General features: G+C 69.6%; 41 protein-coding genes and 4 pseudogenes (1 of these 45 only partly in view). 19 read left to right on the top strand and 26 right to left on the bottom strand.

The annotated features are described in order from the left end of the window. The 4 genes and pseudogenes from BJF86_RS17730 to BJF86_RS19930 form a co-directional block, all read right to left on the bottom strand. Positions 1-146: pseudogene (locus BJF86_RS17730) on the bottom strand (IS256 family transposase); the annotation flags it as partial. Between the two features lie 559 nt (positions 147-705). Continuing rightward, positions 706-1,713: a hypothetical protein gene (locus tag BJF86_RS17725; RefSeq protein WP_158068444.1), complete on the bottom strand. Its 1,008-nt coding sequence runs from the start codon at positions 1,711-1,713 to the stop codon at positions 706-708. Positions 1,714-1,968: 255 nt separating this feature from the next. After that, the gene (locus tag BJF86_RS19215; RefSeq protein ID WP_237768270.1) at positions 1,969-2,094 is read right to left on the bottom strand and encodes a transposase; all 126 of its coding nucleotides are present in this window, start codon (positions 2,092-2,094) and stop codon (positions 1,969-1,971) included. Positions 2,095-2,214: 120 nt separating this feature from the next. Beyond that, the gene (locus tag BJF86_RS19930; RefSeq protein ID WP_075820439.1) at positions 2,215-2,412 is read right to left on the bottom strand and encodes a transposase; all 198 of its coding nucleotides are present in this window, start codon (positions 2,410-2,412) and stop codon (positions 2,215-2,217) included. 375 nt (positions 2,413-2,787) lie between these two features. Here BJF86_RS19930 and BJF86_RS16130 point away from each other — a divergent pair, with 375 nt between their 5' ends. From BJF86_RS16130 to BJF86_RS16100, 7 genes are read left to right on the top strand one after another with little or no spacing between them, the layout of a single operon-like run. Beyond that, positions 2,788-5,508, top strand: a complete 2,721-nt coding sequence (locus BJF86_RS16130) for a Z1 domain-containing protein (RefSeq protein WP_075820437.1) — start codon at positions 2,788-2,790, stop codon at positions 5,506-5,508. After that, positions 5,498-6,466 carry a PD-(D/E)XK motif protein gene (locus tag BJF86_RS16125; RefSeq protein WP_075820435.1) on the top strand — a complete coding sequence of 323 codons (969 nt, stop codon included), beginning with the start codon at positions 5,498-5,500 and terminating at the stop codon, positions 6,464-6,466. The genes BJF86_RS16130 and BJF86_RS16125 overlap by 11 nt, the downstream gene beginning before the upstream one ends. Continuing rightward, complete coding sequence (locus BJF86_RS19210) at positions 6,463-7,698, top strand: hypothetical protein (RefSeq protein ID WP_237768269.1); 1,236 nt, start codon at positions 6,463-6,465, stop codon at positions 7,696-7,698. Before BJF86_RS16125 ends, BJF86_RS19210 begins: the two co-directional genes overlap by 4 nt. Further along, a complete protein-coding gene (locus BJF86_RS16115) occupies positions 7,695-8,645 on the top strand; it encodes a hypothetical protein (RefSeq protein WP_143553894.1) in 951 nt (316 codons plus the stop codon). Before BJF86_RS19210 ends, BJF86_RS16115 begins: the two co-directional genes overlap by 4 nt. Continuing rightward, positions 8,645-9,544: a hypothetical protein gene (locus tag BJF86_RS16110; protein WP_075820429.1), complete on the top strand. Its 900-nt coding sequence runs from the start codon at positions 8,645-8,647 to the stop codon at positions 9,542-9,544. The genes BJF86_RS16115 and BJF86_RS16110 overlap by 1 nt, the downstream gene beginning before the upstream one ends. Then, positions 9,541-10,734 carry a hypothetical protein gene (locus BJF86_RS16105; protein WP_075820427.1) on the top strand — a complete coding sequence of 398 codons (1,194 nt, stop codon included), beginning with the start codon at positions 9,541-9,543 and terminating at the stop codon, positions 10,732-10,734. The genes BJF86_RS16110 and BJF86_RS16105 overlap by 4 nt, the downstream gene beginning before the upstream one ends. A 43-nt stretch (positions 10,735-10,777) precedes the next feature. Next, on the top strand, positions 10,778-12,037 hold the full coding sequence (locus BJF86_RS16100) for an ATP-binding protein (protein WP_075820425.1): 1,260 nt from the start codon (positions 10,778-10,780) through the stop codon (positions 12,035-12,037). On the opposite strand, the gene BJF86_RS18435 is transcribed toward BJF86_RS16100, so the two are convergent. The 4 genes and pseudogenes from BJF86_RS18435 to nrdR all read right to left on the bottom strand — a co-directional run bounded on the left by BJF86_RS18435 (position 12,034) and on the right by nrdR (position 17,555). Further along, positions 12,034-12,603 carry a hypothetical protein gene (locus BJF86_RS18435; RefSeq protein WP_202817369.1) on the bottom strand — a complete coding sequence of 190 codons (570 nt, stop codon included), beginning with the start codon at positions 12,601-12,603 and terminating at the stop codon, positions 12,034-12,036. The genes BJF86_RS16100 and BJF86_RS18435 overlap by 4 nt on opposite strands. Continuing rightward, entirely contained in the window at positions 12,561-13,865 is a 1,305-nt protein-coding gene (locus tag BJF86_RS16095) for a DNA cytosine methyltransferase (protein WP_202817368.1), read from the bottom strand. The genes BJF86_RS18435 and BJF86_RS16095 overlap by 43 nt, the downstream gene beginning before the upstream one ends. Positions 13,866-14,101: 236 nt before the next feature. Further along, a pseudogene (locus tag BJF86_RS16090) lies at positions 14,102-16,989 on the bottom strand (vitamin B12-dependent ribonucleotide reductase). An 83-nt stretch (positions 16,990-17,072) separates the two neighbouring features. Then, a complete protein-coding gene (gene nrdR, locus BJF86_RS16085) occupies positions 17,073-17,555 on the bottom strand; it encodes a transcriptional regulator NrdR (protein WP_075811351.1) in 483 nt (160 codons plus the stop codon). Positions 17,556-17,975: 420 nt separating this feature from the next. Between nrdR and BJF86_RS16080 the strand changes: the two genes are divergently transcribed. Together BJF86_RS16080 and BJF86_RS16075 are read left to right on the top strand one after the other, a co-directional pair. Next, positions 17,976-18,542 (top strand): DUF6318 family protein, encoded by a 567-nt coding sequence (locus tag BJF86_RS16080; protein WP_075820423.1) that lies wholly within the window; start codon positions 17,976-17,978, stop codon positions 18,540-18,542. A gap of 263 nt (positions 18,543-18,805) precedes the next feature. Then, on the top strand, positions 18,806-19,474 hold the full coding sequence (locus BJF86_RS16075) for a hypothetical protein (RefSeq protein ID WP_143553893.1): 669 nt from the start codon (positions 18,806-18,808) through the stop codon (positions 19,472-19,474). Positions 19,475-19,485: 11 nt separating this feature from the next. On the opposite strand, the gene BJF86_RS16070 is transcribed toward BJF86_RS16075, so the two are convergent. Together BJF86_RS16070 and BJF86_RS16065 are read right to left on the bottom strand one after the other, a co-directional pair. Next, entirely contained in the window at positions 19,486-20,091 is a 606-nt protein-coding gene (locus tag BJF86_RS16070; protein ID WP_075820420.1) for a response regulator transcription factor, read from the bottom strand. After that, the gene (locus BJF86_RS16065) at positions 20,088-21,185 is read right to left on the bottom strand and encodes a sensor histidine kinase (RefSeq protein WP_075820418.1); all 1,098 of its coding nucleotides are present in this window, start codon (positions 21,183-21,185) and stop codon (positions 20,088-20,090) included. The genes BJF86_RS16070 and BJF86_RS16065 overlap by 4 nt, the downstream gene beginning before the upstream one ends. 212 nt (positions 21,186-21,397) lie before the next feature. Between BJF86_RS16065 and BJF86_RS16060 the strand changes: the two genes are divergently transcribed. The 5 genes from BJF86_RS16060 to BJF86_RS16040 all read left to right on the top strand — a co-directional run bounded on the left by BJF86_RS16060 (position 21,398) and on the right by BJF86_RS16040 (position 26,336). Continuing rightward, positions 21,398-22,081 carry a hypothetical protein gene (locus tag BJF86_RS16060; RefSeq protein WP_143553892.1) on the top strand — a complete coding sequence of 228 codons (684 nt, stop codon included), beginning with the start codon at positions 21,398-21,400 and terminating at the stop codon, positions 22,079-22,081. Further along, positions 21,973-22,782 carry an HNH endonuclease signature motif containing protein gene (locus BJF86_RS16055; RefSeq protein ID WP_083653252.1) on the top strand — a complete coding sequence of 270 codons (810 nt, stop codon included), beginning with the start codon at positions 21,973-21,975 and terminating at the stop codon, positions 22,780-22,782. Before BJF86_RS16060 ends, BJF86_RS16055 begins: the two co-directional genes overlap by 109 nt. A gap of 235 nt (positions 22,783-23,017) precedes the next feature. Beyond that, a complete protein-coding gene (locus BJF86_RS16050; protein ID WP_075820412.1) occupies positions 23,018-24,058 on the top strand; it encodes an LLM class flavin-dependent oxidoreductase in 1,041 nt (346 codons plus the stop codon). 67 nt (positions 24,059-24,125) lie between these two features. Continuing rightward, positions 24,126-25,490 (top strand): VOC family protein, encoded by a 1,365-nt coding sequence (locus BJF86_RS16045; protein ID WP_075820411.1) that lies wholly within the window; start codon positions 24,126-24,128, stop codon positions 25,488-25,490. 21 nt (positions 25,491-25,511) lie between these two features. Further along, positions 25,512-26,336: a CPBP family intramembrane glutamic endopeptidase gene (locus tag BJF86_RS16040; RefSeq protein WP_237768268.1), complete on the top strand. Its 825-nt coding sequence runs from the start codon at positions 25,512-25,514 to the stop codon at positions 26,334-26,336. Here the strand turns inward: BJF86_RS16040 and BJF86_RS16035 are convergent. Further along, positions 26,333-28,453 (bottom strand): RecQ family ATP-dependent DNA helicase, encoded by a 2,121-nt coding sequence (locus BJF86_RS16035; protein WP_075820409.1) that lies wholly within the window; start codon positions 28,451-28,453, stop codon positions 26,333-26,335. The two genes, BJF86_RS16040 and BJF86_RS16035, sit on opposite strands and share 4 nt — an antisense overlap. 52 nt (positions 28,454-28,505) lie before the next feature. Here BJF86_RS16035 and BJF86_RS16030 point away from each other — a divergent pair, with 52 nt between their 5' ends. After that, entirely contained in the window at positions 28,506-29,219 is a 714-nt protein-coding gene (locus BJF86_RS16030; RefSeq protein ID WP_075820407.1) for an HAD family hydrolase, read from the top strand. A gap of 34 nt (positions 29,220-29,253) precedes the next feature. Then, positions 29,254-31,845, top strand: a complete 2,592-nt coding sequence (locus BJF86_RS16025; protein ID WP_075820405.1) for a glycoside hydrolase family 65 protein — start codon at positions 29,254-29,256, stop codon at positions 31,843-31,845. Here the strand turns inward: BJF86_RS16025 and BJF86_RS16020 are convergent. Further along, complete coding sequence (locus tag BJF86_RS16020; RefSeq protein WP_075820403.1) at positions 31,810-32,745, bottom strand: L-lactate dehydrogenase; 936 nt, start codon at positions 32,743-32,745, stop codon at positions 31,810-31,812. The genes BJF86_RS16025 and BJF86_RS16020 overlap by 36 nt on opposite strands. A gap of 80 nt (positions 32,746-32,825) precedes the next feature. On the opposite strand from BJF86_RS16020, the gene BJF86_RS16015 reads away from it, so the two are divergent. Beyond that, positions 32,826-33,437, top strand: coding sequence for a hypothetical protein (locus BJF86_RS16015; protein ID WP_075820401.1), 612 nt, complete (start codon positions 32,826-32,828; stop codon positions 33,435-33,437). Positions 33,438-33,477: 40 nt separating this feature from the next. Here BJF86_RS16015 and BJF86_RS16010 read toward each other — a convergent pair whose 3' ends face one another. Then, entirely contained in the window at positions 33,478-33,918 is a 441-nt protein-coding gene (locus BJF86_RS16010) for a LysM peptidoglycan-binding domain-containing protein (protein ID WP_075820399.1), read from the bottom strand. Between the two features lie 272 nt (positions 33,919-34,190). On the opposite strand from BJF86_RS16010, the gene lexA reads away from it, so the two are divergent. Beyond that, positions 34,191-34,910, top strand: coding sequence for a transcriptional repressor LexA (lexA, locus tag BJF86_RS16005; protein WP_075820460.1), 720 nt, complete (start codon positions 34,191-34,193; stop codon positions 34,908-34,910). Positions 34,911-35,018: 108 nt separating this feature from the next. Here the strand turns inward: lexA and BJF86_RS16000 are convergent, their stop codons facing one another. The 5 genes and pseudogenes from BJF86_RS16000 to BJF86_RS15980 all read right to left on the bottom strand — a co-directional run bounded on the left by BJF86_RS16000 (position 35,019) and on the right by BJF86_RS15980 (position 39,948). Beyond that, a complete protein-coding gene (locus tag BJF86_RS16000; protein WP_075820397.1) occupies positions 35,019-35,351 on the bottom strand; it encodes a PRC-barrel domain-containing protein in 333 nt (110 codons plus the stop codon). Positions 35,352-35,396: 45 nt separating this feature from the next. Then, complete coding sequence (locus BJF86_RS15995; protein ID WP_075820396.1) at positions 35,397-36,287, bottom strand: NAD-dependent protein deacetylase; 891 nt, start codon at positions 36,285-36,287, stop codon at positions 35,397-35,399. Continuing rightward, entirely contained in the window at positions 36,284-37,774 is a 1,491-nt protein-coding gene (locus BJF86_RS15990) for a sensor histidine kinase (protein ID WP_237768267.1), read from the bottom strand. Before BJF86_RS15990 ends, BJF86_RS15995 begins: the two co-directional genes overlap by 4 nt. A gap of 2 nt (positions 37,775-37,776) precedes the next feature. Beyond that, positions 37,777-38,510: pseudogene (locus BJF86_RS15985) on the bottom strand (response regulator transcription factor). A 76-nt stretch (positions 38,511-38,586) separates the two neighbouring features. Next, entirely contained in the window at positions 38,587-39,948 is a 1,362-nt protein-coding gene (locus tag BJF86_RS15980) for a patatin-like phospholipase family protein (protein WP_075820394.1), read from the bottom strand. 97 nt (positions 39,949-40,045) lie between these two features. On the opposite strand from BJF86_RS15980, the gene BJF86_RS15975 reads away from it, so the two are divergent. After that, positions 40,046-40,990: a LysR family transcriptional regulator gene (locus BJF86_RS15975; protein ID WP_022926206.1), complete on the top strand. Its 945-nt coding sequence runs from the start codon at positions 40,046-40,048 to the stop codon at positions 40,988-40,990. Between the two features lie 28 nt (positions 40,991-41,018). Here BJF86_RS15975 and BJF86_RS15970 read toward each other — a convergent pair. From BJF86_RS15970 to BJF86_RS15930, 8 genes and pseudogenes are all read right to left on the bottom strand, one after another. Beyond that, a pseudogene (locus tag BJF86_RS15970) lies at positions 41,019-42,637 on the bottom strand (ComEC/Rec2 family competence protein). A gap of 815 nt (positions 42,638-43,452) precedes the next feature. After that, complete coding sequence (locus BJF86_RS19205; protein ID WP_158068442.1) at positions 43,453-43,773, bottom strand: ComEA family DNA-binding protein; 321 nt, start codon at positions 43,771-43,773, stop codon at positions 43,453-43,455. Positions 43,774-44,583: 810 nt separating this feature from the next. Continuing rightward, positions 44,584-45,444 (bottom strand): DegV family protein, encoded by an 861-nt coding sequence (locus BJF86_RS15955; RefSeq protein ID WP_075820389.1) that lies wholly within the window; start codon positions 45,442-45,444, stop codon positions 44,584-44,586. 22 nt (positions 45,445-45,466) lie between these two features. Continuing rightward, positions 45,467-48,397 carry a leucine--tRNA ligase gene (gene leuS, locus BJF86_RS15950; RefSeq protein WP_075820387.1) on the bottom strand — a complete coding sequence of 977 codons (2,931 nt, stop codon included), beginning with the start codon at positions 48,395-48,397 and terminating at the stop codon, positions 45,467-45,469. 224 nt (positions 48,398-48,621) lie between these two features. Further along, positions 48,622-48,888 (bottom strand): 30S ribosomal protein S20, encoded by a 267-nt coding sequence (gene rpsT / locus BJF86_RS15945; RefSeq protein WP_022926210.1) that lies wholly within the window; start codon positions 48,886-48,888, stop codon positions 48,622-48,624. Positions 48,889-49,100: 212 nt separating this feature from the next. After that, positions 49,101-49,841, bottom strand: a complete 741-nt coding sequence (holA, locus tag BJF86_RS15940) for a DNA polymerase III subunit delta (RefSeq protein ID WP_321166214.1) — start codon at positions 49,839-49,841, stop codon at positions 49,101-49,103. Further along, complete coding sequence (locus tag BJF86_RS19655; protein WP_321166213.1) at positions 49,796-50,083, bottom strand: hypothetical protein; 288 nt, start codon at positions 50,081-50,083, stop codon at positions 49,796-49,798. Before BJF86_RS19655 ends, holA begins: the two co-directional genes overlap by 46 nt. A gap of 219 nt (positions 50,084-50,302) precedes the next feature. Beyond that, positions 50,303-51,675, bottom strand: partial view of an ATP-dependent DNA helicase gene (locus tag BJF86_RS15930; RefSeq protein WP_075820456.1) — the 3' portion only. The gene runs 850 nt beyond the window's last position; only the last 1,373 of its 2,223 coding nucleotides appear in the window; the start codon falls outside the window, past its right edge; it ends in the stop codon at positions 50,303-50,305.

The following is a 51,675-nucleotide window of genomic DNA, read 5'->3' as shown; positions in this document are numbered from 1 at the left end:
TACTCGGCGCCGACGACAGCGTCGGCGTCCGCGGACAGCAGACTGTTGATGATCGACTGCAACAGCGTGCGCATCAGATCAGGCGATGCTTCCGCCAGGGCTTCACCGAGCAGGCCGGCAGGGTCGACAATGTGAGGAGCGGTCATCGTGTGACTCCGTTCGAGGGTGCTGTGAGAGGTTCACTCGATGGATCACGCGGTGGCCGCGTCCTCGCCTGACGCACACGCCGGAGACGACGACCTCGGCTACCGCGCTACACCACTATGGGGGACTCAACTCCCGTGGGTGATCTCAGCCGTTGCTGAGCTGGGACCCACAAATGTCGTCGGGGTGGCCAGATGGATTTGGGAGCACCACGAAGAAGACCTTCGAGCTTCCGGTGACCTCTTCTACACGTGGCAGTACGACATTCGCTGGGCCGCGCAGAAACTTCTAGACAACGGCGCACTAGCGCAAACCGGTCGCGGCAAGAGTTCCGCATGGCGCATGGCCAGTTCCACTGCAAGTACACCGTGAGGACTCGACCGCCACGTGTTGGAAAGTCGGCAGCGTCATGCGCATCACGCATGTACCACTGCATCCCGTTCCAGCATCCCCAAGGCCTCCACGTAGTCCTGGGTCCCCGACCTCACACGAAGAGATTCTCTATAGCTCGTCTCAATACGGAACTCAGAGCAGGTGCCAAGCTCGGCCGAGCCGCAACGGTCACGCCTCTTTGCTCGACGAGTGAAATTCTGTAGCTTCCCTTGGCCACGGGAGATATACCTGATCGTAGTCATCTCCGCCTTCATCGTCGTCCTCATAGAACGCCTTTTCCCAGTACCTAGCAACGGATGTTGCATCGAAGAAAAGGGCGGCCGGGAGATCAGCCTCATCGATTCCGAGATATACCCCATAAGTCACATCCTTGTTAGAGTCAAAAAACCACAAGGATTGCCCGTAGAAAGGGTGGTCCACCACGGACGGGATGCCACCGCCGTAAAGGGTCGCCTCCACTTGGCGATCATCCCTCAGTTCGTTGGCGCCGGGGGCACCTAGGGCCAAGCGGGAGTGACTCCCGCCTATCCGGCCAATCTCAACCGCAGCCACGACGTCTCCCACACCGGCCCAAGTCACTTTCATGCAGGTTCCGAAGGATGTGTCTGGGCCCCCCGCTACCACCTCGTAAGCGACGGGGCCAGAAATGTCGAACCAGAGGTCGTGCTCCTTGTATCCGAGCAGCCGAGCTCCGCTCGGTAACACCACGTCTCCTCGAGAGAATATTGAAGGCCGAAACTCCTGCCCTTGCACATCGTGCACCACTCTGTCCGTGAACAATCGTGGAATAGTTGTGTGTCGGCGAGCTCGAGCCAAGTCCGGCTCGCTTGGCGAGTCAGTGCTCTCGGCCCAACGGGCCTGATCGGCTTTCGACGCCTCGAGCTCTCTATGGACTCGGTCAAGCTCCACGCGAGGGTCGTACCCGCCTCCTTCTATCGCTGATTGAGCATCGTTCCTAGCCGCCAGTATGCCTTGAACAGCAAATACCGTAAAGCCCTCACGATATTGGTTGAGTGGTGGCCTCGGTGAGCCCTCAAGGACGCCCCCTTCAAGAGCCCGTTCAGCGATTATCCGCCATTGGTCCCAGTAGCCATACTGATACACCTGCCTAGCCGCCGGAAATCCCTCAGAGGGGTGCGCGGGGTACAGCGTCGGGTCGTATGGATCGTCAGTCATAGTGAACCTATTCGGTGCGGCGAGTGCTCCCAGTCGATGCAGTATCATCGCACCCCGACAGTGTGGGGTGGCGACGGACCCCACGGGGATCACGTCTTTAGCGTTGCTGTGTCAAGCGTGACAGGTTGTGCGCGCCTCACCATGCTCCATCGCTCACGTCGAGAAGTGACAGCCCCGCTCATGTTCTGCCGGCGTGAGTCTCGTGGCCCACCGTCCGCTACTTTGGAGAGCGACGGTGCCTGTATCGCTGGTGGGTTAGAACTTGAACACGGAGGCTTCCGAGAGGTCGCGGCCCTTGTCGAGCTGCCACTCGTCGTGGGTCTCGGCGCAGAAGACGCCGCTGAGCCGGATGACAACAGCCTCGTTGAGGAAGATGCCCACTATGCGGGAGTGGCGTTTGATCTTTTAGTTAAGCCGCTCTAGGGGGTAGGGACCAGAGCTCGTGCCAAAGGTCGCACCGGAGGGCCGCGCACTCGTGGACTCCAGCCTTGGCGCCGTCCATCAGCGCACGGTATCTCGATACCGGCCGGCGAGGTTGTCGCAGACCTCGTCCCACTGCCGGCCCTGGGAGGCCAGGCTGGGCAGGTCGAAGATGGCCCGAACTACCGCGACGACTCTTTCGGTCTCGGCTCTCGCATGTGCCAGAACGTTGCGGACGAAGTTGATCCGGCACCGTCTGGGGGACGAGCCTTGGAACACGTGCCTCTGTCGACGGCGGCTGAAAGCACCCAGGTTCCGCAGGTGTTGCGACGTTGGGTGGAACCCGCCGCGGCGTTGCTCTCGAGTTTTCCCAGGCCCCGCCGACACGGGACCCGTAGGCGGGGGCCCGCAAGCATGTCATCTTTGCAGCCCTCGCCCGCAAGGGCGTCGCAGCCTTTCCGCCGGCGAAGGAGCGTCGGAGGCTAGCGCTACCGTGAAGACCGAACATCTGGCCCTCCAAGTGAACACCCAAGTTGCAGGCCCATTACTGGGAGCTAGGCTGCGGGACGTGTCCCCCTCCGAGGTGTCTAACTACAGAACGAGAACGGGACGATTGCAACCGAACCTTCGACACGAGATGAACGAGGATTCCCGGTGACTGACGAGCAAGCCGCCTTCGTACGGACGATGTTGATCAACTCACTACGCGGAGGCGGCAACACCTTGGAGCAAGCCCGCGCAGAGGCCGTCCGCGGCTTGCGGGCCATGGTCGGACACCAAGTTGCGGAGCGGCTCGTGAGTGAGGCTGTCGGATGGATCAACGAGGAAGCGGCGAAGATCAAGAGGGCGGGGAAGACTCCGATCGTGAACACGGAGGACCAGCGTCGGGCAATGTCTCAAGACTACCGAGAGCGAGCTTGGTACCTCGGCCCCGGCCCCAACGACAAGTACTGGCCGGCGTTAAAGAGACGCCTTCAGTCGGGAAGTCTTGGGGACGCGGTCCAGGTTATCGACGATGCATCAACCAAAGTCGTCTCTCACTGCGCCGAACCGATACTTCGAGGGGCCAAGAAGAAGGGATTAGTTCTCGGTTACGTGCAATCGGGGAAGACCGCCAATTACACTGCCGTGATGGCCAAGGCTGCAGATGCTGGCTATCGGACATTCATCGTCCTGTCGGGCATGCACAACAATCTGCGACGACAAACGCAGAGCCGCATCGATAGAGATCTCAACACTGAAAAGCGCTGGTTCCGGTTGACAGACACGGAGAATGACTTCGGCTCCGGCATCACCGGTGAGGCGCTCATGGCTGGGCGCGGGCTCTCGGTCGCCGTGGTGAAGAAGAACCCCGCACGTCTGCGTCGACTTCACAAATGGCTCGCTTCCATCGACGACGACGTCTTAGCACTCTCGCCCATTCTCATCCTCGATGACGAGGCTGACCAAGCAACTCCGAACACGGCGCGTGCCAAGCAGGAACGGTCCGCCATCAACAAGCTGATCAGAGACATTTGGTCAGAGGTCGAGAACGGGACGTACATCGGTTACACGGCGACTCCGTTCGCGAACATCTTTATGGACCCTGACGACGACGACGAGCTCTACCCCTCCGACTTCATCGTTGATCTACCGCGATCGGGGGAGTACTTCGGTGCAGAGCGAGTTTTCGGGCGTACATCCCTAGGGGATGCAGATGAGCCGGATGACGGACTCGACATGACGCGTTCGATCCCCCCTGAGGAAGCAGACGCTCTCACACCCCCCTCTTCGCCCTCTCAACGTGCCACTTTCGATCCGGAGATCCCCCCATCGCTCCAGGCTGCGATCCGCTGGTTTGTCATGGCGACGGCAGTACGACAAGCCCGAGGACAGACCGAACAACACAGCAGCATGCTGGTGCACACTTCAGCCTACATCGCATCCCATTTCGCCCTCAGGGGTCAGATTGAAGAGTATCTACATGACCTAGCAGCCGACTTTCCAAAGGAGGCATCTCTCTGGCTGGAGCAGTACTGTACAGAAGCCGAGCGGGTTCCGGAGGTTTCGCAGTTCGCACCCCCGCGGTGGGATGAAATTGTCCATCATATTCCTATGGTCCTTCAGCGCGTTCGCGTCGTTGCTGATAACGGCTCATCCACGGATAGACTGGACTATAACAGGCGCGATGAGGCCGGACGGGAACTTTCCGAATGGGTCATCGCAATTGGCGGCAACACGCTGTCCCGAGGCCTGACGCTCGAGGGTTTGGTCGTCTCCTACTTCGTTCGTACGGCGCGCACGTATGACACGCTGCTGCAGATGGGTCGATGGTTCGGCCACCGGCCCGGATACGAGGACCTACCGCGGGTCTGGATGCCCGATGCCCTCCTCGACGACTTCAGGTTCCTAGCACTGGTCGAGGAGGAGATCCGGCGTGACATGCGTCGCCTTGTTTCACTGCGACTCACACCCAAGCAGTTCGGCGTACAGGTACGCGCCCATCCTGGCCATCTGGAAATCACCAGCAGGAACAAGATGGCGCACGCCGAGCTGGTCCGTCTGTCCTACAGCGGTCAACGGCACCAGACCATCGTGCTCGCCGAGGGCAGTCCGGAAGTCCTCGCCGGCAACATCCGGGCCACCCGTGACCTCGTCCAAGAGTGCCTCACTCTAGCTCGGTCCGGCATTATGGAGCCCACCCGGACGCAATTCCACGACCTTCCAACAGAAAGCCTTCTCAAGTTCTTGGCGCGCTACCACTTCCACAGCGACCAGCCAGGCCTCCGCCGTGATCACATCATGGGTTGGATCCGCAAGAGTGCACCTCAAGTGCCTTGGAACGTCGTCGTTTTGGGCTCCTCACGACGCCTCACACCCGCGGACGGAGAACCGCTCGAGCTCGGCAGCATCGACCTAGGCCTCGAATCCGAGGTGCCCATGGTAAATCGCTCTCCACTACGTAACCCGGGACCGGGTACGGCCAACATCAAGTCGCTTCTCTCCCAGCCGGACTGGGTGGCAGACTTGGACCCAGAGGTGCTGGGTGATCTGGAACGGCCCAGTAAGCAAGAGGGATGGCAGGAGATCCGCCGAACGCATGGGGATGGTAATGGTCTGCTAATCGTTTATGCTGTCAGCCCGCACTCACGCCCCATTCGCGAGAGGCAGCAGCGCTCCCGTCGACCAATGCAGGCCGAGGTGCCGCTCGTGGGGCTTGGCCTCATCTTCCCCACCGTGGACCACGGCGAGCTTGCCATGGAGGGGAACTACTACTCGGTTCGTCCCGATTGGGAGGCGTCGACGGACGAGGTGGAGGACGAGACTCCCATCGACACCGAGGGATCGCGCGAGATCACTGCTGAGGACATCGAGGGATTGACACATGTCCTCTGAGATTGAGGAGGCTTACGTTCTCCTGACGTTGGCCGCCGATGAGAAGTACCGTCGCGTGCTTACCCGAGACTTTGGTGTCCCAGGCCTGACCGCAGTCCTCGACGGTGCCGGAATGAAGCGACTCCGGGCAACACGGCGGCCGCATGAAACCGCCGATGCCGATCTACGGAGCAGAGGCGTACATCTGCGCCCTCAGAATCAGGAGCACGGCGACATCGACCACATTGACCTCGTGTGTGTCGATCCTTCCCTCGACTTGGTCTTCGATCACATGGTGGCCGATGTCTCTCGGCGCGTCACGGACAAGGGCATGAGCCCAGTGGAGGCGTGCCGCTCAGCCTTGGACGACTGGCGTTCCTTGCTACGTCAGAGCAGCAGTCTGTCGGAAGCACAAATCGTCGGGCTCCACGGAGAGCTCGAGGTGCTGCGCGTGATGGGTACTTGGGGAGACCCCCGAGCCGCCTTGGATCGATGGAAGGGGCCCTTAAAGTCCATCCACGATTTCGTGAACGGCTCCTCGCTGCTCGAGGTCAAAGGGACTGCGACACGTGAGGGCGCGACGGTCGCCATCCACGGGCTCGACCAATTGGACAGTGCAGAACATGAGGTCCTCCATCTCGTGGTGGCACATTGCCGTCCCGGCGACCGAGGTCTCAGCCTGGACGACAGAATCCGGGAATTGCTCGCCAGCGGCTTCCCTCGGACCGAACTTATCGAGAGGGTCGGGGCAGCCGGCTACCTCTTCGAAAAAGGCCTGCCGAGCGAGGCGCGCTACGATCTCCTCGGTCTACGAGTCTTCAAGATCGAGTCTGGGTTCCCAGGACTGCGCAGGAGGGACATTCCTAAACATCACCTAGCAGGAATATCCAGCGTGCAGTTCTTGGTCCATCTCGAGGCGGCGCGCGAGTTTGAGCTCACCGATGACACCATCGAGAGCCTTTGGAGGGCCTGGACATGACGTGGAGCGAGGAAGAACTCGACCGCGCAGTCTCGCCTGTCCGAGGGTATTTCACCGCGACACACCTTGCTCCTAATACCGTTCTAGCTGCATGGATGAGGTCTGTCGGAACGGTCCCGACGGGAGAGGACTGGCACTACGCCCGTGCGCTGCTCGACGAAGGTTATGACTTCGAAGAGGCTGCCCGCGAAGTAGCCTCGCAGAGTGCCGCTAGACCGGAGCCGCCTAAAAACAACGTTGACAAGGAGGGAACCCCTCCTGTGGTGGCGAGATCTTCCCCTCCTCGGGGGGGCGCGACCCCATCCGCACCCGCGGCCACAAATCTGACTCGCCGCTCGAAACCTGTGGCAGAACTTCCGGGCTCGGGTGGCCTAGCGTGGTACCCGAAGGTCTTTGGCCCGGGAGACATTGACGGCACGGGTGCTCGTCGCCTGCTCGGAACACCGCATGTCCCGCTCTCCACAGTCCTCGTGCGCGAGACGGCTCAAAACAGCTGGGATGCGCGGACCGGCTCCCAGTCAGTCACATTCGCGCTCCATCTCCGCACCTTGTCCGAGCGCGAACGCCAAGTCCTCGCCGACCGAATCTTCACCGGTCAGGCTACGGGACTGGGGCTGCGCGAGGCTCTCGCCTCCTCTTCGGTCCGCGTCCTCGAGATTTCTGATAGGGGAACGAAGGGCCTTGGCGGTCCGATTCGCAACGATCTCGAGATCCCCGAAGGTATGCCGAGCAATTTCATCGACCTGATCATGAACATCGGTGCACCTCGCGAAGTTCATCTGAGCGGTGGCACGTACGGCTTCGGGAAGACCATCACCTACCGCTGCAGCCGCGTCGGCACGGTTCTCTTCTGGTCCCGAAGCATGGAGGGCGACGAAGTCGAGGACCGTCTGATCGGGTCCGCCTTCGGAGACAACTTCAACGCGAACGGCAAGCGGCATACCGGAAGGCACTGGTGGGGAACGGTCTGTGAGGACGGCGCCCGTGTCGAGCCGTGGACTGGTAACGACGCACGTGCAATGGCCGAAGGGGTGTTCGACGCCTCGTTCACCGACCACGAGACAGGCACCAGCCTCATGATCATCAACCCAGATCTTGGCGGGGAGACCTCCGGTGAGGCGTCGAGCGTTTGCGTCAGGGCGTTCTGTGGAATCTATGGCCCAAGCTACTCCCCACGCCCAGCGGTGCACAGCCCATGTCCATCCAAGTGCTGCACGAGGGTGTCGAGGTGACGCTGCCCGATGTCGCTGAGCACCCAATCCTCGGCGGCTTCTCAGACGCACTGCAACTGGTCCGCGCCACCCAGACCGGTACCACGTACACGCCCAGATTCGACACCCAGGTTTTTCCCATTGAGATCAAGCGCCCCGTGGAGCTGCTAGGACATTTGGCCATCACCCGATTTCCACGACTGCTGGAGGGGGACGACTACCCGGTCGACACCGTGCCCGTCTCGGGGCCGTCAGCCCATGTCGCGTGGATGCGCCATGACGCGGAACTGGTCGTGAGGTACGACGCCAGGACCCCTATCGACAACCGGCTTATTCACTGGGCGGCCGTCTTCAAGCCAGAGGCCGAGCAGGACGACAATTTCGCCCTCGCCGAGCCGCCCGCGCACGATGACTGGGTGCCTCAGTCCATCGACAACCGCACAACGCGGTCTCGCGTCAACGTAGCCATCACCCGGATGCGTGACCAGGTCACCAAGCATCTGACGCTTGCGCCGGAGAGGGGAGCGGAGACCAAGGACGCTCGCTCAGTCGCTGTCTTGGCGGACGCCCTGTCGAAACTGATCGGCTCCGTGCCCGGATCCAAGCCGACGCCCAAGTCATCGCCTCGGCGGAAGAGCCAGGAAACGCGGGCGAAGAAGCCTCAGGTAGAGGTCACTGACATACGCTTTGGACGGGTCGACGAATACGGCTATCGGACCGACGTGTTCACGGTAGAAATCCGCGACGCGACCGTCCCCATCGAGGTGACTGCCTACGCCGCCGCGCTTACGGAGGCGGGTCGGCTCAATGACGATGACCTCGTGTCTGTCGTCGGTTGGGGAACCGACCCGAGGCCCATGGACGGCGCACGGCACGTCATTGCGGCGGGACGCACGGCCACAGTCCGCGTAAAGACCTACCGGGACACCACGCTCGACCTCAGGTTCGACGCGGAGGCGGCCAACTGATGGCCTCGATTCAGATTCTCCCTCACCGAACTGCCGCGCCGTCATCCGTCGACTGGGGGAGGTGGTGGGTCCAGGTTGGCGAGCTGAGCCGGAAGCCTGCTGATGAGTTGGTGACGAATTGGGACTACTCAACGCCGATCACTTTCCAGCTGCAGCCAGCTATCGATGAGGCCCACTTCCTCACGTCGACTGGACTCCCCGCTCTCCGAGTGTGCGACGTCGTCGTTACGGCCGAGTGCCTCTCTACGGGACGGCGCTTCTTGGCGCAACAAAATCTCGCCACGCTTGCTGGGACCAGCGAGAAGCTAGTGCAGGTCTCGCCCCCACCGTCCGAGCTGGCCGGGGATCTGAAACTGCGGGCTCATATCGTTCTAGTCGAGAACATGCTTTCCTCGGGTGACCGCGTCGCCACGCGTTTTGGCGCGAGGCTCGCGACTCTTTCTCCCACCACTGTCTCACTCGAAGGGTCCGGTGCGCGATTCCCAACCGAGGCGGTCAGCTTTGCATCACTGGGCCTCGAGGCTGCGCTCTGGACCTTGCGAGTCGACGCGTCAGAGCCTGACGAACCCTTCACGTCGGTGGTCCGTCTCTTCATCAACACCGACCACCCAGCGAGCAGCGCACTAATAGATCGACATGAGATCTCCGGCCCTCTCCTCGTGTCGGCGCTGGAGACTGATGTGATCCGCCAGATCTTTGAGGAAGCACACTCCATGAAGGACATCTTCGTAGACCGGTTAACGTGGTCAGAAGGCTCCTTCGGCGAGACTCTAGAGAACCTCGGCTACACATTCTTCGACCGTCCGTTCACGGAGATATCAGGGCTAATGGAGACCGACCGACCTGCTTTCGAACGCATCCTGCAGGACCGCAGCCGCTTGTTTCGGGAGATCCGGTGAGCGAACTCTACGCCTATCCGAGATTGTGCGATGGTCCGGCGCTGGTAATCCACCAGCAGATGCTCCGTCTCGCCGAGCAGCCCAGCGTGGACTTCACCCCTTTGGTGGGCTACAGCCATCACGATGCGACACCAGTTCCGACTGGTGCACCGATTGCGAACGAGGACAGGATCAAGAGCGTCCGCTCTGCCGTTGTGGCAGCGATAGAGCCTTGGCTCTCACGACAGAACACCAGCCTGCGTCCCACCGACAACGCGGCTTTTGATCTCGCCTTGGGGAAGACGCTCTGCGACTCATTGCAGATCATGCCGGCCGACGCTGGGCACAAGGAGACCTGGAGCTTTCTGTCGACGGTCGTCTTCCCCGACGTCGTCTACGCAAGATTCCCCGGTCTGCACGTAGATCGAGTCCTGGGTAGGCAGCATCGGAACGCACTCAGACGGGCGTGGTTCCGCTTCACGATCGTCGGCGACCTGCAGTTGGCCAGCAGCCGCCCTCTGGGGGAAGACGAGATGACCGCCCTTTTTGAGCGCCCGACGCTCGCGATGAACCCCCGACTACTGCGGCTGTTGGCGGAGCATGTGCTGTCCAGCAGCGCCTCGGATCGCGCCAATTACACCCGTCAGCTCGCCAAGCGGGCCATCGCGCTCACGGGCGCCTACCTCTTGGACGTCATCCCTGACTTCGAAATCAGAGAGTTACTCGGGATGAAAGACCTGCTCACACGGAAGCCGGACAACCCACCTTCATCCAAGGCGTTGCTGACTAGTTCGTGGCCGAGGAGTTCCGCTACGCACGCCACGCCGCCCCTCTGGAGCCACGGATCTCATCGAGTCGAGCACAAAGACCCGCCGGCTGCTGAGAGCACCGTGATGGTCCAGAAGGTCGCGGCACAAGAGTCATCAGACCTCGTAAGCGTGTTCCACCGAGAGATGGTGCAGCTGTGCAGGCAAATCGAGCAGGCGCTGGGCACCCGACCACGGGAACTGGCAAGGCGCGTCGCCACCATGGGAGGTTTTGAGGCAGCTCGGCAAGCCCTGGCGAGCACATCCATGGACCTGTTCGTGGCCCTCTGGGAAGCCGGACACTCAGAGCTGTCGGTTGAGGCACTCGTGCTCGACGCCCGTTTCCGCGGGTTGTTCACAGCGGCCCTGCTCGAGCGGGCCGAGCAACGGTTGGGGGTATCCTGATGCGCCCCCGCAATTTCATCGGCAACAGAACGGGCACGTCCGCATGACCTCGTACGCAGTGCCCCCATCGGCTGCGAGACTCACCTCCTCGCTTCGCGACGTCGGGTACGACTTTCACTCGGCCATCGCGGACCTGGTCGACAACAGTATCGCCGCAGGCGCGTCGCAAGTCGATGTCGAGATCGTGTTCGACGGAGAGGAGAGCTACGTCACCATCGCCGACAATGGTGGTGGCATGTCCGCCAACGGTGTACAGGAGGCTCTTCGGTTCGGCAGCAGACGAGACTACGCGCAGGGCGACCTAGGTCGCTACGGGCTAGGGCTCAAGACTGCTTCCCTATCTCATGCACGCGCTGTGACAGTCGTTACGCGAAGCGCTGCCGGTGTTGTCACCGCACGCACTCTGGACCTCGACCTCATCGCAGAGTGGGACGAATGGCTCATCGTTGATCCTGGGGCCACAACCCCTGTGTCGCGCGCGAAGCGAAAACTTGAGAAGGGCCGGAGCACGTGTGTCATTTGGGAACGCCTTGACCGAGCGCTGCCGGAGCGGAACCCCGAAGGCGGCTGGGCGCGCCGGCGACTCCAGTCGTTGGCCGACAGGACGGCAGAGCATCTGAGCATGGTGTTCCACCGATTCCTGATTGATCCGAAGCGGTTGAGACTTGAGGTCAACGGGCGACGTCTTGACCCTTGGGACCCCTACGCCCAAAGCGAAAAGCGCACTAGAGAGCTCACGCCCATGACCTTCGAGGCGGAGACGCCAGACGGGCACGTCGGTACCGTTCATCTGGACCGCTATATCCTGCCATCACGGGAGCAGTTCTCAAGCCTCGGAGAATTCGAGCGCATGTCCGGCCCGCTCAAGTGGAACCGGCAGCAAGGGCTCTACATCTATAGGGCCAATCGACTCGTTCAGTGGGGCGGCTGGGCCGGCACCCGAGCACTTGACGAACACACCAAGCTCGCGCGTGCAGCGTTGCGGTTTGACACCGATCTGGACGTGCTGTTTAACACGAATGTCGCGAAGATGCGGGTGTCACTACCTGGCAACGTCAAGCAACCGATCACACCCGCCTTGACCGAGCTAGCACAGGCGGCAGGACACGAGTACCGACGTGCGAACAGAATGCGTACCGCAGAGCCAGGAACCGGCGCTCCCGCAGGAATCGACCGCGAGAGTTTGCTGGCTTTACGAGTGGCTGCTCTCGCCGCAGGCGAGAAGGAGGCATTGGACCGCATCTTCGCCAAGCTTCGTCGCGACAACCCGCAACTCGCCCAAGCGATGGGACTCGATTTCTAGAAGAGCACATCACTTGGGCACGCAAAGATGTCGACCGCCTCCATGCAGTCCTCCTTGAGCGGGCAGACGCCACAGGCTGGGCGTTTCGGCCGACATATACCTTGGGCGATTTCGATTAGGGCGAGGTGCGCGTCCCGCGAGTTCACGTCGGAGCCGATCATGCGGGCAACGGCTAGACGGCCATCGGTCCTGCTGTTCCTTTTCTCGACGTCCGATCCCCAGTATCGGCCGGCAGGCCTCAGGACGCCTTTGGTGGTCAAGACGGGTTCAGCATCCAGACCGTGGTCGTCCCTGTGCGCCACCAGTTCCAACACGTCCCTCATCGTCGGGCCCAGACTCGGACTTCCCAGAAGCCAGCCATCGGGGTCATCGCCACCGAGGTCGATGGCCTTTACCGCATCTTGAAGGAGAATGTCCACCCGAGCCCGCCGACCGATGAGGTCGCCCAATCCTTGCAACAACGCGCTCGCGTCTACAATATCGCTGGCACTCTTTAAATGGGCAACGAAGGGCCACGTCGCATTTATCTTGTTCGCGTCTGCGCGTTCCAGCAGGGACTCGCCCAAGTAGGCGTTCCACACCGACCCGGACGCCAGCCACGGCAGTCGGTATTGACGCCGCGAACCGTACCATTCGGCGAGACGCTGGGCGATCCCGCCGGAGGTCCATCGTGCATCCTGAGCATGGAACAGCGCCGACGTGACAGCCTCTCCCAATGCCTCACCGAGTTTCGGCGCACTGCATTGCCGATCTGTTTGAAGGCAGCGCTGGGTGGACCGTTGAACCGAAAGTGATCTGGGAAGGTCTGCAACCTAGCAGCTTCCCGCACCGTCAGTGTTCGATGTTGGCGAGGATGGATGTACCAGTACCCATCCTTGGCTATGTGAGCCGTGATCGTCCGTGATAGGTCGTTCTCGTCCAGCCGCTTGTATTTGTCGTCAAAGATGTCGTCTCGGTAGCGCCGGTGCTCAGGCGCAAGATCCGAGTACCGCGTTTTGGAGTCCATGTTGGCAAACGCTTTCGCGTCGTCCTCACGGACTGGTCTAGTTATGTGGTCGTAGACTCGGTGGACCTCGTTTCCGGGAACCAGTCTTCGCATCTCCCGCTGGAAAGTGGTCCTTGGCTCAGCGTAGTCAAGGTAGCCCTCAGCCCCCCCAGCCGGACGAAAACCACCTTCAACTGGAGGAAGGTCTCCTATGGCCTCCCACACCGACGTCCGACGTCCGACTTCCTCAGGCCAGTCGAAGGCGAGGCCATCCCGTAATGCCACCATGATGAGGCGCTGTCGGAATTGCGGAACGCCGTATCGACGCGTCTCGACGACGCGCTCCTCCACGGCGTATCCGAGGCTCTCCAGCTCCCCCACCATGGCTCGCAGGATGAACATTTCACGGTCCAAGGCCATGTCTGGCACGTTCTCCATGATGACCGCACGAGGCTTCGCCAGGCGGGCTATCTCGAGGAAAGCCCTCCACAAATCCCTTCGTTCATCGTGAGGATCTCGTAGCCCGTGCTCGACTCGATAACGAATTCCCGAGCGGCCTGCCTTGGAAAAGGGCTGACACGGTGGTCCACCGGCTAGGACATCGATATCCAGCTCCCTCATAAGGGCTGCGGTCTCCTCGACGCGCTGCACGTCACTCAGGTCCCAGTCCACCGACATCCCCGCGAAGTGGTGCACGTGGGTCTGGACCGCGTCCTTGTAGTGATCGGCGCTGAGGACCACCTTCATCCCGGCTTGCTCCAACCCGAGGCTGAGTCCACCTGCTCCAGCGAACAGATCTGCCGCCAGTACAACCTGCGGGTCAGCAGCTCGGAGGTCAGCCACGAGCTGCCTCAGCTCGCCTTTGGTCTCGCAATGCTGGGGATGGGGTGCCAACTCCACAAACGGACCTCGGACCAGTTTGACCCCGTAAGCGCCCTTACTCAATGGCTTCTCTCTCGTCAGTCCTCCAATGCCCGAGATCTCCGAGCCGGGACTCGCTCCGGCTCGGAGACGTACGGGGCGGCCTCACAACCCTAAGGCTGGTCAGTGACCGGACTCGCTCAGGGTCGGTACTGTGATCAGCTACAGCCGCTGGTGCTTCCGCAGCCCTCGCAGACGTAGCACGAGCCAGCCGGGCGCATCTTCGTCCCGCAGGTCATGCAGATGGGCGCATCGGCGACCTTGCCCTGGAACTGCTCGAGCAGCTCGGCAGAGGAGTGGATCTCCGCGTCAGCCTTGCGGGCGTCAGCGGCGCCGGCACCGGACTGGTCGGCGATCTCCTCCTTCTTCTCCGCCTTCTTGGCCGGAGTGGTGGCCGCGCTCTGGCTGTAGTTCTCCAACTCGTCCTCGTAGTCCTCGTCGTCGCTGGAGGACTCGAGCGGGGCATACGACCCGGTCTCCAGCTGGCGGGCCCGCTCCTCGGCGGTGTGAATGCCCATGAACGAGCGGGTCTCGAAGTCCAGGTAGTCCAGCGCCAGGCGGCGGAAGACGTAATCCATGATCGACTGCGCCATGCGCACGTCCGGGTCGTCCGTCATACCGGCCGGCTCGAAGCGCAGGTTGGTGAACTTCTCGACGAAGGTCTCCAGGGGCACGCCGTACTGCAGGCCGATCGACACGGCGATGGAGAAGGCGTCCATGACACCGGCGAGGGTCGAGCCCTGCTTGCCGAACTTGAGGAACAGCTCGCCCAGGTCACCGCTCTCGTAGGTGCCGGCAGTGAGGTAGCCCTCTGCGCCGCCCACGGCAAAGCTCGTGGTCTGGCTCGACCGGCGCTTGGGGAGCCGCTTGCGGACTGGGCGGTACTCGACGACCTTCTCGACGGGTGCCTCGACCTCGTCGGCCTTCTTCTCCTTGTCCGCCTTGCCGTCGGACAGCGGCTGGCCGACCTTGCAGTTGTCGCGGTAGACGGCCAGCGCCTTGAGACCCATCTTCCAGCCCTGGAGGTAGACCTCGGCGATGTCCTCGACGGTGGCCGACTCCGGCAGGTTGACCGTCTTGGAGATTGCGCCGGACAGGAACGGCTGCACCGCGGCCATCATCCGCACGTGGCCCATCGGACGGATCGCCCGGGCGCCATCGCGCAGTCGAAGACCTCGTAGTGCTCGGGCTTAAGGCCGGGGGCGTCGATGACGTGGCCGTTCTCGGCGATGAACTCGACGATCGCCTCGATGGTCTCGTCGGCATACCCCAGGCGGTTGAGCGCCCGCGGGATGGTCTGGTTGACGATCTGCATCGACCCGCCGCCGACGAGCTTCTTGAACTTCACCAGCGAGAAGTCGGGCTCGATGCCGGTGGTGTCGCAGTCCATCATGAAGCCGATGGTGCCGGTCGGCGCGAGCACGGAGGCCTGCGCGTTGCGGTAGCCGTTCTTCTCCCCCGTCTTGACGACGGCATCCCAGGCCTTGGTCGCGGCCTTGTGGACCGCGGAGTCCATCGCGTGCAGCGTGCGGATCTCGTCGTTCGCCGCCTGGTGCTTGCGCATGACGCGCTTGTGCGCGTCGGCGTTGCGGGCATACCCGTTGTAGGGGCCGACGACGCCGGCGAGCTCGGCGGAGCGCTTGTAGGCCGCGCCGGTGAGCAGCGAGGTCAAGGACGCGGCGAGCGCGCGGCCACCCTCGGAGTCGTAGCCGTGACCGGTCGCCATGAGCAGCGCGCCGAGGTTGGCGTAGCCGATGCCCAGCTGCCGGTAGTTGCGGGTGGTCTCGCCGATCGGGTCGGTCGGGAAGTCCGCGAAGCAGATGGAGATGTCCATCGCGGTGATGACCAGCTCGGCGACCTTCTGGTAGGTCTCCACGTCGAAGGTGTCGTCATCGCGCAGGAACTTCAGCAGGTTGAGCGAGGCAAGGTTGCAGCTGGAGTTGTCCAGCGACATGTATTCCGAACACGGGTTGGACGCGGTGATGCGGCCGGTCTCGGGGTTGGTGTGCCAGTCGTTGATGGTGCCGTCGTACTGGATGCCCGGGTCGGCGCACTCCCACGCGGCCTGCGCCATCTTGGTGAAGAGGTGCTTGGCGTCGACGGTGGTGACGACCGAGCCGTCCTTGCGGGAGGTGAGGCCGAAGTCGGTCTCCTCCTCGACGGCGCGCATGAAGTCGTCGGAGACGCGGACGGAGTTGTTGGCGTTCTGGTACTGCACCGACACGATGTCGTTGCCGCCGAGGTCCATGTCGAAGCCGGCGTCGCGCAGCGCGCGGATCTTGTCCTCCTCGCGTGCCTTGGTGTCGATGAACTCCTCGATGTCGGGGTGGTCGACGTCGAGGACGACCATCTTGGCCGCGCGGCGGGTGGCGCCACCGGACTTGATGGTGCCCGCGGAGGCGTCGGCGCCGCGCATGAAGGAGACCGGGCCGGAGGCGGTGCCGCCGGAGGAGAGCAGCTCCTTGGAGGAGCGGATGCGGGAGAGGTTGAGGCCGGCGCCCGAGCCGCCCTTAAAGATGAAGCCCTCCTCCTTGTACCAGTTGAGGATCGAGTCCATCGAGTCGTCCACCGAGAGGATGAAGCAGGCGCTGACCTGCTGCGGGCTCTGGGTGCCGACGTTGAACCACACGGGAGAGTTGAAGGAGAAGATCTGGTGCACCAGGGCATACGTCAGCTCGTGCTCGAAGATCTCCGCGTCCTCCTCGGTCGCGAAGTAGCCGTGCTCCTTGCCCGCCTTGACGTAGGTGAGGACGACGCGGTCGACGAGCTGCTTGAGGCCGGTCTCGCGCGCGTCGGTGCCGACGGCGCCGCGGAAGTACTTCGTCGTGACGATGGTCGAGGCGTTGGCCGACCAGAAGTCCGGGAACTCCACGCCGCGCTGCTCGAAGATCGTGTCGCCGGTCTTCCAGTTGGTCTGGACGACGTCCCGGCTCTCCCAGGTGACCTGGTCGTAGGGGTGCACGCCAGGCGTGGTGAAGATGCGCTCGATCGTCAGGCCCTTGCCGTTGCGGCGCGTGCGCGTCTTCGACCCGGTGGTCTCGGTCATGACTAGCTCTCCTTGGTGGGGATGTGCGTGCGTGTCGTCCGTGTATGCCAGTGCACCAGAGGGCACCGACATACCTGTCGTGCTCAGGTGGTCGGGGTGGGTTCGGTGTCGGAGGCGGCGTCGCGCTCGGTGCGCAGCAGCACGATCGCCGACTCGAAGTCGTCGAGGTTGTCGAAGGCCTGGTAGACCGACGCGAACCGGAGGTAGGCCACCTCGTCCAGCGCCTTGAGCGGCTCGAGGATGGCCAGGCCGACCTCGTGCGCGTCGACCTCCGCCTGCCCGAGCGAGCGGATCGACTCCTCGACCTGCTGCGCGAGCAGCTGGAGCTGGGCGTCCGTGACCGGGCGACCCTGGCAGGCCTTGCGGGCGCCGGTGATCACCTTGTCGCGGCTGAACGGCTCGGTCGCGCCGGAGCGCTTGATGACCGAAAGCGTGGCGGACTCCACCGTGCCGAAGCGGCGCCCGCACTCGGGGCACTGGCGGCGGCGACGGATGACCGTCCCCTCCTCCTGGACGCGGCTGTCGACGACCTTGGAGTCGGTGTGACGGCAGAACGGGCAGTGCATGTCACTCTCCTTCTCGGTCGCGGCAGCGCGGCGCGAGCACCTGCCGAGGCAGGCGCTCTGTGGGTGGATCTGGGGACGATCTGTGGACGGGCTGTGGGGACAGCCGGTCCGGTTGTGAACAAGATGTGGACGAACCACACCCCTGTAACTACTAGATATGGTGATCGTAGGCGACCCCGCTACTAGATGCAAGGGGTGCGTGTCGGGCTAGGTGTCGGGTGCTCGCGAGGCCCAGAACGGCGGGGATCGGGGGGGTGGTGACGGGGTGTCGCTCGGTGGCTGTGCACTTCGCGGGGGTGTTCAGATACCGGCGAAGTCTTTACTGTGGACGAGCGTCCAGCGGCCCTGTCCTGGGGCACACTGGGCTGGACGGAACGGCCGCGGGGGACCTGCGGCCGCAGGATCGAGAAGGGGTATGCCGTGACCCGCACCATCGTCGTCGCCGCCGTGGCCGGCCTGGTCATGCTCGCCGGCTGCGACAGCTCGACCGAGCCCGCCGCTCCCCCGACGTCGGAGGACGCACTCACGACGCCGACGGAGGAGCCGTCGGAGGACACCGAGGTGACCTCCGAGCCGGCCGAGACGTCGGAGGAGGCGACGAGCGAGGAACCTGACGCGGACCGGCCACCCGAGATGCCTGCGGTGGCGGCCGAGCAGACGGAGGAGGGAGCCGAGGCGTTCGCCGAGCATTACATATCCACGCTCAACTGGGCCTACATGACGGGCGACACCACTGCGTCTCAAACACTCAGCGATTCAGAGTGTGAGTCGTGCGCTGGCCTCATAGCCGAGGCCGCCGAATACCAGACCGAAGGCGACTACGTACGCACAGAGCGGACGTCTGCACTTCTCTCAAGCGATGGTGCACGGGTCGAGGTCACCATCGAGCAACTAAGTGGCGCCGGAGCTGGCGAGGCGGAGATCGTGGTGCGATTGAGGCCTAGCGAGGAGGCCTGGCTCGTCGACGAGATAACCATCGTGGAGTGATGATGGCCCCCAACAGGAACGCCGCCTCTGGATTGACATTGACCCTTAGCGCTGCCCTCTGCGTCTCAGGGGCCTCCTTCGCCCAAGGTCCGCCAGGGACGGATCCCCCGCCTGGCGGCTTCAAGAAAATAATCAGAGGGGGTGGGGGAACTGAAGTGGGGCTTACAGTCAATGAAACGAGAGCAAAAGCGAACGTATGGCCACCCGGCAGTAGCCCCAGTTCCCCCAGCTCTTGGTACGAGTACCGCGCTGTCATTGACTGCATGCCGCCGAACACCGTCGACGAGCCCCGTGTTGACATCTGTCAGAGCGCACTCAACGCCTGTGTAGGCCAGCCAGAGCCGTCATTCGCGCTGGCAGTGATCTTCCGCCGACTTGTGACCGCAGAGGGTTCGGAAGGAAGTTGGGAACGCGACGGTCAAACTTGCTTCGCCAACTCCGTTCCTACTCGTTCAGGCGAAGGCGTGGAGGAACTCACTGAAGAAATGATTATCGAGCAGTTTCATCAAACGGACTTCGCCCTACCCGGGGCGGTTATCCAGCCACCGGACGGTCGGACGCTTGTCAACCTACCCGTCTATTTCGCACTCGCCTGGCCCAGCGAAGGGTTCGAGCCGCAGGAGATAGATAGCACCACGATCATTGGATACGAGGTCCGCATCCGCCCAACACTGGTGGGTGTCACATACGTCACCGGGGATGGCAACAGTATTGGCCCGACCAAGAGCCTCGGCGGTCCCTACCCGGATGGGGATATCACTCACGAGTACGCAGACGCTGCCGATGTTGCCCCGTACATCTCGGTTGAGTACGGCGGTGAGGTCAGCGTCGACGGTGGTGATTGGGCCGAGATCCCCAGCACCGTGACTGTCGATGGCCCGACGAGTCCGCTCGAAGTCCTCACCTCAGAGAACCGGCTCTACAACAACTGACGCCCGAGCGATCAGAGCCAGCCGCGCTCCTCGGCATACCTCGCCGCCTCCACCCTGGTGGCGGTCCCCGTCTTGCCAATAGCGGACGAGAGATAGTTGCGCACCGTCCCGGGTGACAGGAAGAGATGCCCGGCGATCGACTGCACGGGCGAGCCGTCGAGCGCCTGTCGCAGCACCTCGCGCTCCCGGTCGGTCAAGGGGTTCGGCCCACCGATGAGCGACTCGGTCGCGAGCGCCGGGTCGACCACGCGCAGCCCGGCATCCACCCGCCTGACCGCCTCGGCCAGCTCCGGTGCCGGCGTGTCCTTGACGACGAACCCGCTCGCCCCCGCGTCCATGGCGCGCCGCAGATAGCCCGGCCGGCCGAAGGTCGTCACCATGAGGCAGCGTGCACCCACCCCGGCCTGGCGCAGCTGCTCGAGCACCTCGATCCCGTCCAGGCCGGGCATCTCGATGTCGAGGAGGCATACCTGCGGCTGCGCCTTCCTCACCGCGTCGAGGACCGCGTCCCCGCGCCCGACCTGCGCCACCACCTCGATGTCCCGCTCCAGGTCGAGCAGCGCCGCCAGCGCGCCCCGCACCAGCGCCTGGTCGTCGGCGAGCAGCACCTTGATCACAGCTTCACCTCCACGGTCGTGCCGGATCCGCCCGGCCCCGGGCGCAGCGACAGCGCGCCGCCGGCCTGCTCCACGCGCTCGCGCAGACCACGTATGCCGTTCCCCTCCTGGCTGTCCCGCACTCCCCTGCCGTCGTCGGTCACCCGCAGCCAGTGGTCGCCGAGCTCGACCTCGCACCTCGTCGCCCCGCTGTGCCGGACCACGTTGGTCACCGCCTCCCGCAGCACCCACGCCAGCGTGATGCGGTGCCGCGGGTCGACGAGGAGCACGTCGTCAGGCAGCTCGGCGCCGATCCCGGCGCCCCGCAACGCCACGTCCGCCGCCTCGACCTCGTCGGCCAACCGCGCCACTCGCAGACCGCCGACCGTGGCGCGGATCTCCGCCAGCGCCTGCCGCGCGAGGTCCTGCACCTCCCCCATCTCCTGCTTCGCCCGCTCCGGGTCAGCGTCGACGAGCCGCCGCGCCAGCTCGGTCTTGACCGTGACCACCGTGAGCGAGTGCCCGAGCACGTCGTGGACGTCGCGCGCCACGCGCTCGCGCTCCTCGGTGAGGGCGAGCTGCTGCTGGGTCTCCTGCGCCGACTCCTGGTGCTCCTCCAGGTAGCGGCTGAGCACGCTGATGGTGAGCACGAGCGCCGAGATCCCCCAGTACATCACCGTCGGCCACAGGCCCCAGAGCAGCGCGCTCGTGACCATCCCGACGCCGAAGAGGCCCAGCGACACGGTCCACACCCCGCGCCACGGCAGGAAGAACACCGGGACGCCGATGATGAACGGCATGGCGGTGAGGGAGTTCGGGCCGATCAGCCAGCCGAGGGCGACGGCGACGGCGATCATCACGCCGAGACCGATCATCCCGCCGCGCGCGGCCGCGGCATACTCGCCCATCCCGATGCGCCGCACCGCGCGGCGCACGGTCAGGACGTAGGTGACCATGAACGCGGCCACGACCCCCGTCGCGAGCAGGCGCCACAAGAGGTTCCCCGCGGTCGTCCAGATGTGCCCGAGCGGGAAGGCGAAGAACACCAGCCAGATCCCGCCGAAGAGCCAGCCCCAGCGCGACCACGCGTCCGTGGGCCTGTCCGTCCGACTCATGGCGCCCACTCTGCCAGCCCTCGGAGCTCTCGGACAGTGACGTCTGTCACCGGATCGTCGCAGGTCACCGGGTCTGTCGGTGGCGGGTGCTTGAGTGGAGTATGGCGTTGAACCCGGGGGTGCAGGAGTGGGAGGCAGGCGAGCCGCCCACGCACCGGACGCATGCCCAGCCGCCACTCGACCCCTATGACCCACTCGCCGAGATCAACGCGATGAGCTCGGCTGAGTACAACGCCTTCATGGACGAGGTCGACGCAGCGCTGGACGAGATGCGCGCGGAGGAGCAGGCGGCGCGACCTGTGCGCGAGCGCATGGCCGAGGGCCTGGACACCGCGAGTCGCGGGTTGAGCTTCGCGGGCGCGCTGGCGCAGCACTCCGCCACCGTGCTCGACGGCGACCTCACCGATGCGATCGAGGCGGTGGGCGCGCTGCAGACGCAGCTGGGGGCGGTCGGCTTCACGCTCGCGCGGGAAGCGGCGGTGCGCGGGCTCCACCAGGACGTGGCGATGTCGCTGGTGGACTGGCTGCGGGTCCGATGCCCCTGGCTCAGCACGCAGGACGCCGCGCAGATCAGTGCGATCGTGAGGGCCTCGCAGTCGCCCGTGACCACGGTCATCGGGGACGCCGTCGCCGACGGCAGCGTGCCGGTGCACCGCGCCGCCCTGGTCGCGCGGACGATGACGCGGCTGGAGTCCTCGCTCGACCCCGACCAGCGCGACTCGTATGCCCGGATCGCCTCCGCCGCGGCGGCTCGGCCGGACCTGTCGGACCATGACCTCGCCAAGGTCTGCCACCGGCTGGTCGAAGACCTGCTGCAGGAGGCCCAGCCCGGCGAGCGAGAGCGGAAGGCGTCGAGCTGCGGACGGTCGCCCGCCGCCGCGTCGGCCCCGGGCTGACCCGCTTCACGATCGACGCGCCGGACGGTGATGCAGCGGTCATCTCCGGCGTGCTCACCTCGGCGTTGGCCGCGCCGGCGCCCGGTGGTGAGGGTCAGCAGCGCGGGGCTGCCGGGGGCCAGGACACCCTGGGGTTGTCCGTGGACGCCGCGGGGACGTCCAGCTCTGGCGCTGGAGCAGTCGAGCCGGACACCCGGCTGCCTGGGCAGCGCCGCTACGACGCGCTGATGACGGTGATCCGTCGCGGCACCGGCAACCCTGGTGCGCCGCCGTCGACCGCCCGCGCCACCGTGCTGCTGACGATCCCCTTCGACCCCGACCGGGGCATCCCGTCCGGGCCGGCGAGCACCATGGAAGGTGACTACGTGCCGCCCAAGCAGGCCGCCGAGCTGTCGTGCAGCGCGGACATGACCCCGGTCTGGCTCTCCGCCGACGGGGCACCGCTCGCCCTGGGTCTGACCGCACGCTTCGCCAGTCCCGCGCAGTGGACGGCCCTGGCCGTGCGGGACGGCGGCTGCTCGTTCCCGGGGTGCTCCGCGCTTCCCCAGTGGTGCGACAGCCATCATCTGGACCACTGGGCCCGGGGTGGGCGCACCGACGTCGACCGCATGGCCTTGCTCTGCGGCCGGCACCACACCCACGTGCACCAGCACGACCTGACGGCGACCGTGAGCGGGTGCACCGTCACCTGGCACGTCTGACCACCGTGCCCCGCGGCCGGCCCATCGGGGCCGGCCGGTGAGGCATGCCCAGCGTGATCAGGAGGCGGGGGCGCGGCGTAGCAGGGTACCGCGGGCCGATGCTCGGCTTGGGCGGTCGCCGCGTCGAGTTGCTGGGCCTCTCACGGCTGGGCCACGACCGGCGCGGCCGGTCGCCCGGAGACAGACGTCAGGACCTCTTCCGGCATACACGGCAGGGGACACGCGTTGCCCAGACATGACATCCACGCGCGTCCCGCTCTCCGTCCTCGACCTGGTCCCCCGCTCCCAGGGCATGACGCCCGCCACCGCCATCGAGGAGTCCGTGGCCCTCGCGCGGGAGGTCGACCAGCTCGGCTACCACCGCTTCTGGATGGCGGAGCATCACGGCTCCGAGGCCTTCATGTCTTCGGCGACGGCGCTGCTCCTCGGTCACGTGGCGCACGCGACCGACCGCATCCGGCTGGGCTCCGGCGGCGTGATGCTCCCCAACCACTCTCCCCTCATGGTGGCGGAGTACTACGGCACCCTGGCCACCATCCACGGCGACCGCTTCGACCTCGGTCTCGGCCGGGCACCGGGTACGGACCCCATGACGGCCGCGGCCCTGTCGCGCTCCAGCGGGCACCTGCCCGACTTCGCCTCCGAGGTGGCGGACCTGCAGGGCTACCTCGGCGAGCCGCGGGCCGGTCGCCGGGTCCGTGCGCTGCCGGGCGAGGGCACCGGGGTGCCGCTGTGGATGCTCGGCTCGTCCACTGGTGGTGCGCAGGTCGCCGCGGCGCTCGGGCTGCCCTTCTCCTTCGCCTCGCACTTCGCGCCGGACCAGCTGCAGGAGGCGCTCAGCCTCTACCGCGACCGGTTCCGCGCCGATGCTGCCACCGCACAGGTGGACCGTCCCACCACCATGGCCGGCGTCAACGTGCTCGTGGCGCCCACCCAGGAGGAGGCCGACCACCTCTTCACCACCGCCCAGCTCATGGCGATCCGGATCCGCTCCGGCCAGCCGGCGCCGCTCGACCCACCGGTCGAGAGCCTCGCCGCCGTCGTGCCGACCGAGCTGCTGCCGCTGGCCAACGCCCACCAGTCCGTCAAGATGGTCGGCACCCCCGAGACGGTCGTGGAGAAGCTCGAGACGTTCGCCGCCGCGCACGAGCTCGACGAGCTGATCGTCACCACCTACACCTTCGACCCAGAGCTGCGGCGGCGCAGCTATCGCATGCTGGCGGAGGCCTGGGGGACGACAGCGCGCCCGCCGGAGCGGGTCGCGGTCAGCGGCTGACCTCGATGCGCACGACGCCGCCCGTGAGATGGGTCGCGCCGTCCGGCACCCTGCCAGGATGCCTGTCATGGCCCCTGAAGCAGAGCGACTGACCACCCGACAGTTCCAGACCGCTCCAGGGACGGAGGACTGGCGCGGGCTGGGCCGCGGCGCCCACGCCTGGTTCGCAGCCCGGTCGCACGCCGACGGCGCAGCGCTGCTGCGTACGGTCGTCGCCGCCTGCGCCGAACGCGGCACCGTCCTCCCCGACCTCGACCTGCGCTCGACCGGCCTCCGGGTGCGTCTGGCCGCCACCGGCGAGGGGTTCACATGGGAGACGGTCGAGGCGGCGCGGGCCACCTCCGCAGCGGCGCGCGATCTCGGCCTGACGGCCCAGCCGGAGGCCGTGCAGGAGGTCCAGCTCGCGCTGGACACCCACAACCCGGTCACGGCGATCACGTTCTGGGAGACGGCGCTGGGCCACGTCCGTCAGGGTGACGAGGACGTGGTCGACCCGGCGCGGCGCCACCTCCCCGTCTGGTTCCAGGGCATGGATGCGCCTCGTCCGCTGCGCAGCCGCTTCCACCTCGACTCGGTCGCCGCGCGGGCCGTCGCCGTCGCCACCGTGGACCGGCTGGAGGCGGAAGGAGCCCGGGTCGAGCGCCACGGCTACTACGCCACCGTCTCCGACCCGGAGGGCAACGAGGTGGATGTCCTCCCGCTCCCCGAGGGCGAGGACCTCTGGACGGAGACCGGCACCGAGGACTGGCGGCTCGTCTTCGCCGCCGTCGCGGCCTACCCGGTCCCGTCCCACGGCCAGCTGCTGGATCTCGCGACCGGGGTGGCCGACCTCGCCGATGCAGCAGGGCTCCCGCTGGGCATCGACGTCCGCCCGCTGCCCACCCGACGGGCCGACACCCAGCACGGCCAGGACGACCGGGGCGGTGCCGCGGATGGCCGCGCCGTGGTGACCCTGCACACCGCCAAGGACGGCTGGGAGATGGACGACGGCTACCCCGCCCTCGCCGCCCAGGTGCAGCGCCTGGCCCGCTCCCTCGAACTCACCGCTGACCCCGACCTCGCCCGGTTCGTCCAGGTCGGCCTGGACGCCGCGGACATACCGGGCGTCCGAGCCTTCTGGCAGGCGGCCCTCGGCTACGACCCCGACCCCAGGCCCGACGTCACCGACATCGTCGACCCGCGGGGCCTGGGCCCCGTCCTGTTCTTCCAGCCAATCGACGAGCTGGACGAGCAGCGGCGCGCGCAGCGCAACCGGCACCACATCGACGTCTTCCTGCCGCACGACGTGGCGGCGGCGCGGGTCGAGGCGGCGGTCGCCGCCGGCGGCACCGTGGTCCGCGACGCCGCGCCGTTCTGGTGGACGCTCGCCGACCCGGAAGGCAACGAGATCGACCTGGCGGTGACGGTCGGCCGCGACGAGGAGTGGGGCTGAGCCACCCCGCACAATGGTGCCGTGCCCCCCGCCGACACCCTCCCCGCAGCCGAGCCCACGACGACCCTGCGCACGCTGCTGCCCGCCGCGGGGGTCTCGGTGTCAGCCTTCCTCCTCTTCGGCGTGCACCTGCCGCTACCCGGGTATGCCCTCCTCGTCGCCAGCCTGGTCGCCGCCTTCCTTCTGCACCGCGAGCTCTTCCGCGACCTGCTCCTCATCGCACTGGGCATCGGCATCGTGTCCACCACGTCGGTCGAGGCCGACATCAGCTGGGACATGTTCTTCCTGCTCGGCGCTGTCCTCACCGCCGCGGTCCTCGCCCCGGTGCTCGTCGACCGCTTCGTCTACCGCCGCAGCGCCATCACCTTCCCGTGGATCACCGGTCGCCGCTGGACCCGGCTGCAGTGGGGCTACGTCGTGGCCGTCCCCGTGCTCGGCTACCTCATCCTGCCGGCCTACTTCATCCACTCCGGCAGCTACCAGAACTGGCCGCCCATCCAGACCGCCAGCGAGTTCGGCCGGTTCTTCGTCGGCGTCAACGCCGTGGGCCTGTGGGACGAGCTGTTCTTCATCTGCATCTGCTTCGCCCTGCTCCGGCGTCACTTCCCGCTGTGGACCGCCAACGTCCTGCAGGCCACGATCTTCGTGTCGTTCCTGTGGGAGCTCGGCTACCGCTCCTGGGGACCGCTCCTCACCATCCCGTTCGCGCTGCTGCAGGGCTACATCTTCACCCGCACCAAGTCGCTCACCTACGTGGTGCTGATCCACCTGCTCTTCGACGCGGTGGTCTTCCTCGCCATCGTCCACGCGCACGACCGCAGCGTCTTCCCGTTCTTCCTCTCTTAGCCGTCGATCGCCAGCGCGAGCGGCAGGACTGCCTCGGCGCCCGCCTGCCGCAGCGCCCGTGCCGCGACCGTCATCGTCCACCGGGAGTCGACAATGTCGTCGACGAGCAGCACCGGCCCTCGCGCCTGCCGCACCCTCTCGGCGAGCTCCGCTCCCACGACCACACGGTCCCAGACGTTGGCCAGCCGGAAGGCGCTGTTGCCACCCGCCTCCCCCACGGGCCCGCCGTGCGCCAGCTCGAGGGTCCCCAGCAGCGGCAGTCGTCCGATCTGGCTGATCTGCTCCGCGAGCGAGCCGACCACCGCGGGCCGACTCCGCGAGGGCATCGCGACCACCCCCACCGGGCGCTCCGACCAGCCCCACCCGGCGAGCACCTGCACCACCGCCCGGGTGACCTGCCCGGGCACCGGGTCGCCGGACTCCAGGACCTCGCGCAGCCGCTGCCCCCAGCCCAGGTCGGACAGCCGGGCCAGCGCCCGGCCCTCCGCGGCCTGGTCCTCCGGCGGGATCTTGCCCTTCACCTCGACGCCGAGACGGGGCATACCGGTCGGCCACTGCGCCCGCGGCTCGACCGGCACGCCGACCGCGCCGAGCCGCTCGCGCGCCGACCCGATCGCCTCCTGCGGGATCTCGCTGGGGAACCACGCCCCCGCGCAGCGGTCGCACCGCCCGCACGGCTCCGCCGTCGCGTCGTCCAGGCACTCCTGCAGGAAGGCCATCCGGCAGCCCTCGGTCTGCTGGTAGGCCACCATGAGCTCGGCCTCCCGCACCCGCGCGTCGGCGACCCGCGTGTAGCGCTCCTCGTCGTAGACCCACGGCCGGCCCGTCGCGGTCCACCCGCCGCGCACCTTCTCGACCGCGCCGTCGACGTCGAGCACCTTGAGCAGCAGCTCCAGCCGGGTGCGCCGCACGTCGACGATCGTCTCCAGCGCCGGGGTGGACAGCGGCCGGTCGCTCTCCGCGAGCGCCGCCAGCACCGCGTCCGCCTGGTCCTGCCGCGGCATGGAGACCGTGGCGAAGTAGTTCCAGATGTCGCGGTCCTCCGACCCCGGGAGCAGCAGCACGTCGGCCCGCTCCGTCGCGCGACCGGCGCGCCCCACCTGCTGGTAGTAGGCCACCGGCGAGCTCGGCGCCCCGAGGTGCACGACGAAGCCCAGGTCGGGCTTGTCGAAGCCCATCCCGAGCGCGCTCGTCGCCACCAGCGCCTTCACCTGGTTGTCCCGCAGGGCCGCCTCCAGCCGCTCACGGTCCTCGGTGTCGGTCCGCCCGGTGTAGGCCGCGACCTCCTGCCCCGCAGCGCGCAGCGCCTCCGCGACGTCCTCGGCGGCCGACACCGTCAGGCAGTAGATGATCCCGCTGCCGGGCAGCGTGCCGAGGTGCGCGAGCAGCCAGCCGAGCCGCTGGTCCGGGGTCAGCCGGGGCAGCACGCCGAGCCGCAGCGAGGCCCGGGCGAGCGGCCCCCGGATCGTCTGCACCGTGGCTCCTCCGGCCCCCAGCTGCTCGACGACGTCCTCGACCACCCGCTCGTTGGCCGTCGCCGTCGTCGCCAGCACCGGCGTCCCCTCCGGCAGCGCGTCGAGCAGGGTCCGGATCCGCCGGTAGTCCGGGCGGAAGTCGTGCCCCCAGTCGCTGATGCAGTGCGCCTCGTCCACGACCAGCAGCCCGCACCGCGCCGCCAGGTCGGGCAGCTGCTCGTCCCGGAAGCGCGGGTTGTTGAGCCGCTCCGGGCTCACGAGCAGCACGTCGACCTCGTCCGCGGCGAGCGCGGCCCGCACGTCGTCCCACTCGGTGGCGTTGGCCGAGTTCATCGTCACGGCCCGCACCCCCGCCCGCGCGGCGGCCGCGATCTGGTCGCGCATGAGCGCCAGCAGCGGCGACACGATGACCGTCGGCCCGGCACCCTGCTGCCGCCGCAGCGCGGTGGCGACGAAGTAGACCGCCGACTTGCCCCACCCGGTCCGTTGCACCACCAGCACCCGCGCCCGTTCCTGCACCAGCGCGCGCACGGCCTCCAGCTGCCCGTCCCGGAAGTCCGCGTCCTCCCGCCCCACCAGCCGCCGCAGCGCCGCCCCCGCGGCCTGCTCCAGCGTCGTCGTCTGCTCCGTCGTCTCCGGCATACCTCGACCGTAATCCTCACCTGCGACACACCACCGCACTAGGGTGTCTGCCGTGAACTGGGACCCCGTGACCGCAGTCCTCTTCGACCTGGACGGCGTGCTGACGCCGACGGCCGACGTGCACATGCGCGCGTGGGAGGTGATGTTCACCCGGCTCCTGGAGCGCCAGCCCGTCCCGCAGGAGCCCTACACCGACCAGGACTACTTCGCCTACATCGACGGCAAGCCGCGCTACGAGGGGGTCCAGGACTTCCTCGACGCCCGGGGCATCGACCTGCCCCAGGGTGAGCCGAGCGACCCGCCGGAGCTCATGACCGTGTGCGGGCTCGGCAACCGCAAGAACGAGATCTTCAACGAGGTGCTGACCGAGGAGGGGATCGCGCCCTACCCCGGCTCGCTGCAGCTCCTCGACGAGCTGGCCCGCCGGGAGATCGCGATGGCCGTCGTCTCCTCCTCCAAGAACGCCCCGTCCGTCCTCGCCACCGCGGGCATCGCCGACCGCTTCCCGGTCGTCGTCGACGGGTCGGTGGCCGCGCGCGAGCAGCTGCCGGGCAAGCCCGCGCCCGACACGTTCTGGTATGCCGCCCGCCAGCTCGGTCACGAGCCGGCCGGGTGCGTCGTGGTCGAGGACGCCGTCTCCGGCGTGCGGGCGGGCGCGGCCGGCGGGTTTCACCGCGTCGTGGGGGTTGATCGCGGCGCCGGCCACGCCACGCTGCTGGAGGCCGGCGCCGACGAGGTCGTGCCCGACCTCGCCGACTTGATCTGACCGCTCGCTCCCCCGCCGAGAGGACCCCCTGCCGATGGCTGCCATGTCCCACCACCGCCCCCCGGCCCCGGTCGACCCGCTCGACCGGACCCGCTTCCCCGCCCGACCGTGGGAGCTGGCCGAGACCGCCTACGAGGGCTCGGACCTCGGCGTGACCGAGACGCTCTTCGCCGTCTCCAACGGCTACCTCGGGCTCCGCGGCAACGTCGAGGAGGGTCGCGACACCTACGCCCACGGCACCTTCGTCAACGGCTTCCACGAGACCTGGCCGATCCGGCACGCCGAGGAGGCCTTCGGGCTCGCCCGCGTCGGGCAGACCATCGTCAACGTCCCGGACCCGAAGACCATCAAGCTCTACGTCGACGACGAGCCGCTGCTCGTCTCGACCGCGGACCTGGAGCACTACGAGCGGACCCTCGACTTCCGGGCCGGGCTGCTGCGCCGCTCGGTCGTGTGGCGCACCAGCGCCGGCAAGCGGGTCAAGATCACCTCCTCCCGGATGGCGAGCGTGGTCGAGCGGCACCTGGCCGTCATGACCTTCGAGGTCGAGATGCTCGACGGCCACGCCGCCCTCGACATCTCCAGCCAGATCCTCAACCGCCAGGACGGCTCGGACGAGTACCACGTCACCAGCGCCGCCATGGGCGAGGGCGTCGACCCGCGCCAGGCCGAGTCCTTCGAGCACCGGGTGCTCGACCCGGTGCTCGCCGACACCAGCGGGGCCCGGCTGCTGCTCGGCTACCGCTGTCACAACTCCGGCATGACCCTGGCGACGATGGCGCACCACTTCGTCGAGACCGACAACACCTGGACCGAGCAGACCTCGGTCACCGGCGACCTGGCCAAGCACGTCATCCGGGTCGAGGCTGCCGAGGGCCGCCCGGTGCGGCTGGAGAAGCTCGTCGCGGTGCATACCTCCCGCGGCGTCCCGCCCCGCGAGCTCGCCGACCGGTGCTCGCGCACGCTGGACCGCGCCACCCAGCGTGGGGTGCCGGCGCTGCAGCGGGAGCAGGCCGGGGTCTGGGCACGTTTCTGGGAGGAGTCGGACGTCGAGCTGCCGGAGCAGCCCGAGCTGCAGCAGGCCGTCCGGTGGAACCTCTACCAGCTCGGGCAGGCCTCGCTCCGGGCCGGCTCGCACGGCATCGCGGCCAAGGGGCTCACCGGCTCCGGCTACGGCGGCCACTACTTCTGGGACACCGAGTGCTACGTCCTGCCCTTCCTCGTCTACACCCACCCGCAGGCCGCCCGCAACGCGCTGCGGTTCCGGCACGGGATGCTCGAGGCGGCGCGCCGCAGGGCCGCCGAGATGGCGCAGTACGGCGCCCTGTTCCCCTGGCGCACCATCAACGGCGAGGAAGCCTCGGCCTACTTCGCCGCGGGCACGGCGCAGTACCACATCAACGCCGACGTGGCCTACGCCCTGATGAAGTACTCCCGGGCCACGGGCGACGACCAGTTCCTGCTCGACCAGGGCGTCGACATGCTCGTCGAGACGGCCCGCCTCTGGGCCGACCTGGGCTTCTGGCAGACCAACGGCAACCGGCAGTTCCACATCCACGCGGTCACCGGTCCGGACGAGTACACGACGATCGTCAACGACAACCTCTTCACCAACGTCATGGCCCAGCTCAACCTGCGGGCCGCGGTGGAGGCGGTGCGCCGGCTCCAGGTCGCCGACCCGTGCCAGTTCGCCCGCGCCGTGGCGCGCCTCGACCTGGGCGACCACGAGGTCGAGTCGTGGCAACGGGCGGCCGACGGCATGCACATCCCGTTCGACGAGGAGACCGGCGTCCACCCGCAGGACAGCCACTTCCTCGAGCGCGAGGTCTGGGACCTCGACGCGACCCCCGCGGACAAGCGGCCGCTGCTCCTCAACTACCACCCGCTGGTCATCTACCGCTACCAGGTGCTCAAGCAGGCGGACGTCGTCCTCGCCCTCTACCTCGCCGGCGACGCGTTCACCGCGGAGGAGAAGCTCACCGACTTCGCCTACTACGACCCCATCACCACGGGCGACTCCACCCTCTCCGCGGTCGTGCAGTCGATCGTCGCGGCCGAGGTGGGCTACCACGACCTCGCGCTGCGCTACTTCTACGCCGCCCTCTTCGTCGACCTGGACGACCGCCACGGCAACGCGAGCGACGGGGTCCACGTCGCCTCGACGGGCGGCGTGTGGAGCGCGCTGGCCGCCGGCTTCGGGGGCATGCGCGACCACGGTGGCGTCCTGTCGCTCGACCCGCGACTTCCGGCCTCGTGGCCCGGGCTCACGTGGCGTATGCGGTGGCACGGCTCCCGCCTGCGCGTCACCGTCGAGCAGGAGCAGGTCAGGCTCATCGTCGAGGTGGGCGACCCCGTCACCCTCGAGGTCCGCGGCGAGCAGGTGCAGGTGGCCGACGAGGAGGTCACCGTCCCCCTGGACGGCCACGGGTTGCGACGTGACGGCGCCCCCACCTCGGAGGCGGTGTCCACCGCCAGCATCCCGACCGACCGCAGCAAGGGTATGCCGGGCCGGCCCACCGGCGTGGTCCCGCACAGCTGGCCGGAGGAGGAGTGGGACTCCACCGGGCCGGTCCCCCGCGTCCGCGTGGGCTCAGAACCCGAGGCTCCGGGCCGCACGACGGAGTGACTCGGCTCCGGCCTCCAGCCCGGCCTGCTCCTCCCCGGAGAGGGTGGGCGCCAGCGGGCGCCCGGCGCCCCCGGCGCCCACGACGGTCGGGATCGACAGGCAGACGTCCTCCAGCCCCAGCGTCCCGGAGAGCAGGGTGGAGACCGGCAGCACCTGCCGCTCGTCCCGCAGCACGGACCCGATGATCCGGCTGGCCGAGGCGCCGATGGCGTAGTTGGTCGCCCCCTTGCCGGCGATGATCTCGTACGCGGCGTGCACCACGTCGTGGGCCATCTGCTCCCGCTGCTCGGCGGTGGTGAGCTCGGTGATCGGCACGGCGCCGACCGTCGCGCTGCTCCACAGCGGGACCTCGGAGTCCCCGTGCTCGCCGACGATGTAGGCATGCACGCTCTGCACCGCCACGTCGCAGGCCTGAGCCACCAGCCCCCGCAGCCGGGCGGAGTCGAGGACGGTGCCGGAGCCGAACAGCCGGGCCGGGGGCAGGTCGGTGACCTTCTGCGCGACGTAGGTGATGACGTCCACGGGGTTGGTCACCATGACGAAGGTCGCATCCGGTGCCGCCTCCACCAGGCGCGGCATGAGATCGACCATGAGCCGGGTCGTGGAGGCGGCCAGGTCGAGCCGGCTCTGGCCGGGCTGCTGCTTGGCGCCGGCGGTCACGGCCACGACGTCGGCGCCGGCGCACACCGAGACGTCCTCTGACCCGTCGACGTGCGCCGCCGGCATGAACTGCAGGCCCTGTCGCAGGTCGAGCGTCTCCGCCCGGACCTTCTCCGCGTCGATGTCGTGCAGGACGACGTGCCGGGCGACCCCCCTCAGGAGGAGCGCGTAGGCGAGGGTCGAACCGACCGAGCCCGCTCCGACGATGGCCACCTTGGGTCCCGAGATGCTGTCCGTCACCGGTCCATCATGGCAGTCCCGGGCCGTCGGCGCCGTCGCGGGATTGGCCCTGCAGCCCGGGGTGTGGTCGACTACTGGACATGAGTGAGCCCACCGACCTCCCCTTCCAGGACGACGAGCGTCGGCCGGAGTCCGTCTACGAGGGTGAGCGACCGGTGGAGAACCGAGCGGACCGTGGCGGTGCCGATCCGGCACCTCGGCAGGACGACCCGCAGGCGACCAATGGCGGGTCGACCCCAGGCACCACCCGCCTCGGCCAGCTGTCCGAGCCCGAGGAGACGGAGACCGACGTGCTCGCCGCCCGGGTCACCGGGCCGGAGGACCACGGGGGCATGACCCGCCTCTGGCGCGCCACCATGGACCTGCCGCACTGGTGGTTCGTGGCCGTCGGCGACGCCGGGTCCGAGTCCCCCGCCGCCGCGCAGATCGATGGCCAGATGATGCTGCTGACCTTCACCAGCGCCGAGCGCGCCCGGCACTTCGCCGTGCAGAACGAGATGGTCGCGCCGGAAGAGGACCTCCGAGCGATCGCCCTGCCTCCGCAGGAGCTCGTGGACACCGCGCGGGCCTACCAGGACGCCGGCATCGCGGGCCTGATGTTCGACCCGCACCTGTCGGGCTACTTCATGCCGACCGACCAGCTCGGCATCGTCTGGGACGCCGTGCACGAGGCCGGCCCGCAGACCGACTGAGCCGCAGGCTCACCACAGCTCGCGCCGGTCTCCCCTCCGGTCAGCGTCCGGGGATGACGAGCTCCTGACCCGCCGCCACAGACGTGGTGCTCAGACTGTTGGCCCGCTGGATGCTGGTGATCGCCTGGCTCAGCGGCACCTCCGGCAACTCCTGCGCCGCGATCTCGGACAGGGTGCTGCCCTGCTCCACCACGATCGAGGAGCTGGCGCCGGCCGGTCCGAGCAGCCCGAGCATGGACCATGCCACGAGCGCGACCACGAGGCTCGTCGTCGTGGTCAGCGCCAGCCGCCCCCGCCGCGTCAGCCGCAGGTGTCGGGCCGGCGCCACACGCCGTGCCCGTGCACTCCGGAACTGCGACCCGTCGCCGGAGCGGCCGCGGGCCGACGGCGTCGGCACCAGCCGCAGGTGACCTCGGGCCGCCCCACGCGGACGCGGGACCGGCAGCGGGCTCAGGATGTCGTGCGCGATGGCGGTGCTCATGCTCTTCACCTTCCTCGTGGCGGTGCGGGTCGGACACGTGTCCGATCGCACGTCTGTGTCATTGATAGCACATGCGTCCGACGCTGTCGACACGCCACCCGAACAGGTGTTTGCCTTGACCTGGCGCCGGGCGTAGCCTGTGCTCATGTCAGGAACTCAAGCACCCACCACTGACATACCCTCTGACCAGGCATGATGCCGAGACGCCGGGGCACAGCACCACAGCAGCCGCGGCGCGACGAGGGTGGGGCCCGCACGAGGGGATGGAGATCATGGCCGTAATTCACGAGATGCCGGATCGCGACGGTGGCGCCGCGCTGACCAACCGTCAGCGGCGCGTCCTCGACGTCATCCGCGACTCGGTCGACCACCGGGGTTACCCGCCGAGCCTGCGGGAGATCGGTGACGCCGTCGGCCTCACCTCACCCAGCTCGGTGGCCCACCAGCTCAAGACGCTCGAGCGCAAGGGCTACCTGCGCCGCGACCCGCACCGCCCGCGGGCGATCGAGGTCGTGCACCCGGGCAGCGAGGGCTCGGGATACCGGCGCCGCGACGCCGAGGCCGGCGCGACACCCACCGAGGTCCATGACGAGACCGGCATCGGTGACGCCCGCCCCCAGCCGTCCTACGTCCCCATGGTCGGCCGCATCGCGGCGGGCGGCCCGATCCTCGCCGAGGAGGCCGTCGAGGACGTCTTCCCGCTCCCTCGGCAGATCGTGGGCGACGGGGAGCTGTTCCTGCTCAAGGTCGTGGGCGACTCCATGATCGACGCCGCGATCTGCGACGGCGACTGGGTCGTCGTGCGCCGCCAGCCCACGGCGGTCAACGGGGAGATCGTCGCCGCGATGCTCGACAACGAGGCCACCGTCAAGACCTACCGCCACCGGGACGGCAAGACCTGGCTCATCCCCCACAACCCTTCCTACGAGCCCATCGACGGCGACCACGCCGTGATCCTCGGCAAGGTCACCGCGGTCCTGCGTCGGGTCTGAGGCCACCTCCCCGACGCGACCCCGGGTGCCACTGCACCCGACCCCGACCGCGGCGTCGGTCCCCGGCCCCTCCATCCTCTCCGGGGGCCGACGCCGCAACTCCTACGCTCAGCCCGAGGGGGCCGGCCCCTCGTCCACGGAGTAGTAGTCGTAGAGCTGCTCCTCCTCGTCCTCGGTCAGGTGCCCGTCGCACGGGATGTCCGGTGCGTCCTTGATCATCGCGAGGGGGTAGGGCACCTGGATGCGGCCGCCCTGGACCGTGGCGTTGGACACCGGGCAGAAGACCTTGCGCCCGCCGAACCACCCGGTCCGGACCGACACCCACGCCGGGCTCCCCGTGCCGTTGTCGAGGTAGACCTGGCACATCCCGCCGACCTTGTGCCCGTCCTGGTCGACGACCTCGGCGTCGTACATCTCACCCAGCTGCTCGTAGGTGACCACAGCGACCTCCTCGCCGGCGGCCCGTCCGGACCGTCCTCGCCCAGCCTAACCACCGAGGTCGGCGACCAGTGCCGGCAGCACGTCACCGACCAGGGCATCGACCCCCACCGTCGTCTCGGCGTCGCCCCGCGTGCCGCCCCGGGTGACCACGGCGACGGGTATGCCCTCGCGCGCCGCCCGTCGGACGAACCGGTAGCCGCTCATCACCTGCAGCGAGGAGCCGAGCACGAGCAGGGTGCGGGCCTGCTCGACGAAGGTGTAGGCCCGCGCCACGACCTCCTTGTCCACCGAGCCGCCGAAGAAGACGACGTCGGGCTTGAGCCGGTCCTGCCCGCAGACCAGGCACCGGGGCGTGCGGAAGCGTTCCACCTGGGCCTCGGGCAGCGCGACGTCGCCGTCCGGGCGCACCGGAGAGGTGGCATCGACCACGGCCAGGAACCCGGGGTTGGCCTCGGCGAGCCAGTCCTGCACCTGCGCGCGGGTCGTCACCTCGCCGCAGTCCAGGCACACCACCCGGGAGAGGGTGCCGTGCAGCTCCAGGACCCGTCGGCTGCCGGCCCGCTGGTGCAGCCCGTCGACGTTCTGCGTGATGACGTGACGGACCAGGCCCAGCCGCTCCAGGTCGGCGACCGCGCGGTGCGCGGCGTTGGGCCGTGCGGCCGCGAAGCGGGTCCAGCCGACATAAGCCCGGGCCCAGTAACGCCGTCGCGCCTCTGCCGACCCGACGAACTCCCCGTGCTGCATCGGTTGCACCCGACGGGTGCCGTCCGGTCCGCGGTAGTCCGGGATGCCGCTCGCCGTCGACATCCCCGCCCCGGTGAGCGCCACCACCCCACCGGCCCTCACCAGCTCCCGGAGCCGGGCATACCTCCCCGGCTCCACCGACGTCTGCGCGGGCACCGTGAGCGCGCTGTCGAGCGGCCCGACCGCGCTCACCGGGCCCCCTCGCGCGGCAGCGTCAGCACGAAGCGGGTCTGGCCCGGTCGGGACTCCACCCTGACGTGGCCGTCGTGCGCCCGGGCCACCGCGGCGACGATCGAGAGCCCGAGCCCCGTGCTCCCGGCGGCCCGGGAGCGGGAGTCCTCGCCGCGGGCGAAGCGCTCGAAGACGGTCTCCTGCAGCCGCTCGGGTATGCCTGGTCCGTCGTCATCGACGACCACCTCGACCGCGTCGGCGGTGGCCCGGAGCCCGGTCGTCACGGTCGTCCCGGGCGGGGTGTGGGTGCGGGCGTTCGCGAGCAGGTTGACCAGCACCTGCCGCAGCCGCGCCTCGTCACCGACGAGCTCCACCGGGTCCTCGGGCAGGTCGAGCACCCAGGTGTGGTCCTGCCCGGCGGCGCGGGCGTCGCTGACGGTGTCCAGGCAGACGAGGGTGAGGTCGACCGGCTCCCGCTCCAGCGGCCGACCCGCGTCGAGCCGCGCCAGCAGCAGCAGGTCCTCGACCAGGCCCTGCATGCGCAGCGACTCGGCCTCCACCCGGTCCAGGGCGTGCCGGACTCCCGGGGGCACCGGCTGGCTCTCCCGGCGGGAGAGCTCGGCATACCCGCGGATCGAGGCGAGCGGCGTCCGCAGCTCGTGCGAGGCGTCCGCGACGAACTGGCGCACCCGCTGCTCGCTGGCATGACGCACCGACAGCGCGGACTCCATGGTGTCCAGGAGCTCGTTGAGCGCCTGCCCGACCTGCCCCACCTCGGTCCCCGCCTCCGTGGCCGACGCCGGCACCCGGTCCTCGACCGCCACCTCGCCCCGCTCCAGCCGTTGCTGGGAGACCCGCCGCGCGGTCGCCGCGACCCGGTCCAGGGGTGCCAGGTCCCGCCGCACCAGCCACGCCGAGCCCGCACCCGCCGCGAGGAGCGACAGCAGCGCCGCCGGCAGCAGGATGAGCACGGCCCGGCGCGTCGTGTCCGTGACCCCCGCCAGGGGCAGCCCGGTCAGCAGCGTGTCGCCCTGGGCACCGTCCTCCACCACCACTCGATAGTCCCCCACCCCGGCGCCGAGGTCCACGGAGAACGGCTCGGACCCCGTGGGCGACCCGGCGGCGTCCTGCGCCGCCTGCTCCAGCACGGCCAGCTGGGCGTCGTCCAGCGAGCCCAGCCGGTTGTCCGTCGTCACCACGGAGTTCACCACCGCCTCGCCGTCGCGCAGCACGACGGCGAGCGAGCGGTCGCCGCCTCCTGGCGGGCGGCCGGGACCGCGCTCGTCGAGGTCCTCCCCCGGTCCGGCCGGCGGCGGCTGGTCGAAGCCGCCCCCGACCTCGTCCCCCACCCGCTCGCTGGACAGGCGCAGGTCCTCGTCGAGCTGCCCGACGAGGGTGTGCCGCAGCGCGAGGACGGTGGCGACCCCGGAGACGAGGAGCACGCACGCGAAGATCGCCACCACGGAGGTGACGATCTTGACGCGCAGCGACCTGGGCCGACGGGCCACGCTCAGGATCCTGCGGCTGGCTTGAGGACGTAGCCGGCCCCACGCATCGTGTGGATCATGGGCTCGCGGTCGAGGTCGATCTTCTTGCGCAGGTAGGAGATGTAGAGCTCGACGATGTTGGCCTGGCCCCCGAAGTCGTAGTCCCACACCCGGTCCAGGATCTGCGCCTTGGACAGCACGCGACGCGGGTTGCGCATGAGGAAGCGCAGCAGCTCGAACTCCGTGGCGGTGAGCGTGATCTCGGTCCCGGCGCGCGCCACCTCGTGGCTGTCCTCGTCCAGCGTCAGGTCACCGACGACGAGCACCGAGCCGGACTCCTGGGCGACCACGGCGGTGCGCCGCATGAGGGCTCGCACCCGGGCGACGACCTCCTCGAGGCTGAACGGCTTGGTGACGTAGTCGTCACCGCCCGCCGTCAGACCGGCGACCCGGTCCTCCACCGCATCCTTGGCGGTGAGGAAGAGCACCGGGACGTCCGGCTCACCGGCCCGCATCCGGCGCAGCACCTCGAGGCCGTCGAAGTCGGGCAGCATCATGTCCAGCACCACGGCGTCCGGGGAGAACTCGCGCGCCACCCGCACCGCGTCCATCCCGGTGCCCGCGGCGCGCACCTCCCAGCCTCGTAGCGCAGCGCCATCGACAGCAGCTCGGTCAGGTGCGCCTCGTCGTCGACGACGAGGACGCGCACGGGGGTCCCGTCGAGGCGGGTGAGGGCGGGGGCTGCGGCTGGCGTCATGGTGGTAGTTCATCCTGCCACCCCGTGCGGCGTCTAGGTGGTTGCTGTGCGCCCGCTGTGCGGCACACCCCGTCGCTCAGCGCCGCCCGAGCGCGGTGATCCGACCCGAGTCGCGCAGCGCGGACAGGGCGTCGGCGCCCGCGGCGACCTGCGGGTGGGGCGGCAGCAGCGCCGCGTCGCGGCGCACCACCTGCGGGCTGTGCCGCCGGATCGAGGCGTCCGCCACGAGGTAGCCGTACCGGCACAGGACCATCTGCTCCTCGGGGCTGAAGGCGTCCAGGTCGGTCCGCACCCGGTGGATCGCCCCGACGACCTCGGGGTCATACCCGTCGAGCAGCGGTCCCGGCGAGCCGGGACCGGACCCGCGCCGCAGGTCGGCGGGCGAGTCCAGCGACCACGTCGCCCCCGCGAGCGTGCCGGCGGCGAAGCCTGCCCGCAACCATCGCAGCCTCGCGGTCTGCCCGCCGCTGGAGGCGATGGACAGCAGCCGCCCGAGACGGCTGAGCACCGACCCTGCCGGTCGCCCTCCGAAGACCGCTCCACCATCGCTGACCAGCACCGTCGCGTGGTCGGACCACACCGGCTCCAGGGCGAGGTTGTCGTAGACCCCGCCGTCCACCAGTTGGATGCGGCGTCGGATCGCCTCACGCACCGCCTCCGGCTCGTCCGGGTCGGCCGCACCGCCGGTGAGCCCGAGGTCGGCACCGTCCAGCTCCAGCGGGCCGAAGAACGGCGGGTAGGCGCAGGAGGCGGCCACGGAGTCGACCAGCCGCAGCCCCGGTGGCGGGGCGGCGTGCCCGAGGCGGTGGTCGCCGATCCGGCCGCGCGGTCCCGCCGACCGGGGGTCGGCGAAGAGCCAGGAGACGCCGTAGCCGATCTCGGTCGCCCCGGTGAGCACCACGGGGCCACCTCGGCGGCGGTGCTCGCGCAGGTCGGTGCCCCACCACGGGACCGCGCGCTCGAGCTCGTCAGCCAGCACCTGCACGCTCGGGTCCGGTCGACCCCAGCCGCGGGGGCTGACCCGCGACAGCAGCGCCGGGGTGCGCAGGTTGCGGCGGGTGAGGGCGAGCAGCGGTGCTGCGACGAGCTCCTCCAGCCCGCCGACGCGTCCGCCGCCGGGCCCGGAGCCGCCGTCGGCGTCGGGCCACTCCAGGTCAGGGTGCAGCAGCAGGGTGGCCAGCACGGCCCCGCCGGAGACCGCGCTGAGGCTGCGCAGGGAGCCCAGGACGCCGAGCTCGTCGAGGCGCCGCACGGCACCGAGGTGGAACAGGGCGGCGCGGAAGCCGCCCCCGGACAGGCACAGGGCGCTGCCCTGCCTCGGTCGGCGTGCCGACGGCCCGTGATGAGCCGTGGCCCGGGCGGCCTCCAGCTGGGCGAGCACCGGGTCGGCGGGCGGAGGTCCGTGGAACGGGGACTGGTGCGCTGACGCGGGGAGCACGCCTCCAGCAGACCGGCACCGGGTGACGCCGGCGTGAACGACGCGGCGGGTGTCGGCGTCGGGCAGGTGACGACCTGCTGCCGCCTATAATCGGGGTATGTTCGACGCCGCAGGGCTGCGCGTGATGCGGGCCATCGCCGACGAGGGATCCTTCACGGCGGCCGCGGCCTCCCTCGGCTACACCCAGCCCGCGGTCTCCCAGATGGTCCGCCGCCTGGAACAGCGTGCCGGCACCGCGCTGGTGGAGCGCATCGGCCGGACCGTGCGGCTCACCGAGGCCGGGCAGCTGCTCGCGACCCGTGCCGGCGAGATCCTGGACCGCATCGACGAGGCCGAGGCCGAGGTCATCGCCATCGCCGGGCTCAAGGCCGGCCGGGTGCGGCTCATGGCCTTCCCCTCCTCCTCGGCGACCCTCGTGCCGCGCGCCCTGGCCGAACTGCGCCGCAGCCACCCCGCCGTCACCGTGCAGTTCAGCGAGGCCGAGCCGCCGGAGTCGCTGGCGGCGGTCCGCGCGGGTGCCGTGGATCTCGCGGTCGCCTTCGCCTACGAGGGGACCGACGCCGGACGCGGCGAGGACGACCTCGACGGGCTGGTCGTCATGGACGTCCTGGACGACCCGGTGATGCTCGTCCTGCCCGGTGACCACCCGCTGGCAGGGCAGGACGAGGTGGACCTGGGCGACCTGTCGGCCGACCGGTGGATCGCGGGCTGCCCGCGCTGCCGTGGCCACCTGCTCACCCTCGCCGACGAGGCCGGCTTCGACCCCGACGTCACCTTCGAGACCGAGGACTACGTCGCCGTCCTCGGCCTGGTCGCGGCCGGGCTCGGGGTCGCGCTCGTGCCGCAGCTGATCCTCTCGACCGTCTCGCACCCGGACGTCGTCGTCCGGCCGGTGTCCCCGCCGTCGCGGCGGACCGTCCAGGTCGTCACCACCCCGGACCTGCAGCGGGTCCCCGCCGTGGCGGCGACCCTCGACGCGCTGTGCCACAGCGCGCGCGACCTGGGCGGCTCGCCCTGCGCGCACGTCACCACCCACGCCTGAGCCCGCTGCCCACGACGCCCTCGGGACCTCACTCCCGCGCGTGCGGCACCAGCCGGCCCTGGGCGTCACGGACGACCGCGACGTCGCCGTGCAGGTCGGTCCGCAGGACCACCGCCCCGGCGTCCGAGAGCAGGCTCAGCACGCCGGGCGCCGGGTGCCCGAAGTCGTTGTCCTCCCCCACCCCGACGAGGGCGATCTCCGGGTCGGCCGCCAGGACCAGCCGCTCGTCCTGCGCCGCCGACCCGTGGTGCGCGACCTTGAGCACGTCGTAGTCGCGCCCCTGGGTCGCAGCCCGCAGCTGCCGCGCGCTCTCCGGCTCCAGGTCGCCGGTGAGGAGCACCGCGGTCCCGCCGACGTCGACGTCCAGCACGACGCTGGCGTTGTTGGCCGCCGAGCCCGCCACCGGTGGCGTCGCGGACGGCCAGAGCACGGTCGCGCGCACGTCGCCGACCTCCCATCGGTCACCGACCCGGGCCGGACGGACGGGTATGCCCTCCTCCGCCAGTGCGGTCAGCGTCGCCTCGGCCACCTGCGGGGGGTCACGCACCGGGGTCACGACCGCGTCCCGCACGCGCGCCTCGCGCAGCACACCGGGGAGGCCGGCGACGTGGTCGGTGTGGAAGTGGGTGAGCACCAGGAGGTCGACCTGCCGCACACCCAGGTCGCGCAGGCAGGCCGCGACGGCGTCGGGCTCGGGGCCCACGTCCACCACCAGGGCGCGACCGGGGGCGGTGCGCACGACGAAGGCGTCCCCCTGGCCGACGTCGCACCCGGCGACCACCCAGCCCGGCGGGGGCCAACCGCGCAGACCGGGCACCGGCAGGGCCGAGGCCAGCAGGGCGCAGACGACGGCGGCACCACTCCAGGGGTGCCGCAGGCCGAGCCGGAGCAGGCGGGGGCCGGTGGCCAGCAGGACGACGGTGAGGACGGCGAGCGTCCACGCTCCCAGGGCGCCGTCCCACCACTCGATGCTGCCCAGCGGGGCGCGGGCGCAGAGCCGCGCGATCCGCCCGATCGCCCACGCGGGCACGGCCGCGGCCCAGGCCAGCACCGAGGCAGCCGGGGTGGACAGCGGGGCCAGCAGCGCCGCGAGCAGACCGAGGATCGTGGTGGGCGGCACCAACGGTGCCGCCAGCAGGTTCGCCAGCACGGCCACGGTCGTGATCTCGCCCTGCAGCAGCACGATGACCGGGGCGCAGATCACCTGCGCGGCCAGGGGTACGGCCGCGGCCCGGGCCGGCAGGCCGGCCCACCGCGGGAGCAGTCCGGCCAGCACGAGACCCCAGGGCCGGGCCCACAGCACGAGACCCAGGGTGGCCAGGGTCGAGAGGGCGAAGCCGAAGGAGCGCGCGAGCCACGGGTCGACGCACAGCAGCACGACGACCGCACCACCGAGCAGCGGCAGGCTGGCCCGGCGCCGGCCGTGGGCGAGGGCCACCAGCGCCACACCGCCCATCACCCCGGCCCGGAGCACCGAGGGCTCGGGGCGGCACAGCAGCACGAAGCCGACCAGCCCGGCCAGCACCAGCGGCAGGCGCCACCGACGCGGCGCCCCCGCACGGGCGACCACCAGGCCACGCCGCCGACGACGATCGCGACGTTGCTGCCGCTGACCGCGCTGAGGTGGGTCATGCCGGTGTCGCGCATCGCCTGGGTGAGGTCCGGCGGGGTCAGCGACGTGTCCCCGACGACGAGCCCCGGGACCAGCGCCCGGGCGTCGGTCGGCAGCGGGTCGACCGCCTCGCGGAAGCTCGCGCGCACGTGGTCGACACCCCGCAGCAGCGCCGGCGGTCGCTGGACGACCGTGGGCGGCCCGCGGGGCACGAGCACGGCGACGGCGCGTTCCCCGGGTCGAGCCGGCGACCAACGGCCCGACACCTCGACGACGCTGCGCCACGCCACGGCCCCGTCCGCCCACCCCTGTCCCGCCGTCGCCATGACGACCACCGGCGTCGCCGGTCGCGTCGTCTCGCCGCGGGCGCTGGCGCGCACCACCCGTCCCTCGAGGACGACCAGCGGGTCGCGTTCGTCGGCCCGGGAGACGAGCCGGGGCTCGGTGGTGACGAGCACCTGAGCGGTCGTCACCGCTCCCTCCCCCGCCCAGCCCGGCACCGGCCCGGCCCGCGCGGCGGCCAGGTGCAGGCTCGCCGCTCCCACCACGAGCGCGGTCGCCGCGGCGCCGAGGGCCAGCACGCGGCGCCAACCCCGTGCCGAGGCACCTCGCCGGTGGTGAGAGGTGCCACGCTCAGCCCCTGCTCGCGCCCGGACCACGTGTCGGCGCGAGCGGCCGCTCGGCCACCGCGGGACGACCAGGGCCAGCGAGGCGACCAGGGCCACCGAGGCGACGAGGGAGGAGACCCATCGTGGTCCGCCCAGCACCGCCACCAGGACGGCCCAGGCGGTGAGCGCCGGCAGCAGGAGCCGGACGTCGTGCACCGCCTCCTGCTGCGCGTCACGGGCGCTCATCCAGCGACGGTGACGAGCGGCTCGAGCTGCTCCAGCGTCCGCTCCCCGATGCCGCTCACCTCCAGCAGCTCGGCGACCGCGGTGAAGGCGCCGTGCTCCTCGCGCCACTGCAGGATGCGGCCGGCGGTCACCGGGCCGACGTCCGGCAGCTCCTCGAGGTCGTCCTGGGTCGCGGTGTTGAGGTCGAGCAGCTCCGTCGGTGCCTGCGCGGAGGCCGACCCTGCCCCCTGCGATCCCGGGTCACCGTCGGGCCCCGGCCCGGTCGCTGGCGCCCCCGCCACCCAGCCCGGCGGCGGGTCCTCCCCCGGAGCACCCACCCACACCTGCTCGCCGTCGACGACGGCACGGGCGAGGTTGACCGACCCGGCATCGGCCTCACTCGTGAGCCCGCCCGCCGCGTCGACGCGTCCACCACCCGGGCTCCTGCCTCGAGCTCGACCACACCGGGGGCGGCCACCTGTCCGATGACGTGGACCAGCAGCGGGCCCGGGGCGGTCTCGGCAGCGGTCGCCGCCTGGCCACCCGGTGCCGCACCGGCCGGCGTCGATCCGGCGGGCGAGGACCCGCCCTGCGGCATCGCGGTCGGCTGCACAGCGGCCTCCCCGCCCGCGTCCGGCCCGGGACCCTCCTGGGCGCCGGCGGAGCCGTCCTCGGCCCACCCGGCCGTGGCGGGCACCGCTGTCGCGCGCTGCTCGACCCACCACCAGCGACCGCCGAGGACACCGAGCACCAGGACCACGACCAGGACCATCCCGCCGACCGCGCGGGCGCCGACCCCGATCTGGGCCATGTGACCCGCGCCGGGCACCGCCACGAGCACGCCGTGCGCGGCTGGGTCCGCCTCCAGGTGCGGTTCTGGGTCCGGGTCTGGGTCCCGGCCCCGTGCCCCGTCTCCGGGGGTGGCGCGAGTCATCCCGTCCGCCACCAACACCCGGCCCGGCGCCGATGGCCCGACGTCCACGTCGCCGGCGTCCGGCACCGCCACCCCTCGTCCCGTCCGGTGCCGCCCGGTGTGCGCGTCGTCGTCCCCCATACGCCGCACGCTAGGAGTCCCGGGCCCGGCCCGGGAGAGGGCGCGTCAGATCTGTGGACGGACGCGTCGGGCGCCCCAGGGTGTGGACGACGGCTCAGCCGCCGTGGGCCACGACCACACCCAGCGTCCCCGGGCCGGTGTGCACACCCACCCCGGGGTCCAGCGGTGCCATCTGCGGCTCGACCCCGACCCGCCGGCCCAGCGCGGCCGCGAGGTCGCCCGCAGCCTCCTCGGCCCCCAGCTCGTGCACACCGAGCCGCGGGCGCCCGCCGTCCTCGCGCACCCGCTCGGCCGCCTGCGCGGCGAGGTCGCCGAGCCGGGCCACGGCGCGGCCCCGGGTGCGCACGCGCTCGGCGAGCACCACCTCCCCGTCGTCCACCCCCAGCAACGGCTTGATCGCCAGGGCCGAGCCCAGGACCGCCTGCGCCCGACCCAGCCGGCCACCCCGGCGCAGGTGCTCCAGGCTGTCGACGTAGAACCACGCCCGCGCCCCGGAGGCCCGCTCCAGGGCCAGGCGCTCCACCTCCTCCAGGCTCCCTCCCTCGCACGCCAGGCTCGCGGCGTCCAGCGCGGCCCAGCCCAGCGGCAGCCCGACGGTGCGCGCGTCGACCACCCGGACCTCCACCTCATCGGCCAGCTCCTGGGCCGCCAGCCCGGCGGCCTCGGCCGTCCCGCTCAGCCGGCCCGAGAGGTGCACCGACACGACCCGGCGGCAGCCGGTGGCCGCCACCAGCGCGCGGTAGCCGGTGACGAACTCCCCCGGCGACACCCGGCTGGTCGTGACCCGCTCGCGTCCGGCGCGCAGCACGTCGACGACCTCGGCCTGCGTGACCTCGCGCGAGTCCCCGCGGCGCCCCTCCACCATGACGTGCAGCGGCAGCACGTGCAGCGGCACGCCGTCCTGCGGACCGGGCGGCAGACAGCTCGCGCTGTCGGTGAGGAGGGCGACGTCCATCGGGCCAGGCTCGGGGTCGTGCTCAGACCACGATGTTGACCAGGCTCGGGGCCCGGACGATCACCTTGCGCACCGGCATACCGTCGAGGAAGCGCTGCACCTTCTCGCTGCCCAGCGCCAGCTGCTCCAGGTCCGCCTCGCTGATGTCGGCCGCGACCTCCAGCCGGTCGCGCACCTTGCCCTTGACCTGCACCACCGCGGTGACCGCGTCCTCCACGAGCAGGGCCGGGTCGGCCTCGGGGAAGGCGGCGTAGGTCAGGTCGTCGTGACCGAGGCGCTCCCACAGCTCGGCCGCCAGGTGCGGCGCCACCGGCGCGACCATCTGCACCAGCGGCTCGACCACCGCCCGGGGCACGCGATCCAGCTTGGTCAGCAGGTTGTTGAGCTCGATCATCCGCGCGATCGCGGTGTTGGTGCGCAGCGCGGAGTAGTCGGTCGCCACGGCGTCGATCGTCCGGTGCAGCGCCTTCTCCACCTCAAGGGTGAGTGCGTCGGCGTCGTCGCTGACCGTGACCTCGCCGGTCTCCTCGTCGATGACGTTGCGCCACAGCCGCTGCAGGAACCGCTGGCTCCCGACGACCGCGCGGGTCTCCCAGGGCCGGTACTGCTCCAGCGGCCCCATGCTCATCTCGTAGACGCGGAAGGTGTCCGCGCCGTACTGCTGCACCATGTCGTCCGGGGTCACGACGTTCTTGAGGGACTTGCCCATCTTGCCCTGCTCCTGGGTGACCGGCGCGCCGTTCCAGGTGTATGCCGGTGCTCCCCCGTCGGCGGAGGGGTGCTCCTCCACCTCCGCCGCGGGCACCGGGAAGCCCCGCTCGTCGCGGTAGACGTAGGCCTCGATCATCCCCTGGTTGATGAGCCGGCGGAACGGCTCCTCGGAGCTGACGAAGCCCAGGTCGAAGAGCACCTTGTGCCAGAAGCGGGCGTAGAGCAGGTGCAGGACGGCGTGCTCGACACCACCGACGTAGAGGTCGACGCCGCCGGGGTCCACCGCGCCCGCGGGCGCTCCCGCGACGGTCTCCTCGCGCGGCCCGATCCAGTACTCCTCCACCGCCGGGTCGACCGGTGCCCCGGTGTTGGCCGGGTCCAGGTAGCGCAGGTAGTACCAGCACGACCCGGCCCAGTTGGGCATCGTGTTGGTCTCGCGTCGGACCGGCACCGGGCCTCGTCCGTCGCCGAGGTCCATCGTCGTGTGCACCCAGTCACCGGCGCGCGCCAGCGGCGCCTCCGGCTCGGAGTCGGCGTCGTCGGCCGCGAAGGTGCGCGGCGTGTAGTCGGGCACGTCCGGCAGCGTGACCGGCAGCTGGTCGTCGGGCACGGCGTGCGCGACGCCGTCCTCATCCCAGACGACGGGGAACGGCTCGCCCCAGTAGCGCTGCCGGCTGAAGAGCCAGTCGCGCAGCCGGTAGGTCACCGTCGGACGACCGCTCCCGACCCGCTCCAGCCAGGCGATCATGCGCTCCTTGGCCTGCGCGACGTCCAGCCCGTCGAGGCTGACCTCGCCGTTGGCGGAGTTGATCGCGGGCCCCTCGCCGGTGAAGGCCTCGTCCTCGGGGTGGCCTTGCGTCGGCTCGACGGTGCGGACGATCGGCAGGTCGAGGGCACGCGCGAAGTCCCAGTCCCGCTGGTCCTGCCCCGGCACACCCATGACCGCGCCGGTGCCGTAGCCCATGAGCACGTAGTCGGCGACGAAGACCGGGATCGGTCGCCCGGTCGCGGGATTGGTCGCGAACGCCCCGGTGAAGACACCCGTCTTGGTCTTCCCCTCGGTCTGCCGCTCCACGTCGCTCTTGCTCGAGGCCTGCCGCTGGTATGCCGTCACCGCGTCGCGCGGGGTGGCGGCACCGCCGGTCCAGGCCCCCTGCGTGCCGGCTGGCCAGGTGTCGGGCGTGATCTGCTCCACGAGCGGGTGCTCCGGGGCGAGCACCATGAAGGTGGCGCCGAAGAGCGTGTCCGGGCGGGTGGTGAAGACCGTCACCGGCCCGGTGCCGCCAGCGATCGTCGGCACCGGGAAATCGACTTCGGCGCCGGTGGAGCGCCCGATCCAGTGCCGCTGCATCAGCCGCACCTTCTCCGGCCAGTCCAGCCGGTCCAGGTCGTCGGTGAGGCGGTCGGCATACGCCGTGATCCGCATCATCCACTGCGACAGGCTGCGCCGGAAGACGGGGAAGTCGCCACGCTCGGACTTGCCGTCGATGACCTCCTCGTTGGCCAGCACCGTGCCCAGCCCGGGGCACCAGTTGACCGGCGCCGAGGAGACGTAGGCCAAGCGGTAGCTGTCGAGGACCTCGGCCTGCTCCGCCGCGCTCAGCTCCGCCCAGGGGCGCTCACCGGGCAGCTGCCGCTCCCCGGAGGCGAGCTGCTCCACCAGCTCGGCGATCGGCCTCGCCCGCCCGGGACCCGACTGGCCGGACCCCTCCCGCGGTGGCGCGTCGGGGTCGTACCACGAGTCGTGGATCCGCTGGAAGATCCACTGGGTCCAGCGGACGTAGTCCGGGTCGATGGTGGCGAAGGTGCGGCGCGGCTCGTGCGAGAGCCCGATCATCCGCATCTGCCGCCGGTAGGTCGCCATCGCCTCCTCGGTCGTCACCCGCGGGTGCTGACCCGTCTGCACGGCGTAGTGCTCGGCGGGCAGACCGAAGGCGTCGAAACCCATGGCGTACATGACGTTGGTGCCGGTGGTGCGCAAGAAGCGGGCGTAGACGTCGGTGGCGACGTAGCCGAGGGGGTGCCCGACGTGCATCCCGGAGCCGGAGGGGTAGGGGAACATGTCCATGACGACGCGGTGCTCACGACCGGCGGACAGGCGAAGGTCGTCCGGGTCGGCCCAGGGGCCGGCCGGGTTGGCCGAGGCGAAGGTGTCCTCGCTCTCCCAGCGGTCCTGCCAGCGGCGCTCAATCTGGCCGGCCAGCTCGGCGGTGTAGCGGTGCTGCGGGATGCGCTCGCTCATGCCTGTCTCTCGTCTCGTTCTCGCTGCGGGGTGGCGCTCGTGCTCGGTGCAGACGAAAGCCCCTCACGCAGGAGGGGCTGGCCGCGCTCGCAGGTATGCCGTCTGCTCAGCGCGGCCCGGTCAGGAGGAGCTCGCAGCGGGTCGCCATGGTGCGCCTCATGATAGCGCAGCGGGCGCCCACCCGGTCGGGGTGGACGCCCGCTGCGTCTCGCTGACGGTCGCGCTCAGGCGCCGAGCGAGTTGAAGCGCTTGGCCATGGCCGACTTCTTGTTGGCGGCCTGGTTCTTGTGGATGACGCCCTTGGAGACGGCCTTGTCCAGCTTGCGCGAGGCGGCCTGGAGGGCCTGCTCGGCAGCGCCGGCCTCGCCACGGTCCGCGGCCTCGCGGAAGCGGCGGACGAAGGTGCGCAGCTCGGACTTGTAGGCGCGGTTGCGCTCGGTGCGCGCGGCGTTGGTCTTGACGCGCTTGATCTGGCTCTTGATGTTTGCCACTGAGAACTTCCTGGTCAGTCGTTGGTCTGCTGTCGTGAGGGCGACACCCGCGCTCCGGCGAACTGGCGTGGGGATGCCTGGCGATGTCCGGCGCACGGGGGTGGTGCGGTGATCTCGCGTGAGGTCCACGAGAGATCCACGAACGCGCACGACCGAGCGCGCACGCAACGGTCAAGGCTAGCAGCGGCCGGCGCCACGCCCAAGTCGGCTCCTCAGCGGTTGCGCAGCCGGCACACGGTCAACACGGCCCGCTCGACCGCGTGCTCGGGGCTGCGCACGGCGGCCTCGGTCCGCAGCCCTCCCTTGACGTCGACATCGGCCCGCGCGACCGCCTGGATCGCCGCGCCCAGCCGCTCGCCGTCCCAGCCCTGGCTGGTGCGCCGAGCAGCGTCCACCTGCCAGGGCGCCATCCCGAGGTCGCGGGCCAGCTGTGCCGAGGAGCCGCGGCCGGCGGTCGCGACCTTGCCCACCTGGCGCAGCTGCAGGGCCAGCACGGCCACGATCGGCACCGGGTCGAGCCCACCGAGCATCGCGTGCCGGAGCAGCGCCATGGCGGCGGCCTCGTCGCCGGTCAGGGCCGCCTCGGCCACCCGGAAGCCGGTCGTCTCGACCTTCTCCCCGTAGTAGGTGGTGACGTCCTCAGTCTCGACGAGCCCGTCCACGTCCCGGATGAGCTGCTCGCAGGCCGAGGCCAGCTCGCGCAGGTCCTTGCCCACGGCCAGCACGAGCGCGCCCACCGCGTCGGGGGCGATCTTGCGCCGGGCCGTCCGGAACTCCTCGGTGACGAAGTCGTGCTTGTCGCGCTCGGTCTTGACCGCCCGGGCCTCGATGACCCGCGCGCCACCCTTCTTGAGCGCGTCGAGGACCCGCTTGCCCCGGTTGCCGGACTTATGCAGCACCACGAGCGTCACGCCGTCGGCGGGCTGGTCCAGGTAGCCTGCGAGGTCCAGCACCAGGCGTCGTCGGCCTCGTCCAGGTCGTGCACCACGATGACGCTCCACCCGCCGAACAGGCTGGGGCTCGCGTGCACCATGAGCTCGCCGGGCTGGTAGCTCCCCGGGTGGATCCGGACCACCTCCGCGTCCGCCTCCTGCGCGCGGACCGTCGCGAGCACCGAGTCGACCGCGCGCTCGGCCCGCAGCTCCTCGGGGCCCGTCACGAGCACGAGGGCGGGGACCTGGGCGTCTGCCGTCATGGGTCACAGCCTGGCACGGCCCACCGACACCTCAGTCCACGGGCGGGAGCGTGGCCCGTGCCCACGTCGACCCACCGGCCTCGACGAGCAGGACCTCGGCGACGTCCGCCCGCCGGACCGCCCGTCCTATGTCCTGGCGCGTCGCCCGTCAGACCCGGTCTTCCCGCCGGAGGGCCACCAGTGACGGGGGTCCTTCCGATCCTTCGGCGGGAGGACCGATCAGCGGCTGCCGGCGTCCGCACCCTCCAGCTCCAGCCCGAGCTGGTTGAGGCGCGCGGCCACCTGGTCCGGGGCCAGCCCGAGGTGCTCGGCGAGCTCGAGCAGCTCGACGCCCGAGTCCACGCCGTCGCGCAGCTCCTCGTCCTGCTCGGTGCTCCACGCATGCCCACCGGTCACGGCCGTCCTCGGGGAGCGTGCGACCGGCACCGCAGCACTGCTCCCCACCAGCGGCGCCCCACCCAGGCCCCGTGCGCCGGGCTCGGCCACCGGGACCGGCTCGGGCGCCGTCTCGTCGAGCCGCCGCAGCGCACCCAGGACCAGCTTGGTGTCGGTGGTGGGCCAGAACGGCGGCAGCGAGCGCTGGAGGAAACCGGCATACCGCGCGGTCATCATCCGCGAGTCGAGGAAGGCGACGACCCCACGGTCGTCGCCCCGCCGGATGAGCCGGCCGGCCCCCTGGGCCAGGCGCAGCGCCGCGTGCGTGGCGGAGACCGCCATAAAGCCGTTGCCGCCCATCCGACCGATGGCCTCGGTGCGCGCCGAGGTCAGCGGGTCGTCGGGGCGGGGGAACGGGATGCGGTCGACGATGACGAGCTGGCAGGCCGACCCGGGCACGTCGACCCCCTGCCACAGCGAGAGCGTCCCGAACAGGCAGGTGCTCGCCTCACCGGCGAACTCGCGCACCAGCGTCGGCAGCTGGTCCTCGCCCTGGCAGCGCACCGTGATGTCGGTGTCCGCGAGCCGGCCCCGCATCTCCTCCGCCGCGGCCTCGGCCGCGCGCCGGGAGCTGAAGAGCCCCAGCGTGCGCCCGCCGGCCGCGCGCACGAGCGCCTCGATCTCGTCGAAGACGACGGTGCCCGCGCCGTCCCGGCCCGGCGGCGGGAGGTGCTGGGCGACGTACGCGATCGCCTGCTGGGGGTAGTCGAACGGGGAGCCGACGTCGAGCCCCTCCCACGCCGGCGCGCCCACTCCCCGCAGCCCGATGGTCCCGGCGACGGCGTCGAAGGTGCCCCCGAGCTCCAGGGTGGCCGAGGTGAGGACCACGGTGCGCTCGTCGAAGATCTTGTCGCGCACCATCATCGCCACGCTCATCGGTGCGACCCGCAGCACGCTCCCCCGCCGCTGGTCGTGGCTGATCCACACGACGTCGAGCTCGGCCTCGCCGAGCACCCGCTCGCTGGTGTCGAAGACGTCCTGCACCGCCGCGAGCGCGACCTGGGTGCCGCCGTCCGGCTCGGCACCCTTCTCCGGCTTCAGCTCGGTCAGGGTCGCGCGGGCGGCGTCGCGGACGAGCTGCAGCGCGGTGACCAGCCGCTCGGGCAGCTGGCCCAGCGTGCCCTCGGGCGTGTCGGCGAGAGCGGCCTCGAGCAGCT

Origin of the sequence: Serinicoccus sp. CNJ-927 (assembly GCF_001942435.1) — a bacterium.
Lineage (GTDB): Bacteria > Actinomycetota > Actinomycetes > Actinomycetales > Dermatophilaceae > Ornithinicoccus > Ornithinicoccus marinus.
The sequence above is the reverse complement of the archived record's forward strand: the minus strand, read 5'-3'. Positions and strand labels throughout refer to the sequence as shown.

Excerpts from the sequence above, each read along its gene's own strand:
- BJF86_RS16010 (WP_075820399.1), bottom strand. The coding sequence starts at position 33,918 with ATGAGCACCGCCATCGCGCACGACATCCTGAGCCCGCTGCCGGTCCCG.
- BJF86_RS16025 (WP_075820405.1), top strand. The coding sequence starts at position 29,254 with ATGGCTGCCATGTCCCACCACCGCCCCCCGGCCCCGGTCGACCCGCTC.
- lexA (WP_075820460.1), top strand. The coding sequence starts at position 34,191 with ATGGCCGTAATTCACGAGATGCCGGATCGCGACGGTGGCGCCGCGCTG.
- BJF86_RS16015 (WP_075820401.1), top strand. The coding sequence starts at position 32,826 with ATGAGTGAGCCCACCGACCTCCCCTTCCAGGACGACGAGCGTCGGCCG.
- BJF86_RS16065 (WP_075820418.1), bottom strand. The coding sequence starts at position 21,185 with ATGAGTCGGACGGACAGGCCCACGGACGCGTGGTCGCGCTGGGGCTGG.
- BJF86_RS19210 (WP_237768269.1), top strand. The coding sequence starts at position 6,463 with ATGACGTGGAGCGAGGAAGAACTCGACCGCGCAGTCTCGCCTGTCCGA.
- BJF86_RS16060 (WP_143553892.1), top strand. The coding sequence starts at position 21,398 with ATGAGCTCGGCTGAGTACAACGCCTTCATGGACGAGGTCGACGCAGCG.
- BJF86_RS16125 (WP_075820435.1), top strand. The coding sequence starts at position 5,498 with ATGTCCTCTGAGATTGAGGAGGCTTACGTTCTCCTGACGTTGGCCGCC.
- BJF86_RS15955 (WP_075820389.1), bottom strand. The coding sequence starts at position 45,444 with ATGGACGTCGCCCTCCTCACCGACAGCGCGAGCTGTCTGCCGCCCGGT.
- BJF86_RS15975 (WP_022926206.1), top strand. The coding sequence starts at position 40,046 with ATGTTCGACGCCGCAGGGCTGCGCGTGATGCGGGCCATCGCCGACGAG.
- BJF86_RS17725 (WP_158068444.1), bottom strand. The coding sequence starts at position 1,713 with ATGACTGACGATCCATACGACCCGACGCTGTACCCCGCGCACCCCTCT.
- BJF86_RS16110 (WP_075820429.1), top strand. The coding sequence starts at position 8,645 with ATGGCCTCGATTCAGATTCTCCCTCACCGAACTGCCGCGCCGTCATCC.
- BJF86_RS16100 (WP_075820425.1), top strand. The coding sequence starts at position 10,778 with ATGACCTCGTACGCAGTGCCCCCATCGGCTGCGAGACTCACCTCCTCG.
- BJF86_RS16050 (WP_075820412.1), top strand. The coding sequence starts at position 23,018 with ATGACATCCACGCGCGTCCCGCTCTCCGTCCTCGACCTGGTCCCCCGC.
- BJF86_RS19655 (WP_321166213.1), bottom strand. The coding sequence starts at position 50,083 with ATGACGGCAGACGCCCAGGTCCCCGCCCTCGTGCTCGTGACGGGCCCC.
- BJF86_RS16075 (WP_143553893.1), top strand. The coding sequence starts at position 18,806 with ATGCCGCCGAACACCGTCGACGAGCCCCGTGTTGACATCTGTCAGAGC.
- leuS (WP_075820387.1), bottom strand. The coding sequence starts at position 48,397 with ATGAGCGAGCGCATCCCGCAGCACCGCTACACCGCCGAGCTGGCCGGC.
- BJF86_RS16035 (WP_075820409.1), bottom strand. The coding sequence starts at position 28,453 with ATGCCGGAGACGACGGAGCAGACGACGACGCTGGAGCAGGCCGCGGGG.
- nrdR (WP_075811351.1), bottom strand. The coding sequence starts at position 17,555 with ATGCACTGCCCGTTCTGCCGTCACACCGACTCCAAGGTCGTCGACAGC.
- BJF86_RS16045 (WP_075820411.1), top strand. The coding sequence starts at position 24,126 with ATGGCCCCTGAAGCAGAGCGACTGACCACCCGACAGTTCCAGACCGCT.